General features: G+C 57.4%; 41 protein-coding genes. 14 read left to right on the top strand and 27 right to left on the bottom strand.

Annotated elements, in window-relative coordinates:
• The 3 genes from KHQ26_RS23465 to KHQ26_RS23455 all read right to left on the bottom strand — a co-directional run.
• Nucleotides 1–739, bottom strand: a 739-nt coding sequence (locus tag KHQ26_RS23465) for an aldose 1-epimerase (RefSeq protein WP_062716893.1), incomplete at its 3' end; no start/stop codon positions are given.
• Nucleotides 739–2,175, bottom strand: coding sequence for a sugar porter family MFS transporter (locus KHQ26_RS23460; RefSeq protein ID WP_002914018.1), 1,437 nt, complete (start codon nt 2,173–2,175; stop codon nt 739–741). The genes KHQ26_RS23460 and KHQ26_RS23465, both read right to left, overlap by 1 nt.
• Before the next feature lie 69 nt (nt 2,176–2,244).
• On the bottom strand, nt 2,245–5,520 hold the full coding sequence (locus KHQ26_RS23455) for a DUF5107 domain-containing protein (RefSeq protein ID WP_004174825.1): 3,276 nt from the start codon (nt 5,518–5,520) through the stop codon (nt 2,245–2,247).
• A 112-nt stretch (nt 5,521–5,632) separates the two neighbouring features.
• Between KHQ26_RS23455 and KHQ26_RS23450 the strand changes: the two genes are divergently transcribed.
• Both KHQ26_RS23450 and KHQ26_RS23445 read left to right on the top strand, forming a co-directional pair.
• Nucleotides 5,633–6,829, top strand: coding sequence for an ROK family transcriptional regulator (locus KHQ26_RS23450; protein WP_004174823.1), 1,197 nt, complete (start codon nt 5,633–5,635; stop codon nt 6,827–6,829).
• Nucleotides 6,830–6,902: 73 nt separating this feature from the next.
• Nucleotides 6,903–7,325 (top strand): DoxX family protein, encoded by a 423-nt coding sequence (locus tag KHQ26_RS23445; RefSeq protein WP_002914024.1) that lies wholly within the window; start codon nt 6,903–6,905, stop codon nt 7,323–7,325.
• A 55-nt stretch (nt 7,326–7,380) separates the two neighbouring features.
• On the opposite strand, the gene glyA is transcribed toward KHQ26_RS23445, so the two are convergent.
• Nucleotides 7,381–8,634, bottom strand: a complete 1,254-nt coding sequence (glyA, locus tag KHQ26_RS23440) for a serine hydroxymethyltransferase (protein WP_002914027.1) — start codon at nt 8,632–8,634, stop codon at nt 7,381–7,383.
• Between the two features lie 325 nt (nt 8,635–8,959).
• On the opposite strand from glyA, the gene hmpA reads away from it, so the two are divergent.
• Complete coding sequence (hmpA, locus tag KHQ26_RS23435) at nt 8,960–10,150, top strand: NO-inducible flavohemoprotein (protein WP_004185137.1); 1,191 nt, start codon at nt 8,960–8,962, stop codon at nt 10,148–10,150.
• Nucleotides 10,151–10,224: 74 nt separating this feature from the next.
• On the opposite strand, the gene glnB is transcribed toward hmpA, so the two are convergent.
• The 5 genes from glnB to purL form a co-directional block, all read right to left on the bottom strand.
• On the bottom strand, nt 10,225–10,563 hold the full coding sequence (glnB, locus tag KHQ26_RS23430; protein ID WP_002914032.1) for a nitrogen regulatory protein P-II: 339 nt from the start codon (nt 10,561–10,563) through the stop codon (nt 10,225–10,227).
• Nucleotides 10,564–10,628: 65 nt separating this feature from the next.
• Nucleotides 10,629–11,966, bottom strand: a complete 1,338-nt coding sequence (glrR, locus tag KHQ26_RS23425; protein ID WP_004149357.1) for a two-component system response regulator GlrR — start codon at nt 11,964–11,966, stop codon at nt 10,629–10,631.
• On the bottom strand, nt 11,953–12,639 hold the full coding sequence (gene qseG, locus KHQ26_RS23420; RefSeq protein ID WP_002914033.1) for a two-component system QseEF-associated lipoprotein QseG: 687 nt from the start codon (nt 12,637–12,639) through the stop codon (nt 11,953–11,955). The genes glrR and qseG overlap by 14 nt, the downstream gene beginning before the upstream one ends.
• Nucleotides 12,640–12,668: 29 nt before the next feature.
• Nucleotides 12,669–14,090 (bottom strand): sensor histidine kinase, encoded by a 1,422-nt coding sequence (locus KHQ26_RS23415; RefSeq protein ID WP_004174816.1) that lies wholly within the window; start codon nt 14,088–14,090, stop codon nt 12,669–12,671.
• A gap of 590 nt (nt 14,091–14,680) precedes the next feature.
• Nucleotides 14,681–18,568: a phosphoribosylformylglycinamidine synthase gene (purL, locus tag KHQ26_RS23410; protein ID WP_020803951.1), complete on the bottom strand. Its 3,888-nt coding sequence runs from the start codon at nt 18,566–18,568 to the stop codon at nt 14,681–14,683.
• A gap of 175 nt (nt 18,569–18,743) precedes the next feature.
• Between purL and mltF the strand changes: the two genes are divergently transcribed.
• Complete coding sequence (mltF, locus tag KHQ26_RS23405) at nt 18,744–20,360, top strand: membrane-bound lytic murein transglycosylase MltF (protein WP_020803941.1); 1,617 nt, start codon at nt 18,744–18,746, stop codon at nt 20,358–20,360.
• Here mltF and tadA read toward each other — a convergent pair.
• Nucleotides 20,357–20,866 carry a tRNA adenosine(34) deaminase TadA gene (tadA, locus tag KHQ26_RS23400; RefSeq protein WP_004151991.1) on the bottom strand — a complete coding sequence of 170 codons (510 nt, stop codon included), beginning with the start codon at nt 20,864–20,866 and terminating at the stop codon, nt 20,357–20,359. The genes mltF and tadA overlap by 4 nt on opposite strands.
• Nucleotides 20,867–20,928: 62 nt before the next feature.
• Entirely contained in the window at nt 20,929–21,564 is a 636-nt protein-coding gene (gene yfhb, locus KHQ26_RS23395; protein ID WP_002914050.1) for a phosphatidylglycerophosphatase C, read from the bottom strand.
• Between the two features lie 213 nt (nt 21,565–21,777).
• Between yfhb and KHQ26_RS23390 the strand changes: the two genes are divergently transcribed.
• A complete protein-coding gene (locus tag KHQ26_RS23390) occupies nt 21,778–22,626 on the top strand; it encodes a MurR/RpiR family transcriptional regulator (RefSeq protein ID WP_004144349.1) in 849 nt (282 codons plus the stop codon).
• A 56-nt stretch (nt 22,627–22,682) separates the two neighbouring features.
• Nucleotides 22,683–22,943 (top strand): YfhL family 4Fe-4S dicluster ferredoxin, encoded by a 261-nt coding sequence (locus KHQ26_RS23385; protein WP_004888420.1) that lies wholly within the window; start codon nt 22,683–22,685, stop codon nt 22,941–22,943.
• A gap of 12 nt (nt 22,944–22,955) precedes the next feature.
• On the opposite strand, the gene acpS is transcribed toward KHQ26_RS23385, so the two are convergent.
• The 12 genes from acpS to rseD form a co-directional block, all read right to left on the bottom strand.
• Entirely contained in the window at nt 22,956–23,336 is a 381-nt protein-coding gene (gene acpS, locus KHQ26_RS23380; RefSeq protein ID WP_004144351.1) for a holo-ACP synthase, read from the bottom strand.
• On the bottom strand, nt 23,336–24,067 hold the full coding sequence (gene pdxJ / locus KHQ26_RS23375) for a pyridoxine 5'-phosphate synthase (RefSeq protein WP_004180923.1): 732 nt from the start codon (nt 24,065–24,067) through the stop codon (nt 23,336–23,338). The genes acpS and pdxJ overlap by 1 nt, the downstream gene beginning before the upstream one ends.
• 11 nt (nt 24,068–24,078) lie before the next feature.
• Nucleotides 24,079–24,816 (bottom strand): DNA repair protein RecO, encoded by a 738-nt coding sequence (recO, locus tag KHQ26_RS23370; RefSeq protein ID WP_020803939.1) that lies wholly within the window; start codon nt 24,814–24,816, stop codon nt 24,079–24,081.
• A gap of 11 nt (nt 24,817–24,827) precedes the next feature.
• Nucleotides 24,828–25,733 (bottom strand): GTPase Era, encoded by a 906-nt coding sequence (gene era, locus KHQ26_RS23365; protein WP_002914063.1) that lies wholly within the window; start codon nt 25,731–25,733, stop codon nt 24,828–24,830.
• The gene (gene rnc, locus KHQ26_RS23360) at nt 25,730–26,410 is read right to left on the bottom strand and encodes a ribonuclease III (protein ID WP_002914065.1); all 681 of its coding nucleotides are present in this window, start codon (nt 26,408–26,410) and stop codon (nt 25,730–25,732) included. The genes era and rnc overlap by 4 nt, the downstream gene beginning before the upstream one ends.
• Nucleotides 26,411–26,659: 249 nt before the next feature.
• Entirely contained in the window at nt 26,660–27,634 is a 975-nt protein-coding gene (lepB, locus tag KHQ26_RS23355; protein WP_002914067.1) for a signal peptidase I, read from the bottom strand.
• 15 nt (nt 27,635–27,649) lie between these two features.
• Nucleotides 27,650–29,449 (bottom strand): translation elongation factor 4, encoded by a 1,800-nt coding sequence (gene lepA / locus KHQ26_RS23350; protein ID WP_002914069.1) that lies wholly within the window; start codon nt 29,447–29,449, stop codon nt 27,650–27,652.
• A gap of 185 nt (nt 29,450–29,634) precedes the next feature.
• Nucleotides 29,635–30,114 carry a SoxR-reducing system protein RseC gene (gene rseC / locus KHQ26_RS23345; RefSeq protein ID WP_004144354.1) on the bottom strand — a complete coding sequence of 160 codons (480 nt, stop codon included), beginning with the start codon at nt 30,112–30,114 and terminating at the stop codon, nt 29,635–29,637.
• On the bottom strand, nt 30,111–31,067 hold the full coding sequence (gene rseB / locus KHQ26_RS23340) for a sigma-E factor regulatory protein RseB (RefSeq protein WP_002914070.1): 957 nt from the start codon (nt 31,065–31,067) through the stop codon (nt 30,111–30,113). Before rseB ends, rseC begins: the two co-directional genes overlap by 4 nt.
• Nucleotides 31,067–31,717: an anti-sigma-E factor RseA gene (gene rseA, locus KHQ26_RS23335; RefSeq protein WP_002914072.1), complete on the bottom strand. Its 651-nt coding sequence runs from the start codon at nt 31,715–31,717 to the stop codon at nt 31,067–31,069. The genes rseB and rseA overlap by 1 nt, the downstream gene beginning before the upstream one ends.
• Nucleotides 31,718–31,749: 32 nt before the next feature.
• Nucleotides 31,750–32,325, bottom strand: coding sequence for an RNA polymerase sigma factor RpoE (gene rpoE / locus KHQ26_RS23330; RefSeq protein ID WP_002914074.1), 576 nt, complete (start codon nt 32,323–32,325; stop codon nt 31,750–31,752).
• Nucleotides 32,322–32,417, bottom strand: coding sequence for a rpoE leader peptide RseD (gene rseD, locus KHQ26_RS26350; RefSeq protein WP_121980491.1), 96 nt, complete (start codon nt 32,415–32,417; stop codon nt 32,322–32,324). Before rseD ends, rpoE begins: the two co-directional genes overlap by 4 nt.
• Nucleotides 32,418–32,745: 328 nt before the next feature.
• Here rseD and nadB point away from each other — a divergent pair, with 328 nt between their 5' ends.
• On the top strand, nt 32,746–34,365 hold the full coding sequence (gene nadB / locus KHQ26_RS23320; RefSeq protein ID WP_004144357.1) for an L-aspartate oxidase: 1,620 nt from the start codon (nt 32,746–32,748) through the stop codon (nt 34,363–34,365).
• Here the strand turns inward: nadB and trmN are convergent.
• Nucleotides 34,350–35,087 (bottom strand): tRNA(1)(Val) (adenine(37)-N(6))-methyltransferase TrmN, encoded by a 738-nt coding sequence (gene trmN, locus KHQ26_RS23315; RefSeq protein WP_002914079.1) that lies wholly within the window; start codon nt 35,085–35,087, stop codon nt 34,350–34,352. The genes nadB and trmN overlap by 16 nt on opposite strands.
• Before the next feature lie 131 nt (nt 35,088–35,218).
• Here trmN and srmB point away from each other — a divergent pair, with 131 nt between their 5' ends.
• Entirely contained in the window at nt 35,219–36,550 is a 1,332-nt protein-coding gene (gene srmB / locus KHQ26_RS23310; protein ID WP_002914082.1) for an ATP-dependent RNA helicase SrmB, read from the top strand.
• A gap of 45 nt (nt 36,551–36,595) precedes the next feature.
• Here the strand turns inward: srmB and grcA are convergent, their stop codons facing one another.
• The gene (gene grcA, locus KHQ26_RS23305) at nt 36,596–36,979 is read right to left on the bottom strand and encodes an autonomous glycyl radical cofactor GrcA (RefSeq protein WP_002914084.1); all 384 of its coding nucleotides are present in this window, start codon (nt 36,977–36,979) and stop codon (nt 36,596–36,598) included.
• Between the two features lie 312 nt (nt 36,980–37,291).
• On the opposite strand from grcA, the gene ung reads away from it, so the two are divergent.
• Nucleotides 37,292–37,981, top strand: coding sequence for a uracil-DNA glycosylase (gene ung, locus KHQ26_RS23300; protein ID WP_019705987.1), 690 nt, complete (start codon nt 37,292–37,294; stop codon nt 37,979–37,981).
• A gap of 58 nt (nt 37,982–38,039) precedes the next feature.
• Here the strand turns inward: ung and KHQ26_RS23295 are convergent, their stop codons facing one another.
• Nucleotides 38,040–39,125 carry a tRNA/rRNA methyltransferase gene (locus tag KHQ26_RS23295; RefSeq protein WP_002914089.1) on the bottom strand — a complete coding sequence of 362 codons (1,086 nt, stop codon included), beginning with the start codon at nt 39,123–39,125 and terminating at the stop codon, nt 38,040–38,042.
• 203 nt (nt 39,126–39,328) lie between these two features.
• On the opposite strand from KHQ26_RS23295, the gene trxC reads away from it, so the two are divergent.
• The 5 genes from trxC to KHQ26_RS23270 all read left to right on the top strand — a co-directional run bounded on the left by trxC (nt 39,329) and on the right by KHQ26_RS23270 (nt 45,049).
• Nucleotides 39,329–39,754, top strand: coding sequence for a thioredoxin TrxC (gene trxC / locus KHQ26_RS23290; protein ID WP_002914091.1), 426 nt, complete (start codon nt 39,329–39,331; stop codon nt 39,752–39,754).
• Between the two features lie 69 nt (nt 39,755–39,823).
• Nucleotides 39,824–40,522 (top strand): tRNA-uridine aminocarboxypropyltransferase, encoded by a 699-nt coding sequence (gene tapT / locus KHQ26_RS23285; protein WP_002914092.1) that lies wholly within the window; start codon nt 39,824–39,826, stop codon nt 40,520–40,522.
• 34 nt (nt 40,523–40,556) lie between these two features.
• The gene (locus KHQ26_RS23280; protein WP_004149373.1) at nt 40,557–43,208 is read left to right on the top strand and encodes a bifunctional acetate--CoA ligase family protein/GNAT family N-acetyltransferase; all 2,652 of its coding nucleotides are present in this window, start codon (nt 40,557–40,559) and stop codon (nt 43,206–43,208) included.
• A 120-nt stretch (nt 43,209–43,328) separates the two neighbouring features.
• Entirely contained in the window at nt 43,329–44,684 is a 1,356-nt protein-coding gene (pssA, locus tag KHQ26_RS23275; protein ID WP_004180947.1) for a CDP-diacylglycerol--serine O-phosphatidyltransferase, read from the top strand.
• A 41-nt stretch (nt 44,685–44,725) separates the two neighbouring features.
• A complete protein-coding gene (locus KHQ26_RS23270; RefSeq protein WP_020803929.1) occupies nt 44,726–45,049 on the top strand; it encodes a YfiM family lipoprotein in 324 nt (107 codons plus the stop codon).
• 3 nt (nt 45,050–45,052) lie between these two features.
• On the opposite strand, the gene KHQ26_RS23265 is transcribed toward KHQ26_RS23270, so the two are convergent.
• A complete protein-coding gene (locus KHQ26_RS23265; protein WP_004144368.1) occupies nt 45,053–46,351 on the bottom strand; it encodes an MFS transporter in 1,299 nt (432 codons plus the stop codon).
• Nucleotides 46,352–46,725: the final 374 nt, after the last annotated feature.

Here is a 46,725-nt window from a genome sequence, read left to right as displayed (position 1 = left end):
TTACCGGATGGCTTTGCGGCTCGAGGCAAAGGAATGATTCACCTTGCATTCTGAACAGCATCAACCACGGAGTTTGCGATAGAATTGTGATACTCATCACGTCATTGCTTACCCTCGCCCGCCCGCCCCAGCCGGAATAACCCACGTTCAGCCAACGATCTTCACCGAACTGAGCCACGCTGAAATTGGCATAGTCGGGCAAGTTTCCTTGCCAGTTGAGAGGTAAGTGATTCTCCCCTTCCGGCCAGTAACCGCTGACCTGGAACTGAACCTTGCTGCGTTCATCGAAAGGGAAAAAGGGATGAAAGCCGCAGCCGTAAAGCGCAGGGACCTCCCCATAGTGGGTAAGCGTTAGCTCCGCTATCAGCTGGTTACGCAGCAACTGGTAGCGGAGCTGCGCCAGATAATCGAAACCGCAGGCATGCTGCCGACGCAGCTGTAATACACAATACTCGGCGCCGTACTCAATAATATCCCAGCGCTGTAACCAGCCGTCACCGTGAAGAAAGAAATACTCGTCGGCATGGTGGCGAGGCAGGATAATCTCCTGCCCATGAAAAATAAAACGGTTGCCGGCGACGCGATTGGCCAATGGCAGCATCGGAAACATGCCGCCGGCGGGATTTTCATATAGCACCGGCGCTTGATATTGCCGCGAGAATAAACTTTGCACTTTGCCGCCCAGAGAAGAGACGCACATCCGCAGATGCGCGTTCTCCAGAATCCACTCTTCCGCCATTAGCGCATCTGCTCCTGCTTCGCCGCATTCACGCCCGTATGACGCTGCGCCAGCTGCTCTTCCAGCGCTTCGAGGGTGATACCTTTCGTTTCCGGGACGTTGCGCAGGATATAGAGGTAGCCGGCAGCGCAAATAACACCATACAGCAGGAAGCTTCCTGCCGCGCCCAGACCGGCATTAAGCAGCGGGAAAGTATAGGTTAACAGGAAACAGGCGATCCACAGCGCCAGGGTACCTAAAGACATCGCGAGTCCACGTACGCGGTTGGGAAAAATCTCCGCCAGCAGCACCCAGGTCACCGGCGCCAGGGTCAACGCATAAATAGCAATCGCCGCCAGCACCAGCAACAGTACCGGCCACCCCATAATGCCCATGGCGTAAGCGCCGGCGATCAGCACATAGATCAGCGTCAATCCCGAAGCGCCAAGCAGCATTAATTTACGGCGACCGATTTTATCCACCAGCGGCAGCGCCGCAATGGTAAAGACCAGATTAACGACGCCTGTCGCGACGATCGATTTCAGCGTGCTGTTAATATCGAACCCCGCCGAGGCAAAAATCTCCTGCGCGTAGTTAAAGATGACGTTAATCCCACACCACTGCTGGAATATGGCGAGCACCATGCCAATGATCACAATCGGTTTCACCTGGGGAGCCAACAGCGCGCCATAGGAGACTTTATTGTTATCCTTTTCCAGGGTATGCGCGATTTCACGCAGGATCCTGTCGGCATAGTCGGCAGAACCAATGCGTTCCAGCGCAGCCCGGGCGCGCTCTGGTTTACCGGCCTTCATGAGCCAGCGCGGCGACTCGGGGACAAAAAACATCAGGACCAGAAACGCCAGCGCCGGCACCAGTTCCGCACCGAACATCCAGCGCCAGCCCATCTGCCCATTCCAGCTGTCCACAATCATCTGCTGCGTCGCCCCCGGCTCCACCGGTTCAGCAATCATCAGATTGATTAACTGAGCGGCCAGTACGCCAATCACGATGGTGAGCTGATTGACCGCGACAAAACGCCCTCTTTTCTCTGCCGGACTGACTTCGGCAATGTAAAGCGGGCTGAGAGCGGAAGCCAGACCAATCCCTACGCCGCCCACAATGCGGTAAACCACAAACATATCGAAATGACTGGCGACCGCCGTCCCCCAGGCCGACGCGCTGAACAGCACGGCGGAAAGAATTAATGGCAGCTTGCGCCCCAGTTTGTCTGCGCACCATCCCGAAATTAATGCGCCGAAAATACAGCCCAACAGCGCTGAGCTCATCGCCCAGCCGGACTGCGCCGGGTCCGTAATTGAAAACCAGGCTTCATAAAATGGCTTAGCGCCGCCAATCACCACCCAGTCATAGCCAAACAGTAAACCACCGCAGGCGGCGACCAGACAAATCGTCCAGACGTAGCCCATTTTCAGATGTGTCTGCGCGTTGTTCATAATGATTCCTCTATAAGGGAAACGCAGGGAACAGTAGGGTTCAGGCGGGCCGAGCCCGCCCATTGAGGTTCAGGAAAAAATGCCGCTTTGCAGGGCATGGCGAATCAGATGCGCCTTATCATGAGCCGGATTTATTTGCAGAAGCTGCTGCATCCTCTGCTGGCAGGCGGATACGTTGCCCAGCCCCAGATGGCCCAGCGCTTCAATAAACAAGCAGTGCTGCAGATGTCTCTGCTGCGCTGATACATCGAGAACCACCAGGTCCGGAAGAGAGACGGCAAAAAAATCGACTTGCGGAACGTCATCCCGATGCTGCGCGGCCCAGTCGATAAAATGGCGGAAGTGCTGCTCGGCCTGCGCTGGGTTACCGCTCTTACGCAGCGCAATGCCCTGCCAGAAAAGGTAATCGGCGGGTTGATCGTTGTAGTACCGCCCGGCGTCCAGCGTTGAGCCCCCTTGCCGGGCAAGCTGGTAATATTCCGCCGCCTGCTGCGCATCCCCAGCCTGTTCTGCGCAGTAGCCCAGCAAATACCAGATATCGTTATCCGTTTGCCCAGGCAGTCGCCCCTCCCCCAGATTGTCGGGATAGCGTAATGCGGCTTTCAGACAGTCCGTGGCCTGTTTAAACGCCCCACGCTCGATGAACTGTAATGCCCGATGGAGCTGATTGAGCAAATACTGGCCGGTGATTTTCCCTTCTCCTCCTTCCCAGGGATGGAATACGCGCGTATCCAGAATCGCGGCGGCATCGGCATAATGACCGGACGCGTTCCACAGGCTTAGCAGCTCAGCGGTCAGGTCGTCCCGCTTCAGCACCACGGCTTTACGTTCCACCAGCGTCGTCAGTCGCTCATGTACCGGCCTGGCCAGTAATTTTTGCAAAAAATCGAGTTCAAACAGGAAGCGCGCATTGTCCGGCTCCAGCGCTACGGCGCGCTGCAGATAAGCCAGCGCCTGCGTTGCATCCTGCTGTTTATTCCAGGAGTAAACGCCCAGCAGACGATGAGCGGGCGCATAATCGGGAGATTTTTCGAGCGTCTCGCGCCAGCAGCTCACCGCCTCGTCATAGCGACGTTTGCTGTACCAGAAGCAACCGAGTAGATAGCGGGCAAAAGCGCTGTCGCCCAGCGACTGCAGCATCTGAACTTCATCGAGCGAGTTAGGGAAACGAACATTGTGCGCATGGCAGTGCTCGGCGGCGGCAATAAACTGTTGGCGTTCATTGGCATCATCACTTAGCGACGCACGCCAGAGCATCGGCAGCGCTTCCTGACTGTCCAGAACCGCAAGAACCTCTTTCACCGCCGACGTCTGTCCGATAGAGAGCAGCCAACCCGCCAGCAGGCTGGCGTTGACCCCTCTGCGCCCCGTGATGCGCAGCAGGGTTTCTCGCGCGTCGTCGCTCCGCTCAATCATCCAGCGCGCGCAGTGCAGCGGATAGCTCAATGGGTATTGCTCAAGAGAGGCGAAAATAAACTCTAGCGCTGCTTTCTTCTGCCCACTGTTGGCTAATGCCAGCGCTTTCAACCCCATCGCCAGAGGATTGCTGGCGTTGAACCGCAGACTGGTGTTTACTTTTTCCAGCGCATCGGCAACATCACCGCGCTTCATCGCCAGCCGTGCCAGCGACCACCAGGCGGCGTCACGGCAGTTACCGCTCCAGGAGGCTTTGTAATAGTGATCCCAGGCGCCTGCATCATCCCCCATCCTTTCCAGCACGCTGGCAAGCAGCATACTGGCTTCGCCATCTCGCGGGTTCTTATTCAAACGATGCGCGCGCTGTAGCGCAGCACGGGCACACTGTTCCGCCAGCGCCCAGTCGGCACTGTTGAACGCCAGGGTACCGAGGGCAACATTATTGCGATAATCCTGCGGATCGAGCTCAACCGCCCGACGATAGTAATCCCCGGCGTAGCGGCTTGCGTGGTTGTATTGTTCAAGGTGCTGGCCGATAAAATAGAGCTCGTCGCCATTGTGGATCGCTTCCGGTAACGCGGGCGCTATAGCTGGTTCGGGCAGCGGCGTCTGTTGGGTAATATGTTCCTGATAATCCAGCAGCGGCTGGTTCTCGGCGGTTTTCACTTTGAGGGTTAAGCGCCCGACGCCATTTTCCGGCAGCGTCTGCTGCCAGCTCTCACCGGGCTTCAGCGTCAGCTGAGTTTCGTACAATGGCTGATGGTCAGCGCTGAGTTCAACCACGATATGATTTAGCGGAGCAATGGCATATACGCCAAGCTGCAGTTGCCCAGACTCGCGAACCAGCTTCAGTGCCAGCTGTGTATTGGCATTTTGCACCATCCCTAACTCGCTGTAGGGAAGGAAATTTTGCACAAACACCTTCTCTTCATAAGGCGCAAGCCACGTAAAGTCAGGCTGGTTATCGGTGAAGACGCCGGTCATCAGCTCAATATAAGGGCCATTTTCATCAGTCAGATTTCGATCCCAGGCCTGGCCAAAATCCCCGTACCCCCAGCTCCACTGTTTCTTGCCAGGAGAGACATGGTGATCGGCAACATGCAGTAACCCGCCTCGCTCGTCATGATGATAAGCGCCGACAAAATCGTAATCCGACTTCTCCGCCATATACGAAGTGGGTACCGGGACGTTTTTATAACGGGAGATATCAACCCCCGCAGAATAGTCCACTTTGTAGTAGGTACCGGTGGCAATCGGAAAAGCGGAAACATCACGCTTACCATGGTCGAATACAGCGGTGACATCGGGTGGGAATACACTCTGGTGGGCATCGCCGCCTTTTACTGCAGGGTTGGCCCACCACAGGAAATGGCGCGGCGTGGCGTTACCATTGAAGATCTTGCCAGTGATTTCAATCAGCGCGCGGTCAGGATAGAGCGTAAACCCGGCCATAACCTGCAAACCGCGCATGGGCTCCGCTTCCCCCATCCATACGGTCTGCGCGCCGTTTTCTCCCTGCTGAATAGAAAAATCGACCGGCTTAAAGGTCGTCGGCCGGTGATGTTGCGGCCAGTTAAATTCGATTCCGCCGGAGATCCAGGGCCCGAGCAGCCCTACCAGGGCTGGCTTAACCACCTCATTGTAATAGACGAAATCACGTTGTTTGACTTTGTCATATGCCCGGTGAATACGGCCGCCAAGCTCCGGTAGCAGCATGACCCGAAGGAAATCATTCTCCATCCACACTGCCTGATAATCGCGCATTTCGCGTTCGCCGGTCAGGGTATCAATCACGCCGTAGGGATAGACGCTGCCGGAAGATCCTTGATAAACACGTTTTTCCAGAAACATAGGGTTCGGATCTTCCGCTCCCGTCGTCCACGTTGGTAATGAAATGATTTCCTGCCAGACCTTAACCGAACCGTACATGATGCCTCCACTAAACAAAACGAAGTAAAAGTTGCAATAACAGGAGTCTATATCGCCAATTCGCTGTTAAAATGCGCAATGCTCACGCAATATAGTTAAGGGAGTTAAGTGTATGCAGCGTACTGGCTTTAATAATGCCCGGGTCCGGCAGGCCAATAAGTCGATTTTTCTTTCCCATCTGTGGCGGGAAAAGCAGCTCAGTAAATCACAGCTCTCTCAACTCACCGGTCTCTCCATTCCGGCGGTGAGCAATATTCTGGCCGAGCTGCTTAGCGAGGGATTGATCGGTCACTCAACGGAACACTTGAGCAAACGGGGCGTGAACAGCGGCAGCTACCAGATCCCCGAGCACGGTGCCTGGACACTGTGCATGAATATCACCCCGACCAGCATTGAATATCAGCTTGCCGACGCCCGCCTGCTGGCAGTGGATGGCCATCAGCATTTGCCGGTCAACGCGCCCACTCCTCAGGCCCTGCTTGAGGCCATCGTTGAATGCTGGCGGCATATCCACCGCCGCTACCCACAGCACAGCATCAATCTCGCCCTTGGCGTGCATGGACAGGTTGATCCGATTACCGGCGTTTCACAAACCATGCCCCAGGCACGCTGGAAAACACCGATCGAAATAAAGTATCTGCTTGAGGAGCGGCTTGGCGTGCAGGTTCGGGTGGATAACGACTGCGTGATGCTGGCGCTGGCGGAGAAGTGGCAGCATCAGGGTACACAGCAGGATTTTTGCGTGATCAACGTCGACTACGGTATCGGCTCGTCATTTGTGATTAACGATCATATTTATCGCGGCAGTCTGTACGGCAGCGGGCAGATTGGGCATACGATTGTCAATCCTGACGGCAACGCCTGCGACTGCGGAAGATACGGTTGCCTCGAAACCGTCGCCTCTCTCAGCGCGCTGAAAAAACAGGCCCGAATGTGGCTCAAAACGCAGCCTGAAGCAACGCTCGCCCCCGAGCAGTTAACCACGGCGTCGCTCATTGAGGCCTGGAAAGAGGGAGATGTGCAAATTCGCGCATGGGTTGATAACGCTGCCAACGCGATTGGCTTAAGCCTCTATAATTTCCTGAATATATTAAATATTAATCAAATCTGGCTTTACGGGCGCAGCTGCGCCTTCGGTGAGCAGTGGCTGGAAAGTATCGTCAAACAAACGGGTTTCAACCCCTTTGACCACCGGGATACGCCGCGAGCGCACGCCACCCAAATTGGCTTTGGCCAGCTGACACGCGCCCAGCAGCTGATGGGGATAGGTTATCTGTACGTTGAGGAGCAATTGCAGACGCTGGTTTAGTCATAAACGAACGTGGCGGAGCGCAAATTTGTGTATTACGTTTAAATCACACGTCTCTCATAACGAGCTGATTATGAACACACTCCGCTATTTTGATTTTGGCGCTTCCCGCTCTCTGTTGCTGCTTATCGCCCGCATCGCCGTGGTGATTCTGTTTATTCTTTTTGGCTACCCCAAACTGCTGGGCTTTGACGGTACGGTGCAGTACATGGCCGCCTCCGGCGCGCCGATGCCGACCCTGGCGGCGATTATCGCCGTCATTATGGAAGTGCCTGCCGCGATTCTGATTGTGCTCGGCTTTTTCACCCGCCCGCTGGCGGTCATCTTTATTTTCTACACTCTGGGCACGGCGGTGATTGGCCATCACTACTGGGATATGACTGGCGATGCGGTATTGCCGAACATGATTAACTTCTGGAAAAACGTCAGCATCGCCGGCGCTTTCCTGCTGCTGGCCGTAACCGGCCCCGGGGCGATCTCCCTCGACCGCCGCTAATCTCCAGACGCAAAAAAGGCCGCATACGCGGCCTTTTTGATGTCAACGCTAACGCTTACGCATATACCGGGAAGCGGGCGCAGATATCCAGCACTTTACCTTTCACGCGCTCAATGACCGCGTCGTCATTGATATTGTCCAGCACGTCACACATCCAGCCAGCCAGCTCTTTGACTTCCGCTTCTTTAAAGCCGCGGCGAGTCACTGCCGGAGAACCGATACGGATACCGGAGGTTACGAACGGGCTCTTCGGATCGTTCGGCACGCTGTTTTTGTTGACGGTGATGTTGGCGCGGCCCAGGGCAGCGTCAGCTTCTTTACCGGTCAGGTTTTTATCCACCAGGTCCAGCAGGAACAGGTGGTTCTCAGTACCGCCAGACACCACTTTGTAGCCGCGGTTCAGGAACACTTCCACCATCGCTTTAGCGTTTTTCGCAACCTGCTGCTGGTAAACTTTAAACTCTGGCTCCATCGCTTCTTTCAGCGCCACCGCTTTCGCCGCGATAACGTGCATCAGCGGGCCGCCCTGCGCGCTTGGGAACACGGCAGAGTTCAGTTTTTTGTACAGCTCTTCGCTACCGCCTTTCGCCAGAATCAGGCCGCCGCGCGGACCCGCCAGGGTTTTGTGGGTGGTGGTGGTCACAACGTGAGCATGCGGAACCGGGTTCGGGTACACGCCAGCGGCAATCAGGCCTGCCACGTGCGCCATATCGACGAACAGGTAAGCGCCGATGCTGTCAGCGATTTCACGCATTTTCGCCCAGTCAACGATACCGGAGTAAGCGGAGAAACCACCGATGATCATCTTCGGTTTGTGTTCCTGAGCCTGCTTCGCCATGTCGTCATAGTCAATTTTACCGGACTCATCAATACCGTAAGGGATGATGTTGTACAGTTTGCCGGAGAAGTTAACCGGGGAGCCGTGAGTCAGGTGGCCGCCCTGCGCCAGGTTCATACCGAGCACGGTGTCGCCCGGCTGCAGCAGCGCGGTGTAGACGGCAAAGTTAGCCTGGGAGCCGGAGTGCGGCTGGACGTTAGCATAGTCAGCGCCGAACAGTTCTTTCGCGCGGTCGATTGCCAGCTGTTCAACCACGTCGACGTATTCACAGCCGCCGTAGTAACGCTTGCCCGGATACCCTTCAGCATATTTGTTGGTCAGCTGAGAGCCCTGCGCCTGCATAACGCGCGGACTGGTGTAGTTTTCGGAGGCGATCAGTTCGATGTGCTCTTCCTGACGTACTTTTTCCTGCTCCATAGCCTGCCACAGTTCGGCATCATAATCGGCAATGTTCATTTCACGCTTTAACATCCGCATCTCCTGACTCAGCTAACAATAAAATTTCGGCCTAAAAAGGCGGTCCGATTGGACAACGGCCCACAGTATAACCGAATCATTCTGTGATAACAGGTCTTGACAAAGGATTTTACGCAAACGATTGGCTCCGCATGACACAAGGCTTTGAGCAATAACGCCTCTCTCAGTATCAACGGATTTCTTTTCAGGTTTGTGATGCAAATTCTTCATGTTGTAACTGGATCGGGGGAATGTGTTAAAGAACCATTTACAACGCAGGGTTATTTCTTTAAGATGCATTTAAAATGCATCATTAAGATAACACATAAGGAAGCACGCTATGCTTGACGCTCAAACCATCGCCACGGTAAAAGCCACCATTCCCCTGCTGGTAGAGACCGGCCCGAAATTAACCGCCCATTTCTACGATCGTATGTTCGCGCATAATCCGGAGCTCAAAGAGATCTTCAACATGAGCAACCAGCGCAACGGCGATCAGCGTGAAGCGTTATTCAACGCTATTGCCGCCTACGCCAGCAATATCGATAACCTGCCTGCCCTGCTGCCGGCGGTGGAAAAGATCGCCCAGAAACACACCAGCTTCCAGATCAAACCGGAGCAGTACAATATTGTTGGCAGCCATCTGCTGGCGACCCTCGATGAAATGTTCAGTCCGGGCCAGGAAGTGCTCGATGCCTGGGGTAAAGCCTACGGCGTGCTGGCGAACGTCTTTATCGGCCGTGAAGCCGAGATCTATCAGCAAAACGCCAGTAAAACCGGCGGCTGGGAAGGGACCCGCGCGTTTCGCATCGTGAAGAAAACCCCGCGCAGCCAGCTTATCACCAGCTTTGAGCTCGAACCGGTTGATGGCCAGCCGGTCGCCGATTACCAGCCTGGCCAGTACCTGGCCATCTGGCTGAAACCGGAAGGCTTCGAATATCAGGAAATCCGCCAGTATTCCCTGACCCGCAAAGCGGACGGCAAAGGCTACCGCATTGCGGTTAAACGCGAGGAAGGCGGTCAGGTTTCCAGCTGGCTGCATAACCATGCCAGCGAAGGCGATGTGGTCTATCTGGCCGCCCCGGCGGGAGATTTCTTCCTTAACGTTAAGCCACAGACGCCGGTCACCCTGCTCTCTGGCGGCGTCGGGCAAACGCCGATGCTGGCGATGCTGGATGCGCTGGCGAAGAGCGGTCATCAGGGTCAGGTGAACTGGTTCCATGCGGCGGAAAATGGCGACGTTCACGCCTTTGCCGATGAAGTGAAGGCGCTCGGCGCGGCGCTGCCGGCGTTTACCTCTCACGTCTGGTATCGCACCCCGACTGAGGCCGACCGTCAGGCTGGACGTTTTGATAGCGAAGGTTTGATGGATTTAGCAGCAGTGGCGGACAATATTCGCGACCCGCAGATGCAGTATTATCTCTGCGGCCCGGTAGCGTTTATGCAGTTTGCAGCGAAGCAGCTGGTCGAATTAGGGGTCAACAAAGACAACATTCATTACGAATGCTTCGGCCCGCATAAGGTGCTGTAAGCCCCGACGACGCGGGGATCTGTAGGCCGGGTAAGCGCAGCGCCACCCGGCAATACTGCAGCGAGCGGCGAGCGTTAAATCGCCGCGTCGTCTTCTTCGCCGGTACGAATACGAATGACCCGCGCCACGTCGAAGACAAAGATTTTACCGTCGCCGATTTTACCGGTCTGTGCGGTACGGATGATGGTATCCACACAGGTATCGACGATATCGTCGGTCACCACAATTTCAATTTTTACTTTCGGCAGAAAATCGACCATATACTCGGCACCACGGTACAGTTCGGTGTGCCCTTTCTGGCGGCCAAAGCCTTTCACTTCCGTTACCGTCATCCCGGTGATGCCGACTTCGGCCAGCGCTTCACGCACGTCATCCAGTTTGAAAGGTTTAATAATCGCATCAATCTTTTTCATGGGGTTCCTGTCTTAATCGCGTAACCGGTTGCTTACCGTATCATAACTTGCGCTATAGTGCGGAGCTACTCTTTAAAGTCGTTGGCGTCGAGCTCATGGCGCGACAGCAGCTTATAGAATTCGGTGCGGTTGCGCCCTGCCATCCGCGCGGCGTGAGTGACGTTGCCCTTGGTAATTTGCAGCAGCTTGCGCAGGTAGTTCAGCTCAAACTGATTGCGCGCCTCCACGAAGGTCGGCAGCGCCGTGTTCTCGCCCTCCAGCGCTTGCTCAACCAGCGCGTCGCCGATCACTGGCGACGAAGTCAGGGCCACGCACTGCTCGATCACGTTCACCAGCTGGCGCACGTTGCCCGGCCACTTGGCGGCCATCAGCCGCTTCATCGCATCGCTGGAAAACGCCCGCACGAACGGCTTATGGCGATCGGCAGACTGACGCAGCAGATGGTTGGCCAACAGCGGGATGTCTTCCGTACGTTCGGAGAGCGGCGGTATTTTCAGGTTCACTACGTTGAGGCGGTAGAACAGGTCTTCACGAAACTCGCCGCGGGCCATCGCCTTCGGCAGGTCGCGGTGGGTGGCGGAGATAATCCGCACGTTGATTTCGATATCGCGGTTGCTGCCCAGCGGGCGCACCTTGCGCTCCTGCAGGACGCGCAGCAGCTTCACCTGCAACGCAACCGGCATATCACCGATCTCGTCGAGAAACAGCGTACCACCCTCAGCGGCCTGGAATAATCCTTCACGGTTACTGACCGCGCCGGTAAAAGCGCCCCGCGCATGGCCAAACAGTTCGGATTCGAGCAGCTGTTCCGGCAGCGCGCCGCAGTTGATCGCCACGAACGGCTTATCATGACGCGGGCTGGCGTTGTGGATCGCCTGGGCGACGATCTCCTTCCCGGTCCCGCTCTGGCCATTAATCAGTACGCTGACATCCGATTGCGCCACCATCCCGGCCTGCTCAAGCAGGCGCAGCATCAGCGGGCTGCGGGTTACAATCGCCTGGCGCCAGGCTTCGTCGGTGGCCGGCGAGCGCTGCTCCAACGCCTCATCAATGGCTTTATATAAGGCATCTTTATCGACCGGCTTGGTCAGGAAGCTGAACACCCCCTGCTGGGTAGCCGCCACGGCGTCGGGAATCGAACCGTGAGCGGTGAGAATGATCACCGGCATGCCGGGGTGGCCCTTCTGGATCTCGCTAAACAGCTGCAGGCCGTCCATTTCATCCATCCGCAGATCGCTAATCACCAGATCCACTTTCTCACGCCCCAGCACGCGCAGCGCTTCCGGCCCGCTCTCGGCGGTGACCACGCTGTAGCCTTCGCTGACCAGGCGCATGCCCAGTAGCTTCAACAGTCCCGGATCGTCATCCACCAGCAGTAAACGCGCCGGTTTACGGATCGTCATGGATCACCTCCGGCACTTTTTCGCTGCCGAAATTGCCGCCCGGCTTGCGGCTGGAGAGCTGGCGTTCGATATCCGTCAGGTTCTCCAGCTTGCGGGTGGTCAGCTCCAGCTGCTCGCGCAGCGCCAGCTCCTGCTGCCGCAGTGTCTCCAGTTCGCTATCGCTGGACTGCTGAAGCTTAGCGTAACGGGCACGCTCTTCCACCAGCTGCAGCTGACGGGTCTGGCCGTCGCGCCAGAGCTGATACAGCGGGCGGACCTGAACGGCGATTTGCGGGCTGAAGGTATCGAGACGCGCCACCAGGTCGCGGCGCTCCTCAGGGGTAATTTTAGCATCAGCAAGCAGGATGCCGCGACGGAACGCGTCCTGCCAGCTGTCGTCGGTATGGCGTTTCGCCTCCGCCCGCGCCTGCGCCGGCGCGAGGCGATCGGCACAGTCAATGCCCCGCAGCCAGTAGAGGGGATTTTTGTCGCTGGCATCGCTGCTGTGCGCCCAGATATCCGCGCAGTCTACCGCGACAAAATCGGCCACCTGATGCTGCGCCTGCCCGGGGGCGGCGGTACCTTCCGCGGTATGCGGTGAAAAGCCGGCGGAACACCCCGCCAGCGTCAGACAAGCAATGCCTGAAAGCAGCCATCCGCTGAGGGAACGGCGCCAGGCCAGGAATTGGGACATAGTTCCCCGATATCGATTCATAAGTTGGATTATTCCGGCGCTGAGGGAAGCGTAATGCGAAAACAGACCTGCCCGGCGGGCGCATCAACTAAGCTGAGCTCCCCTTGCATCTGCCGGACGCAGTCGCGGGCGATACTCAACCCCAGTCCACTGCCCTTAACGGCCCCTTTACGCTGGTGACTCCCCTGGTAAAAAGGCTCGAATATCATATTTTTTTCCGCGGCCGGGATCGGTTCGCCGCTGTTGGCGACATCAATACGCACCTGCTCTCCGTGCCGGTAGCTATGGATACGGATGTTACCGGATTCAGCGCCATAGTGCACCGCATTGGAGTAGAGATTATCCATTACGCTTATCAATAGCGCAGGCTCTGCCAGGCAACGCCGCGCCTGCAGCGTCAGTTCGGTATGCATCAGTTTAGCCCGCGCGGGCAGGCTGTGCGCCGCCACGACGTTTTCCACCAGTTCCACCAGGTCCACCGCTTCGCGAGCCACCGGGCCGTCGGCCTGTTTTCGGTTATAGTCCAGCAGCTGTTCAATCAGCTTTTGCAGGTTACGGCTACTGCTGTCGAGGATCTCGACAATCTCCTGCTGCTCAGGGGTCAGGGGCCCCGCGACCCGGTCGGCCAACAGCTCGGTACCTTCACGCATACTGGCCAACGGGGTTTTCAGCTCATGCGACAGATGGCGAAGAAATTGATGCCGCTGCGACTCCAGCCACGCCAGGCGCTCGCTGAGCCAGATGATGCGCTTGCCCACCGATCGCAGCTCGCGCGGGCCGGTAAACAATGCGGCGTCGTCCAGCGACTTCCCTGCCCCCAGCTGATTGATCATTCTTTCGATGCCTTTCACCGGGCCAATAATCATGCGGGTGAAGAGTAGCACCAGCGCCAGGCTCAGCAGAAACAGCACCAGCGCCTGCCAGCCAAAAAACTGGCCGCGTTCGGCTATCTCCTGCTGCAGCTGTTGGCCACGAGAATAGACGACCGCCCGGGTCGCCTGCACCATATCGCTGTTATTACTGGCGAAAACTTCCAGTCTGGCGGCTGCCTGGGCATCGGGTCCGCTATTTTTACACTGCAGCTGCGCCAGATCGCTGACATCCTGACGCAGCGCCTGCCAGAGCTTCTCGTCCGGCAGCACGCCGGCGTGGGCGTCCAGCATCTGGCTGTAGCGCTGCCGCTGGTTTTGATAGACGCGCGCCAGCGTCGGATCGTCCAGCACGCAGTACTGGCGATAGCTGCGCTCCATCTCCAGTGCGGCATTGATCATCGCCTCGCTGCGTCGGGCGTCGACCAGGGTGGTACGGTTAATATGCGCCGCCTGGGCGCTGAGGGCGTTCAGGCTCTGCCAGGCCTGCCAGGCCAGCACCAGCAATGGCAGCAGGATCAGCACAAAGGAGAGCGTCACCAGCTGACGCAGCGAACGGGGGAAAAGAGAGAGTCGCTTCAAGGATGTTGTCTCAATCATTAGCTCTGGTCGATGCTAACTGAGGAGCGCGCCGGAGAAAAGCGCTACCGCTGGTTACTGCGCCGCAGAAACAACAAAGCCAGGCGCAAGGCCTGGCTTTGTTCAGGAATGAGGCGGTGCCTTACTCGACGTTTCGCCCGATGTCTGATAAAGCCAGGCTGTTATCAGGAGTTGGACGGCAGGCACCTGTTTGTGCGTCATTCGAAGTTTATGTAGCGCGTCCCGAAGGGGCTGACATAAGAAGGTGAATGAGCCACTGGTTAATATTATGCATGAACTATGCCAGCTCTCAAAACATTTTATTAACATATTGATATATATGACATTAACCACAGGAACAGTCGAACTACTACTGTTTATTTTTCACCCGCATTGTCGCTATTTAGCGACACCAAATAGACTACCGATTACTCATCATTTAAATCAATAACTTAAGTGTCGCCTATTGACGACACTGCAATATCGCAGTTGTCGGCAATTCCCGACACCCTGGCGTGCCGACCATCACAGATAAAAAAAAGCCCCCTGTCAGGCAGGGGGCTGATACGTTCGCGTGAAGCGCGGCGGGAAGATTAACCCAGCTGTTTACGCGCGTTACGGAAGATACGCATCCACGGGCTATCCTCGCCCCAGTTCTCCGGGTGCCAGGAGTTGCTTACGGTGCGGAAGACGCGTTCCGGGTGAGGCATCATGATGGTCGCGCGCCCGCTTTCGCTGGTCACCGCGGTGATACCGTTCGGGGAACCGTTCGGGTTCGCCGGATAGGTTTCGGTCACTTTGCCGAAGTTATCCACGAAGCGCAGCGCCACCAGACCTTTGCTCTCCAGCTGGGCCAGATGCGCGCTGTCGCGCACTTCCACCTGACCTTCGCCGTGGGAGACCGCAATCGGCATCCGTGAGCCAACCATGCCTTCCAGCAGCAGGGATGGGCTTTGCGTCACTTCCACCAGGCTAAAGCGCGCTTCAAAGCGGTCAGACTGGTTGCGCACAAAGCGCGGCCACAGGTCGCTGCCCGGGATCAGCTCGCGCAGGTTGGACATCATCTGACAGCCGTTGCACACGCCGAGCGCCAGCGTCTGCGGACGATGGAAGAAGGTCGCGAACTCATCGCGCACGCGCTCGTTGAACAGAATCGACTTCGCCCAGCCCTCGCCCGCGCCCAACACGTCGCCGTAGGAGAAGCCGCCGCAGGCTACCAGGGCATGGAAATCGCCCAGACCGGTCCGGCCGGCCAGCAGGTCGCTCATATGCACGTCGATGGCGTCAAAGCCGGCACGATGGAAGGCGGCCGCCATTTCAACGTGGGAGTTCACCCCCTGCTCGCGCAGGACGGCCACTTTCGGCCGCGCGCCGGTGGCAATGTACGGGGCGGCGACGTCGTCGTTAATATCAAACGAGAGCTTCACATTGAGGCCCGGGTCGGCATCATTGGCTTTCGCCTCATGCTCCTGATCGGCGCAGGCCGGGTTGTCGCGCAGACGCTGCATCTGCCAGGTGGTTTCCGCCCACCACATGCGCAGCGTGGTGCGGCTTTCGCTGAACACCGCCTGACCGCCGGCGGTCAGCACGAAGCGATCGCCCTCAACCGCTTTACCGAGGTAATGCACGCAGTCCGCCAGGCCGTTAACCGCCAGAATGGCTTCCACCGCCTCACGGTCTGCGGCGCGGACCTGAATCACCGCCCCCAGCTCTTCGTTGAACAGCGCGGCCAGATGGTCGTCGCCCAGCGCGGCGATATCCGCTTCCACGCCGCAGTGGCCGGTAAAGGCCATTTCCGCCAGCGTGACAAGCAGACCGCCGTCGGAGCGGTCGTGGTAGGCCAGCAGTTTACGCTGCGCCACCAGGGCCTGCATCGCATTCCAGAAGCCTTTCAGTTGCGCGACATCGCGCACGTCAGCCGGCTTGTCGCCGAGCTGGCGATAGACCTGCGCCAGCGCCGTCGCGCCCAGCGCGTTGTGCCCTTTACCGAGGTCGATCAGCAGCAGGGCGTTATCTTCCGTCGAAAGCTGCGGCGTGACTGTATGACGGACATCTTCGACACGGGCGAAGGCAGAGATGACCAGCGACAGCGGAGAGGTCATCTCGCGCTGCTCGCTGCCTTCCTGCCAGCGGGTTTTCATCGACATCGAGTCTTTACCGACCGGAATGGTCAGGCCCAGCGCCGGGCACAGCTCTTCGCCCACCGCTTTCACCGCCTCATACAGGCCAGCGTCTTCACCCGGGTGGCCGGCGGCGGCCATCCAGTTAGCCGACAGCTTCACGCGGTTCAGCTCGCCAATCTGCGTGGCGGCGATGTTGGTCAGCGCTTCGCCGACCGCCAGACGGCCAGAGGCCGCGAAGTCCAGCAGGGCGACCGGGGCGCGCTCGCCCATCGCCATCGCTTCGCCATAGTAGCTGTCGAGGCTGGCGGTGGTCACCGCGCAGTTGGCCACCGGGATCTGCCACGGGCCAACCATCTGGTCGCGGGCGACCATACCGGTCACGGTGCGGTCGCCGATGGTGACGAGGAAGGTTTTCTCGGCCACCGTCGGCAGATGCAGAACGCGGTTAACCGCATCGGCAAGGGTAATCGGTTGGCGATCCAGTGCACTACCCTGAGCTTTCAGAGTCTGCACGTCGCGGGTCATTTTCGGCGTTTTGCCGAGCAGGACGTCCAGCGGCAGGTCGATCGGCTGATCGTTAAAGTGGCTGTCGCTCAGGCTCAGATGCTGCTCAGCGGTGGCTTCGCCGATAACGGCATAAGGCGCGCGCTCGCGGCGGCACAGTTCGTCGAACAGCGGCAGCTGCTCCGGGGCGACCGCCAGAACATAACGTTCCTGCGATTCGTTACACCAGATCTCCAGCGGACTCATCCCTGGCTCATCGCTGAGAATATCGCGCAGCTGGAATTTACCGCCGCGGCCGCCGTCGCTCACCAGCTCCGGCATAGCGTTGGAGAGACCGCCGGCGCCAACGTCGTGGATAAAGAGGATCGGGTTGGCGTCGCCCAACTGCCAGCAGCGGTCGATCACTTCCTGACAGCGGCGCTCCATTTCCGGGTTGTCACGCTGTACGGAGGCGAAATCGAGATCGGCATCGGACTGGCCGGAGGCCATAGAAGACGCCGCGCCGCCGCCGAGGCCGATGTTCATCGCCGGGCCGCCCAGCACGATCAGCTTCGCGCCGACGGTAATCTCGCCCTTCTGCACGTGCTCACCGCGGATGTTGCCGATACCGCCGGCCAGCATGATCGGTTTGTGGTAGCCACGCAGCTCTTCGCCATTGTGGCTGGTGACTTTCTCTTCATAGGTGCGGAAGTAGCCGTTCAGCGCCGGACGACCAAATTCGTTGTTAAACGCCGCGCCGCCCAACGGGCCTTCGGTCATGATGTCCAGGGCGGTGACAATACGATCCGGTTTACCGAAATCTTCTTCCCACGGCTGTTCGAAGCCCGGGATACGCAGGTTGGAAACCGAGAAGCCCACCAGGCCCGCTTTCGGCTTCGCGCCGCGGCCGGTGGCGCCTTCATCGCGGATTTCGCCGCCGGAGCCGGTTGCCGCGCCCGGCCATGGAGAGATGGCCGTCGGGTGGTTATGGGTTTCCACCTTCATCAGAATGTGCGCCGGCTCCTGATGGAAGTCGTAGCGCCCGGTCTGATGGTCGGCGAAATAGCGCCCGACTTCAGACCCTTCCATCACCGCAGCATTATCTTTATAGGCCGACAGCACGTAGTCCGGCGTTTTTTCAAAGGTGTTTTTGATCATTTTGAACAGCGACTTCGGCTGCTGTTCGCCGTCGATGATCCAGTCGGCGTTGAAAATCTTGTGGCGACAGTGCTCTGAGTTCGCCTGGGCGAACATATACAGCTCGATATCGTTCGGGTTGCGTCCCAGGCGGGTAAACGCGTCCTGCAGGTAGTCAATTTCGTCGTCGGCCAGCGCCAGACCCAGACGGAGGTTGGCGTCAATCAGCGCCTGACGCCCTTCGCCCAGCAGGTCGACGCTGGTGACCGGCGTCGGCTGATGGTGAGCGAACAGCTTCTCGCCCGCTTCCAGCTCGTCGAAGACGCTCTCCATCATGCGGTCGTGCAGCTCCGCCGCCACCGCGGCCCACTGCGCTTCGGTCAGGGTTGAGGCTTCAACGTAATACGCCACGCCGCGCTCAAGACGCACAACCTGCGCCAGACCGCAGTTGTGAGCGATATCGGTAGCTTTAGAAGACCAGGGAGAGATGGTGCCAGGGCGAGGGGTCACGAGCAGTAATTTACCGGTCGGGGTATGGCTGCTTAAGCTCGGGCCATACTGAAGCAGTCGCGCCAGGCGCTCGCGATCGTCAGCGCTCAGCGGGGCATTCAGATCGGCAAAATGAATATATTCGGCATATATGGCGCTTACCGGAAGGTTGGCCGCCTGAAATCGTGCCAGCAGTTTATTAATACGGAATGCCGACAGTGCAGGTGAACCACGCAAAATTTCCATCATAAGTCTCTCGTCTTCGAAGCTTTCAGGGTGAGCCAGGGGGGGAAACGGGCGTCATTATAGTGAATCCTGCGCCCCGACGAAACCGTTTGCGTAGAAATAAAATCATTGATGCTGTTTATCAATAAATGTGACGACCATCGCGAATAAGTTGCCAACTGGCGCATTATTAAGCAGAATGCCGCACATTCGACGACAACCTTGCGTTTTTTCCGGACATCGCCTGCTGAGGAACCTGAAGCTGCAGAAGATTAACTCTCTGAAAAAATTAAAGATTAATTATCTGCTGATCGGCATTGTCACCCTTTTGCTGGCGGCGGCCCTGTGGCCGTCGATCCCCTGGTCTGGTAAACCCGAGAACCGGGTGGCGGGCATTATCGCTCGCGGCGAGCTGCGCATCAGCACCATCAACTCGCCAATGACCTTCGCCACCATGAACAATAAAGCGTTCGGTCTGGATTATGAACTGGCGAAGCAGTTTGCCGACTACCTTGGCGTAACGCTTAAGATAACCGTCCGGCAAAACATCAGCCAGCTGTTTGACGACCTCGACGACGGTCAGGCCGATATGCTGGCCGCCGGACTGGTCTATAACCAGGAGCGAGTGAAAAACTATCAGGCCGGCCCCACCTACTATTCTGTTTCGCAACAGCTGGTCTACCGCGTCGGCAATACCCGGCCGCGCACCCTCGCGGCGCTGACCGCCGAGCAGCTCACTATCGCTCCGGGCCACGTGGCGATCAATGACCTGCAGACCTTAAAAGCCGAGAAATACCCGGATCTTGCCTGGCGCGTGGACGAAAAACGCGGTACCACGGCGCTGATGCAGGCGGTGATTGACGGTAAACTTGATTACACCATCGCCGACTCGGTGGCCGTCAGCCTGTTTCAGCGCGTCCATCCGGAGCTGGCGGTGGCCCTCGATATCACCGACGAACAGCCGGTCACCTGGTTTAGCGCACGGGACGACGATAATTCGCTGTCGGCGGCAATGCTTGATTTCTTCAACAACATCAATGAAGACGGGACGCTGGCGCGCCTCGAGGAGAAGTACCTCGGCCACGGCAACGATTTCGATTATGTCGATACCCGCACCTTCCTGCGCGCGGTGGAAAATATTCTTCCGGAGGTGCAGCCGCTGTTTAAAAAATACGCCCGCGAGATTGACTGGCGCCTGCTGGCCGCCATCGCCTGGCAGGAATCCCACTGGGATCCGCAGGCCACCTCCCCCACCGGCGTGCGCGGTATGATGATGCTCACACGCAATACGGCGCAAAGCCTGGGTCTAACCGACCGCACCGATGCGGCGCAGAGTATCGACGGCGGCATGCGCTACCTGCAGGATATGATGGATAAAGTGCCGGATTCGATCCCGAAAGACGAACGCATCTGGTTTGCGCTGGCCGCTTATAATATGGGTTATGCCCATATGCTGGACGCCATGGCGCTCACCCGCAAACAGAAAGGCAATCCTAACAGCTGGGCGGACGTTAAGCTGCGTTTACCGTTGCTGAGCCAGAAACCCTATTACAGCAAACTAAAATACGGCTATGCCCGCGGCCATGAGGCCTACGCCTATGTGGAAAACATCCGCAAATATCAGATAAGCCTTGTCGGCTATTTGTCAGAGAAGGAGCGCCAGCAGCAGCAAACGCTGGCCCTGGCGGAGGATTACCCGGCCGTGCTCCCCAATGAGCTCGAACAGCCGCAGGAGACCACCCTGCCCTTTTTCAAGTTTCGCGCCGATAAGCAGATGGATAATGCCCGGATGAAACTCCCCGGCCACCTGTATTAACTTTCCCCAGTCTGCGCCCGGGCTTTCTTCAGCGCTTTTTTCTCTTCCCGCCGCCAGCGGAAGAAGTCGCTCAGCATGGCAGAGCAGGACTCTGCCAGCACGCCTTCGCTAATCTCAACCCGATGGTTCATTCCCGGGTGGTGCAGAACATCCATCAGCGAGCCGGCTGCGCCGGTCTTGGCATCCCTGGCGCCAAACACCAGGCGGGCGATACGGCTGTGCACCATCGCGCCCGCGCACATGACGCAGGGCTCGAGGGTCACGTACAGCGTGGCGTCGATCAGGCGGTAGTTTTGCAGCACCAGTCCGCCCTGGCGTAAGGCCATGATCTCCGCATGGGCGGTGGGGTCGTGACGGCCTATCGGCCGGTTCCAGCCCTCGCCAATGACCTGATTGTTATGCACCAGCACCGCACCCACCGGCACCTCGCCCTCTTCCCAGGCGCGTTTCGCCAGCGTCAGGGCATGACGCATCCAGTATTCATCATTGAGTTCGAGGTCAGACACAGCGGCCACTCCAGCAGAAAAAGCGGGGCGCATTATACATGGGCGCTATCAATTACACACTATTACTCCAGCTGCTGAAGCTCTCCCTGAGGGGTTACCCGCCAGCGATGCTGGCAAAAGCCGAGCAATGGATTATCCTGCTCACTATCGCTATAGCCGCTATACAGCCGCAGCGGGGCGCCAATCTTTTTCTCCAGCTGTACCACCTTTTCATGCCCCAGGCAGCGCAGGGTCAATACCCAGCCGCCCCAGCGGCGCGCGGTGCGGCTGGCTATCAAATTCACCCGCGGCAACCAGAGGGTATCGCGATAGACCTGCTCCACCAGCGACTGCGGCGAGCCGGTGATCAACCAGACGTCGGCATCGGTGCTGGTCAGGTAGGCGGTAAGCCGCGCATGAACTACCGGAAACGCCGTCACATGATGGCGAAACCAGCCGACAAACTCCGCTTCCAGCCGCTTTAGCACCGCCTCGCGGCGGCCAAAGGTTGTCGCCCACAGCAGGAGGCTCATCGGCCAGCGCGCCGCCCGTCCGCTCACTGCCAGTCCGGCAAGGATCACCGGCCCCATCGGCACCACCAGCAACAGGTTCAGCGGCAAATGGCGCAGCAGATAGCGCAGAAAACTGCCGAACATATCCTGTTGGTGTAAGGTTCCGTCCAGATCGAAAAACACCACTCTCCGTTCAGTGTGCTGCAAACTGCCTCCTTTATCTCAGAACTCGCTTCTCGTTAGGGTAAGCTTAACAGCCTGACGCCATGTCGAGGGAAAACATCCCCTGCCGTTAAGAAAGAATTAAAGTAGCAGGCGAAGGAAAAATTGTGGCTTAAGAATTTTTAATTCATGGTATACCCCTTATAATCGAATAAAAATTCTGTCAGTCACGAGCCGGACGGCTCCAGCGGAGCTCCAATGAACTGTTTAACGCGTATTCGTCAGCGCTATCCCACCCTGGCGGCGAGCGACAAAAAGTTGGCCGATTATATTCTAAGCCAGCCCGATGAGACCCGGCACCTCAGCTCGCAGCAGCTGGCAGCGGAAGCCGGTGTGAGTCAGTCCAGCGTGGTTAAGTTTGCCCAGAAGCTGGGATTCAAAGGCTTTCCGGCGCTGAAGCTGGCCCTTAGTGAAGCGCTGGCGAGTAGCCCGGATCCGCACTCCGTCCCGGTGCATAACCACATTCGCGGTGACGATCCGCTGCGTCTGGTCGGCGAGAAACTCATTAAAGACAATGTCGCCGCCATGCATGCCTCGCTGGACGTCAACACTGAAGAGACGCTACGGGAAGCCGTCACGCTGCTGCGCAACGCCCGGCGAGTGATCGTCACCGGGATTGGCGCCTCCGGCCTGGTGGCGCGTAACTTTAGCTGGAAGCTGATGAAGATCGGCATCAACGCTGTTTCTGAGCAGGATATGCATGCCCTGCTGGCGACGGTGCAGGCCATGTCCAGCGACGATCTTCTGCTGGCGATCTCTTACTCCGGCGAGCGCCGGGAGATCAATATGGCGGCCGGTGAAGCGCTGCGCGTCGGCTGTAAGATCCTGGCGATCACCGGGTTTAGCCCGAACGCCCTGCAACAGCAGGCGACCCACTGCCTGTATACTATCGCCGAAGAGCAGGCGACGCGCAGCGCGGCCATCTCCTCCACCAGCGCGCAAATGATGCTCACCGATCTGCTGTTTATGGGGCTGGTGCAGCAGGATCTGGAGCGGGCGCCGGAGCGCATTCGCCATAGCGAAGCGCTGGTGAAAAAGCTGGTCTGAGCAGAAAATGGGCGTATAATGCCCGCCCTGTTTGTGTTGTTTCTGAGACTTTCCTGATGGCGCTGTTAATTACCAAAAAATGCATCAACTGCGATATGTGCGAGCCGGAGTGCCCGAATGAGGCCATTTCGATGGGTGAGAGCATTTATGAGATTAACAGCGACCGCTGCACCGAGTGCGTGGGTCATTACGACACGCCAACCTGCCAGAAAGTGTGCCCGATCCCGAATACGATCCTGAAAGATCCGGCACACGTCGAGAGTGAAGAACAGCTGTGGGATAAATTCGTGCTGATGCACCACGCGGATAAAATTTAACCGCCCTCCTGGCTAGCTTTCGACAATCACCGTGGCGCAGGCGTAGTGGCGTTCATCAGCGAGAGTAACGTGAATAGCGCTTACTCCCATGCGTTCAGCTAAAAGGTTTGCTTCACCCCATAGCCGCAGCTTCGGCTTGCCCAGCTCGTCGTTGTAAACCTCGAACTGGTTAAACGCCAGCCCGTTACGGATCCCGGTTCCCAGCGCTTTCGCCGCCGCTTCCTTGACCGCAAAGCGTTTCGCCAGGAAACGCACCGGCTGCTGGTGCTGCTCCCAGATGCTCCATTCATGGTCGCTCAGCACCCGGCGGGCAAGGCGATCGCCGCTGCGGGCGATCACCGCTTCGATGCGGGCGATCTCGACGATGTCGGTACCCAACCCGAGAATGGCCATTAGCCGCGCGCTTCCAGCATCAGACGCTTCATTTCCGCCACCGCCTCTTTCAGGCCGCTCATCACCGCACGGCCAATAATCGCGTGACCGATATTCAGCTCATGCATTTCCGGCAGCGCAGCAATCGCTTTCACGTTGTGGTAGGTCAGACCGTGGCCGGCATTCACCTTCAGCCCGAGGCTGGCGGCGTAGGTGGCCGCTTTGGCAATACGTTCCAGCTCCCTGGCCTGCTCGGCGTCGGTTTTGGCATCGGCATAGCAGCCGGTGTGGATTTCGATATAGGGCGCGCCAACGTCCGCCGCCGCTTTGATCTGCGCTTCATCCGCATCGATAAACAGGGAGACCAGGATGCCGGCATCCGCCAGGCGTTGACAGGCATCGCGCATCTTGTCGCGCTGGCCGGCGACGTCCAGCCCGCCTTCGGTGGTCACTTCCTGACGCTTCTCCGGCACCAGGCAGCAGAAGTGCGGTTTGGTTTCGCAGGCGATCGTCAGCATCTCTTCAGTGACCGCCATTTCAAGATTCATGCGGGTGTGCAGCGTCTGGCGCAGGATACGCACATCGCGATCGGTAATATGGCGACGGTCTTCGCGCAGATGCACGGTAATGCCGTCGGCGCCGGCCTGTTCGGCAATGAAAGCCGCCTGAACCGGATCCGGGTAAGCAGTGCCGCGGGCGTTACGCAAGGTCGCGATATGGTCAATATTGACCCCTAACAATAATTCAGCCATGACAATCCTCGTTAATCATTATTCGTATTATCGGCTCGCGCCTTTCGCGCGGGCATAAACTGGCGAAACAACTCCCGGCTCTTGAGCGGTTTGCCGCCGAGATAGGGCTTCATGGCGATACGGGTAAAGCGCTTCGCGGCGCGCAGCGTATCAACATCAGGAAACTCGCGACTCGCCAATGCTTTCAAATGGTGCCCGGTAAACGTGTTGTTATCAATCACCAGGCTGGCAATAAAGCCTTTTTCTTCACGATAGCGGTAGGTCATGGTGTCGTCTACCGGCTCGCCGCTCCCGGCGCAGTGGAGAAAATCCACGCCATAGCCCAGGTGCCCGAGCAGCGCCAGCTCAAAACGCCGCAGCGCGGGCTCCGGCGAGCCGCTGGCCCCGGCGAGCGCCTGAATGCAGTGCAGGTAGTCGAAAAAGAGTTCGGAGAAGCGTGTTTCGTGCTCCAGCACGCGGGAGATAAGCTCGTTAACGTAGAGACCGCTGTAGAGGGTGATGCCGCTGAGCGGCAGCGCCAGCGAAACGGCTTCCGCGCTGCGCAGGGTTTTGACTTCGCCGCGCCCGCCGAAGCGAACCAACAAGGGGGTAAAGGGCTGTAAAGCGCCTTTGAGATTAGAGCGTTTGGAGCGTGCGCCCTTGGCAACCAGGCGCACGCGACCGGATTCTTCCGTGAAGACGTCCAGCATCAGGCTGGTTTCGCTCCACGGACGGCTATGCAGGACAAAGGCGCGCTGCCATCCATCCACGTTGCGTTAACTCAGAGGTCGTCAACGTAACCGAGACTGCGCAGGGCGCGCTCGTCATCGGCCCAGCCGGATTTCACTTTCACCCACAGCTCGAGGTGCACCGGCGCTTCAAACATCTCCTGCATGTCCTTACGCGCTTCGATACCGATGGTTTTAATTTTGGCGCCTTTGTTGCCAATCACCATCTTTTTCTGCCCTTCGCGCTCGACGAGGATCAGGCCGTTGATATCGTAACCGCCGCGCTCGTTGCTGACGAAACGTTCGATTTCCACGGTGACGGAGTACGGCAGCTCAGCGCCGAGGAAACGCATCAGTTTTTCACGGATGATTTCGGAGGCCATAAAGCGTTGTGAGCGATCGGTAATATAATCTTCCGGGAAGTGATGGATCGCTTCCGGCAGATGCTTACGCACGATCGCCGCGATGGTATCAACGTTGGTGCCGGTTTCCGCTGAGATCGGTACGATATCGAGGAAATTCATCTGGCTGGCGAGGAACTGCAGGTGCGGTAACAGATCCGCTTTTTCCTGCACGTTATCCACCTTGTTGACCGCGAGGATCACCGGCGCTTTCGCGTCGCGCAGCTTGTTGAGCACCATCTCGTCGTCCTGCGTCCAGCGAGTGCCTTCCACCACGAAGATGACCAGTTCCACGTCGCCAATCGAACTGCTGGCCGCTTTGTTCATTAAGCGGTTAATGGCACGCTTCTCTTCCATATGCAGGCCCGGAGTATCAACGTAAATCGCCTGATACGGCCCTTCGGTATGGATACCGACGATGCGGTGACGGGTGGTCTGCGCTTTACGGGAGGTGATCGAGATCTTCTGCCCAAGCAGCTTATTCAACAGCGTGGATTTGCCAACGTTTGGACGACCCACGATGGCGACAAACCCACAATAACTTTTTTCTTCGCTCATTCCAGCTCCAGCTTTTTCAGCGCCTGTTCGGCGGCAGCCTGCTCCGCCTTACGACGGCTGGAACCTGTGCCAACCACCGGTTCACTCAGGCCACTGACCTGGCAGTGGATAGTAAATTCCTGATCGTGCGCTTCGCCGCGAACCTGGACCACCAGGTAAGACGGCAGCGGCAGATGACGTCCCTGCAGATACTCCTGCAGACGCGTCTTCGGATCCTTTTGCTTATCGCCCGGACTGATTTCGTCCAGACGGGTCTGGTACCAGGAGAGGATTAAGCGTTCAACGTTCTGAATATCGCTGTCGAGGAAAACCCCGCCAATTAACGCTTCAACGGTATCCGCGAGAATCGATTCGCGACGGAAACCGCCGCTTTTCAGCTCTCCCGGCCCGAGGCGCAGACACTCGCCCAGCTCAAACTCGCGGGCGATCTCCGCCAGCGTGTTGCCGCGCACCAGCGTCGCGCGCATACGGCTCATATCGCCTTCATCTACACGAGGAAAGCGATGATACAGCGCATTCGCGATCACGAAACTTAAAATGGAGTCACCTAAAAATTCCAGGCGCTCATTATGTTTGCTGCTGGCACTGCGGTGAGTTAATGCCTGTTGCAACAGCTCCTGATGATGAAAAGTGTAGCCCAGCTTTCGTTGAAGCCGATTAATTACGATGGGGTTCATGCGTTACCAATAAATGAATGCGTCAAAGATGCAGCACACGAAACCGACCTGAGCATTCGCTTCAAACAGTAATTTGAAACAGACCAATACGCTTTCGTGTGCAGTGTCACCCGGCAGAGCGACAACCAAAAACTTCGGGGGGATATTCTATACGCAACGACACGGGATGTCGTTAGTTTGAATGGATTTAAATACTAAATAATTCACGCCGCTGCGATAACAGCAGCGACGTGAATTCAGCAGAGGAAATTAATGAATTCCACCAATGCGCGATAACCGCACGCCGGTCGGCCATTCACCTTCCTGCTTTTCAAAACTCATCCAGATAGCGGTTGCTTTTCCGACCAGGTTGGCTTCCGGCACAAAGCCCCAGTACCGGCTGTCGGCGCTGTTATCCCGGTTGTCGCCCATCATGAAGTACTGACCGGGCGGCACAATCCAGGTGGCCAGCGGCAGACCGGACTGATGGTAGTACATCCCAACCTGATCCTGGGCAATCGGCACCATCAGAATTCGGTGCGTCACGTCGCCCAATGTCTCCTGACGCTCGGTAAGACGAATGCCGTCGGCTTTGGTTTCGCCCTTCGGCAACTGCCAGAAACCGCTGCTCGCTTCGCCGCCGTTGCTGCGGGAGAAGGTCTGAACAAAATCGCTCGGCTCCACGTTGGAATAGGTCACCGGCAGCGCGTTGCCGCAGGCCTGTCCGGAACTGCAGCCCGGCTGAATAGTGACCTGTTTGGCAACCGGATCGTAGGTGACCTTATCACCCGGTAACCCCACCGCGCGCTTAATGTAGTCCAGACGCGGGTCTTCCGGATATTTAAACACCACGATGTCGCCGCGCTTCGGATGGCCGGTCTCGATCAGCGTTTTCTGGTAGATAGGATCTTTAATGCCGTAGGCAAATTTCTCCACCAGAATAAAATCGCCGATGAGCAGCGTTGGCATCATCGAACCTGAAGGGATCTGGAAAGGCTCATAAATAAATGAACGTACCACCAGAACGATCGCCAGCACCGGGAAAACCGATGCGCCGGTTTCCAGCCAGCCCGGTTTCGGGCCGACTTTCTTCAGCGTCTTCTTGTCCAGTTGCTCGCCGGTCGCTGCCTGAGCAGCGGCCTGACGTTCACGACGTTTCGGTGCAAAAATGAACTTGTCCAGGCACCATAAAACGCCCGTCACCAGGGTTGCAATCACCAGGATCAGGGCAAACATGTTCGCCATGCCAACTCCTTAGGGTTATTTGCCGTCTTTACCAACGTGCAGAATGGCGAGGAACGCTTCCTGCGGCAGCTCAACGTTACCGACCTGCTTCATACGCTTCTTACCTTCTTTCTGCTTCTGCAGCAGCTTTTTCTTACGGCTGACGTCGCCGCCGTAGCATTTCGCCAGGACGTTTTTACGCAGCTGTTTCACCGTAGAGCGCGCGATAATGTGGTTACCGATGGCCGCCTGAATCGCGATATCGAACTGCTGACGCGGAATCAGATCTTTCATTTTTTCCACCAGCTCGCGGCCGCGATACGGCGCGTTATCGTTGTGGGTGATCAGCGCCAGCGCATCGACGCGCTCACCGTTGATCAGCACATCGACGCGTACCATGTTCGACGCCTGGAAGCGTTTGAAGTTGTAGTCCAGCGACGCATAGCCGCGGGAGGTGGACTTCAGGCGGTCGAAGAAGTCGAGAACCACTTCCGCCATCGGAATTTCATAGGTCAGCGCCACCTGTTTACCGTGGTAAACCATGTTGGTCTGCACCCCACGCTTCTCGACACACAAGGTAATCACGTTGCCGAGGAACTCCTGCGGCAGCAGCATGTGACACTCGGCGATCGGCTCGCGCAGCTCCTGAATATTATTCAGCGGCGGCAGCTTGGACGGGCTGTCGACGTAGATAACTTCTTTGGAGGTGGTCTCTACTTCGTAGACTACCGTTGGCGCGGTGGTGATCAGGTCGAGATCGTATTCACGCTCCAGACGCTCCTGAATGATCTCCATGTGCAGCAGGCCGAGGAAGCCGCAGCGGAAGCCGAAGCCCAGCGCGGTAGAGCTTTCCGGCTCGTAGAACAGAGAGGCATCGTTAAGGCTCAGTTTGCCCAGCGCGTCGCGGAAAGCTTCATAATCATCGGAGCTCACCGGGAACAGGCCGGCATACACCTGCGGTTTCACCTTCTTAAAGCCAGGCAGCGCTTTGTCTGCCGGGTTGCGGGCGGCGGTCAGGGTATCGCCCACCGGCGCGCCGAGGATGTCTTTGATCGCGCAGACCAGCCAGCCTACCTCGCCGCATTTCAGCTCGGTACGGTCAACCTGTTTCGGGGTGAAGATGCCCAGACGATCAGCGTTATACACCTGGCCGGTGCTCATGACCTTGATCTTGTCGCCCTTACGCATGGTGCCGTTTTTAATCCGCACCAGCGACACCACGCCGAGGTAGTTATCGAACCAGGAGTCGATAATCAGCGCCTGCAGCGGCGCGTCCGGATCGCCTTCCGGCGGCGGGATATCGCGCACCAGACGCTCCAGCACGTCGGTCACGCCGACGCCGGTTTTCGCTGAGCAGCGCACCGCGTCGTGGGCGTCGATCCCGACGATATCTTCAATCTCGTCCGCTACGCGCTCAGGGTCGGCCGCAGGCAGGTCGATCTTGTTGAGTACCGGAACCACTTCGAGATCCATCTCCATGGCGGTGTAGCAGTTGGCCAGGGTCTGGGCTTCTACCCCCTGCCCGGCGTCTACCACCAGCAGCGCGCCTTCGCACGCGGCAAGAGAACGGGAAACTTCATAAGAGAAGTCCACGTGGCCCGGGGTGTCGATAAAGTTCAGCTGGTAGGTCTCACCGTCGCTGGCCTTATAGTCCAGGGTGACGCTCTGCGCCTTGATGGTGATCCCGCGTTCGCGCTCAAGATCCATGGAGTCCAGAACCTGGGCTTCCATTTCACGATCAGAAAGGCCACCGCAAATCTGGATGATACGGTCAGACAGCGTCGACTTACCGTGGTCGATGTGAGCGATGATCGAAAAGTTACGTATATTCTTCATATTTAGAGTTAATTATGCCTTACGAGTATCATGAGGCCGCTGTACTGTGCCTGACGTTTTTTAATCCGAAAACGCCGCATTCTACACTACATCCGCGAAACCAGGAAATGCTGTTAGATCCAGCATACCCGCAGAAATTGTGGCGTTGTAACAGGAAAGGTAAATAAAGATAAGGGCCAGTGAAATCACTGGCCCATGTCGGAGGAAGGCGTATCAACACGCAGCAGATCCGGCGGCAGTGCGACGTTCAAAATCACCGGCTGCCAGGACTGACGTGCCGCCAGTCGCGGCGACAGACCGCGCGCCACCAGGAAGCCGCCGACGCCGCCCAGCAGCGCGCCGCAAAGTGACGCAATATCGCTGGCAAACAGCACCTGAAAAATAGACGCCATTACAAACAGCCCCGCCAGCGGCGCCATATACACCAGCATCGCTGAGCCCAGCAGGCTGCTTTCAGCGATCCCCAGCTCCACTTTTTGCCCCGCGGCCAACGGCTGCTCGCAGGGCACGCTAATGGTATGGCTGGTCTGCGGCCCCAGCTTGTTTAGCACCCGGCTACCACAGCCGGCACGGGAGGCGCAGCTGCTGCAGGAGGCTTTAACGTCGCAGTGCACCTGCGCCACGCCGTTATGCCAGGAAACCACGGTAGCCCACTCTTTAATCATTGTACTGCCTTGAATTTAATACTGTCAGAGATACGCTTCGCCGTCTGCGGCGGCAGCTCGCCCACTACGGTTATCTCCGCGTTATCGCGCACCGTCGTGCTGACGGTGCGTCGGCCGGTGCGCAACAGCTGGTCGCTGCTGGCCGCCGTGGCGCGGTTGATATTGATCGAGAAGCTGAACAAGCCGTCGGAATAGAGACGTGATTCTACCGGACCGTCAAAGGTGGGAAGACGGCGCTGGCTGCTGGAAACCTCAGTCACGCCCTGCGGGAGCCACGTCGGCGCCCAGTTGAAGTTGGCTTTGTCGCCTCCTTCAGGCACCGACAGCTGCGGCGGCAAATTCGCTTTTGCCAGCGTCTCCATGCTGGCGCTGACGTTATCGCCAACGTTGAAGGAGACAACCCGGAACTGCTCCAGTGTTTCCCCGTCGCGGTCGAGCAAATCGACGCGCAGCGGCAGCTTAGTTTCAGCATCCAGCCAGGCGATAAAGCTGTAGCGCGTGCCGTCGCGAGCCACGACGCGGATCACGTCGCAGAGGCGGTCAGCGATACGGGTACGGCCCACGGAAATAAAATCATACGCCGCGGAGAGGCGTTTGAAATCGCTATAGACCAGCGATGGCAGCGAATCGACGATATAGTCGCCGTTCAGGGTGAACGGATCGAGACCGGGTTCAAAATAGCTGATTTCCGTGCCGCGCAGGACCACTTCCCGGCGCGGACCGTCCAGCTGCAGCAACTGCGCCAGCGGTTGGTTGTTCAGTCGCGCGTGACGATAGCGCAGCGACTCAACGCCTTGTTTGCTGATGCTAACAAAAGACAGCTCATAATTGAGAGACTGGCTGGCCAGGTTCATCTGCTGCAACAACGCCCCGGACGATGTATCAGCCGAGGCGTTGACAGAGAACAACAGGCTGCCTGCCATGAGCGACATGGCACACCAAAGTTGCTTCATTACTGCGATTGCGTTCCTAAAGTTTGATAGCCCGGTACCTGGACTGCGGCCTGCTGAGTCTGGGCCTGGCCAAACTGAAGCTGCTCAGCGTGCAGGCGGCGCTGCAGTTCGTAGTCCTGCAGCATGGCGTTAATTCGGCGGCGCTGTTCCTGGACCTGCGCCTGCTGGCCGCTTCCCGCTGACGCGTCAGCCGGCACGCCAAGACTTACCGGGCTTGCTTTACCCATCATGGGCAGCGTATTGAACACCGGCGCTTCTGGCTGCTGAGCGGAATCAGACTGACCATTATAGTGCTGGACGCCGACGATAACCGCAAGCGATACGCAGGCGGCAACGCCCATTTGAGTCAGGGAACTGGCCCACGGACGCACCTTGTTCCAGAACGGCATCTGCCGCCACTGATGCGGTGCGGGCTGAGATTCAGGAATAAGCGGCGCCGTCTGACGAACGGGCTCATTTTCAATGGCGGCCATCACCCGGGCGGAGATATCAAATTGCAGCACCTCAGCGGTATCGCCACGCAGCGTATCGCGGATAAGGTGATAACTCTCCCAGGTTTTTTGCATCTCAGAAGAACGACTCAGCTCGTTGAGCAGTTCGTTATCCAGCGTTTCACCATCCATTAAAGCCGAAAGTTTTTCTTTCTGCATGCCTGATACCCTTTTCCAGTATTCCGCTATCGTCAACGCCTGATAAGCGGTTGAACTTTATTATCAATAGCTTCTCGCGCCCGGAAGATACGCGAACGCACCGTCCCAACCGGACAATCCATGATAGCGGCTATCTCTTCATAGCTCAGGCCATCCAGCTCCCGTAACGTAATTGCCATGCGTAAATCTTCCGGGAGCGATTCAATGGTACGAAAAACTATTTGTCTCAGTTCTTCTGACAACATTAAGTTCTCAGGGTTCGAAATTTCTTTCAACGCCCCGCCGCTTTCGAAGTTTTCCGCCTCGTTGGCGTCAACATCGCTGGACGGCGGACGGCGCCCCTGAGCAACCAGATAATTCTTCGCCGTGTTGACAGCGATACGGTATAACCAGGTGTAAAAAGCGCTATCTCCCCGGAAAGAGTCCAGCGCACGCCATGCCTTAACGAACGATTCCTGAACAACGTCAGCGATATCGCCCGGCGGTACATAGCGGGAAACCAGGCTCGCGACCTTATGCTGATAGCGCACTACCAGCAAATTAAACGCTTTCTGATCTCCTTTCTGGACCCGTTCAACAAGGACCTGATCCGTTAACTGCTCGCTCATCCGAGGTAATGTCTCCCCAAACCCAATTCCCATGCGTCTTCAAAACACCACCCAAAATCTGCATTATGAGCAAGCTGACTGTTGGAGTGCATGAAAACAATAAAGTTCCGTTACGCTTTTTGTTTTTTGTCTGGCAACGGCGGCAGATCGTTATCAATCATTATATGCCCAGGTTGCTAAACGATAGGTAAGTCAATAAGAAAAAGCGCAGGCCCGTCTGAAGGGTATCGTAACACGCCGTTTATTTCACTATAAAATCCAATGCCATCAACCTTCCCCGCGTCTCATTTTCAGCGCGCAAGACGCCGTTTCCGTTCGCCTTTTGTTTAGCCGTCACAACAGCAGACAAAAAAATTGTACGATTCCTCACGGACCGGTGCTATTGTGAGCTAAATGTGTTTAGTAAATTAAACAAAGACAATGAATACCACTCCTGACTTCTCTTGTGATGTGTTGATTATCGGCAGCGGCGCTGCCGGTCTTTCCCTTGCCCTGCGCCTGGCTGAGCACAGTTCGGTGACCGTGCTGAGTAAAGGGCCGATCAGCGAAGGTTCGACGTTCTACGCCCAGGGTGGGATTGCCGCCGTCTTCGATGAGACGGACAGTATTGAATCCCATGTCGAAGATACCCTCATCGCCGGCGCGGGGCTCTGCGATCGTCATGCGGTCACCTTCGTCGCCAGCAACGCCCGATCATGCGTCCAGTGGCTTATCGATCAGGGAGTGCTGTTTGACACCCAGGTCCAGGCCAATGGCGAAGAGAGCTATCATCTCACGCGCGAAGGGGGGCACAGCCATCGGCGCATTCTTCACGCCGCCGACGCCACCGGCAAAGCGGTAGAGACGACGCTGGTCGATAAAGCGCTTGCCCATCCTAATATCCGCATCCTTGAGCGCAGCAATGCCGTCGATTTAATCGTATCGGATAAGATTGGCCTGCCGGGCACCCGCCGGGTGGTCGGGGCATGGATCTGGAATCGTAATAAAGAGCGGGTGGAAACCTGCAGCGCGAAAGCCGTAGTACTCGCTACCGGCGGGGCCGCGAAGGTTTATCAATATACCACTAACCCCGACGTCTCTTCCGGAGACGGGATTGCAATGGCCTGGCGGGCGGGATGTCGGGTGGCGAATCTGGAGTTTAACCAGTTCCACCCCACCGCGCTATATCACCCCCAGGCGCGTAATTTCCTGCTTACTGAAGCGCTGCGCGGCGAAGGCGCCCACCTTAAACGCCCGGATGGCACCCGCTTTATGCCGGACTTTGACGAGCGCGGCGAGCTGGCCCCGCGCGATATCGTCGCCCGCGCCATCGACCATGAAATGAAGCGCCTGGGCGTGGACTGCATGTTCCTTGATATCAGCCATAAACCCGAGGCGTTTGTTCGCCAGCATTTCCCGATGATTTATGAAAAGCTGCTCGGCCTGGGAATTGATTTAACCAAAGATCCGGTGCCGGTCGTCCCCGCCGCGCATTACACCTGCGGCGGCGTGATGGTGGATGATAATGGCCGCACCGACGTCGATGGTTTATACGCCATCGGCGAAGTCAGCTACACCGGGCTGCACGGCGCGAATCGTATGGCGTCGAACTCGTTGCTGGAGTGCCTGGTCTATGGCTGGTCCGCCGCGGAGGATATTACCCGGCGCCTGCCGCTCGCCCAGAAGGTCGCCACGCTGCCAGCTTGGGATGAAAGTCAGGTGGAGATCCCGGATGAACTGGTGGTTATCCAGCACAACTGGCACGAACTGCGCCTGCTGATGTGGGATTACGTGGGGATTGTGCGCACCACCCGCAGGCTGGAGCGCGCCCTGCGGCGCATTACCATGCTCCAACAGGAGCTGGATGAGTATTACGCCCGCTTCCGCGTCTCGAATAATTTGCTGGAACTGCGCAATCTGGTGCAGGTGGCGGAGCTTATCGTACGCTGCGCGATGTTGCGTAAGGAGAGCCGCGGTCTGCATTATACCCTCGACTATCCGCAGCCGCTGCCTGACAGCGGCCCGTCGATACTCTCGCCCCTGGCTCACATAAAGAGATAAAAGTCCTCGGTCAGAGCGGTAAAGCCTTCCGAATATTGCTGCTCTGGCCCGCGGATCGCCAGCCTGTCGCTGAAACACTCCCCTGCCGTCGGGGAGAAAGCCAGCAGCACCCGATGCGGCGGTCGCAGCTCGGTCTCCGCCACGTCAGTACGCAGTCGCAGATGCCAGCCCATCGCCCTTGCCCGTTCGATGAACGCATTACCAATATCCACCGGCAACACCACGCAAAAAAAACCTTCTTCGGTAATATGCTCTGCGGCACAGGTCAGCAGGGAGGCGTGATCGAGCGTCGTGGTGTACCGCGCCTGCTCTCGCTGCGAGGTCGCGCATGGCACGCCTTCGGCAAAAAAGGGCGGATTACTGATTATCAGTTCATAGCGTCGAGTTTGCGACGGCTGCCACTGATGAATATCGGCCTGCCAGACCTCAATCCGCGAAGCCCACGGCGACGCGAGGGCGTTTTCCCGCGCCTGAGCGGCGGCCTCTTCGTCCAGTTCTACCGCCTCGACATGCACATCATCTCCGGTACGCTGCGCGAGCATCAGCGCCAGCAGGCCGCTGCCCGCGCCAATATCCAGCACATGCTTCACTCCGGCAATCGGCGCCCAGGCGCCCAGCAAAATGCCGTCGGTACCCACCTTCATGGCGCAGCGATCGTGAGCGACAAAGAACCGTTTGAAGGTAAAACCATTGCGCGGCAGCGCAAACTTCGACTGAGACATCCTCAATAACCTTGCCGACAAAAACTCCTGAACCTAAGGCTATGCACAATACCGGAGAACAGATAGCCTTACAAACAGATGAACATTACGTCAGTAACGTCTATAATCGGCGGCCCACTCAGAGGTAGAACATGACTGTAACGACTTTTTCCGAACTTGAACTCGACGAAAACCTGCTGGAGGCCCTCCAGGATAAAGGTTTCACTCGCCCGACAGCCATTCAGGCCGCCGCTATTCCGCCTGCGCTCGATGGCCGTGACATTCTCGGTTCAGCGCCGACCGGCACCGGTAAAACGGCGGCGTATCTGCTGCCAGCGTTGCAGCACCTGCTCGATTTCCCGCGTAAGAAATCCGGCCCGCCGCGCATTCTTATCCTGACGCCGACCCGTGAGCTGGCGATGCAGGTAGCCGACCACGCCCGCGAGCTGGCGAAGCATACCCATCTGGACATCGCTACCATCACCGGCGGCGTGGCGTACATGAACCACGCGGAAGTGTTCAGCGAAAACCAGGACATCGTAGTCGCCACCACCGGTCGCCTGCTGCAATATATTAAAGAAGAGAATTTCGACTGCCGCGCCGTCGAGACCCTAATCCTCGATGAAGCCGACCGCATGCTGGATATGGGTTTTGCCCAGGATATCGAAACCATCGCCGGTGAAACTCGCTGGCGCAAGCAGACTATGCTGTTCTCAGCGACGCTGGAAGGCGATGCGATCAAAGACTTTGCTGAGCGTCTGCTGGAGGAGCCGGTTGAAGTTTCCGCCAATCCGTCAACCCGCGAGCGTAAGAAAATCCATCAGTGGTACTACCGCGCCGACGATATCGAACATAAAACCAAACTGCTGGTGAATCTGTTGCAACAGCCGGAAGCCACCCGCGCTATCGTGTTTGTGCGTAAGCGTGAGCGCGTGCATGAGCTGGCTAACTGGCTGCGTGAGGCCGGGATTAACACCTGCTGGCTGGAAGGCGAGATGGTGCAGGCCAAGCGAAACGAAGCTATCAAGCGCCTGACCGACGGCCGCGTCAACGTGCTGATCGCCACCGACGTCGCTGCCCGCGGTATCGATATTCCGGACGTCAGCCACGTCTTTAACTTCGATATGCCGCGTACCGCGGATACCTACCTGCACCGTATCGGTCGTACCGGCCGCGCCGGTAAAAAAGGGACCGCCATTTCTCTGGTCGAGGCTCATGACCACCTGCTGCTGGGTAAGATTGGTCGCTATATTGAAGAGCCGTTGAAAGCCAGAGTTATCGATGAACTGCGCCCGACGACCCGTGCGCCGAGCGAGAAGCTGACGGGTAAGCCATCGAAGAAAGTGCTGGCGAAGCGTGCGCAGAAGAAAAAAGATGAAAAAGAGAAACCGCGGGTGAAGAAGCGCCACCGCGATACGAAAAATATCGGTAAGCGCCGGAAGCCAAGCGCGGCCGGGACGCCATCAGCGTCCAGCGATGAGTAAAAAAAACGCCGGGATATCCCGGCGTTTTCACATCTGGCGTTAGCCTTACAGGCTTTCGGTAAAGGTACGGGCGATAACGTCGCGCTGCTGTTCCGGCGTCAGAGAGTTGAAGCGTACCGCGTAGCCGGAAACACGAATGGTCAGCTGCGGATATTTTTCCGGATGCTCAACCGCGTCCAGCAGGGTTTCGCGACGCAGCACGTTAACGTTCAGGTGCTGACCGCCTTCGACGCGCACTTCCGGTTTCACGTCCACCGGGATTTCACGGTATTCGATTTCACCCAGTTTGCTTACCGCAACCACATCATCTTCCGCAAAACCACCTTTGGCGCACAGGCAGCGCGCTTCGCCTTTTTCGCTATCCAGCAGCCAGAAAGAGTTGAGCAGGTCGTCGTTTGCCGCTTTAGTAATTTGGATACCAGTAATCATTTGATGCCTCCCAGGCAGTGTTTATTCGATTTTGGCCTCTTCGCGGCCAATTGGTAAAACCATTGTTGTATGAGTGTATATATATCAGCCGCACCCTCGGCATTCCTTGATATAAATCAATAAAAACCACTCACCCAACGTGGGTATAGGAGGTTTTTATTGTTTTACATCAAGTTACGCCATTGTGAGCTATAAATAATTTTGTAAATTTTCAATTTTTTTTGCATAAAAGCCGGCATCAGGCCGTGCCGATTTTGTTCTATAGAAAGAAGCCGTTAAGCTATAGCGATGACCCTTTTGCAGGAGAGCAAGATGACCACCCCTTTAACCTGGCATGACGTGCTGGCGGATGAAAAGCAACAACCCTATTTTCTCAATACTCTGAAGACCGTCGCCGAAGAGCGCCAGTCGGGGATCACCATCTATCCACCGCAAAAAGACGTCTTCAATGCGTTTCGCTTTACTGAACTGGGCGATGTCAAAGTCGTCATTCTCGGCCAGGACCCCTATCACGGCCCGGGTCAGGCCCATGGTCTGGCGTTCTCAGTTCGTCCGGGCGTCGCGATCCCGCCTTCGTTGCTGAATATGTATAAAGAGCTGGAGGCCACGGTCCCCGGCTTTACCCGCCCCACCCACGGTTATCTCGAAAGCTGGGCACGACAGGGCGTGCTGCTGCTGAATACGGTCCTGACCGTCCGCGCCGGACAGGCGCACTCGCATGCCAGTCTGGGCTGGGAGACCTTTACCGATAAGGTTATCGCTTTAATCAATGAGCATTGCGAGGGAGTAGTTTTTCTGCTGTGGGGCTCTCATGCGCAGAAGAAAGGCGCGATTATCGATCGTCAGCGCCACTGCGTGCTGAAGGCGCCGCATCCATCACCGCTCTCTGCGCATCGCGGCTTCTTTGGCTGCAATCATTTCGTGCAGACCAACCAGTGGCTGGTTGACCGCGGCGAAACGCCGATCGACTGGATGCCGGTCCTTCCCGCTGAAAGCGAGTGATTGACAGCCATAAAAAAAAGCCAGCATCAGCTGGCTTTTTTGCATTCAGGCAGGCGAATCACGCCTTGTTCTGACGCCACCATTCCGCCAGCAGGACGCCGGTCGCCACAGAGACGTTCAGGCTTTCGACATTACCGGTACCGTCGATGGCAACGCTGAGATCGGCGCTGGAAATCGCCGCATCGGACAGACCATCACGTTCCTGGCCTAACGCCAGCACCATTTTCTTCGGCAGCTCGGCTTTAAACAGCGGGGTACCATTATGGCTGGACGTTGAGACAATCGCGTAGCCCGCTTTGCGGAACTGATCGAGGGTATCGATAAAGCTGTCGCCAGTGATCGGTTCAACATGCTCCGCACCGCCCTCCGCCGTACGGATCGCCGCCCCAGACTCCAGCACGCCAGCATCCTGAACCACCACGCCCTTCACGCCAAAGTGCGCGCAGCTGCGCATGATCGCCCCGAGATTATGTGGGTTACCCACATCTTCCAGCGCCAGAACGCAATCTTCTTCCCCGGCCTTCGCGACCCATTGAGCAACAGAAGTGCCGTGGCGTTTTTTGATCAGGAAGCAGACGCCGCCGTGGTGCTCGGTGCCGGAGGCTTTCGCCAGCTCGGCTTCGTCCACCACGTGATAGGCCTTACGGTTGGCCGCCATCCAGCGCAGCGCCTCTTTAAAGCGCGGCGTCACGCTCTGAATAAACCAGGCGCGAACGATAGCTTCCGGACGGCTCTGGAACAGCGCCTGGCAGGCGTTTTCGCCATATACGCGGGTCTCTTCCGCACGCTGACGACGCAGCACTTCCGGATCGATAAAGCTCTTCCCGCTGATCCCGCCGTGATCTTCTTTTACCGGCGTCTCATCGCCAGGAGCGCGGGAAACGGTACGCCACGGAGACGCATCGTCGCGATGAAAATCATCGCGTTTGCGATCGTCACGCTTACGGTCGTCACGTTTGCGATCGTCGCCGCGGCTGTTTCGTTCGTCACGCGCAGGGCGGCTGCGGCCGTCAACACGAGATTTTCCTGGACGACCTCCCCCTTTCCCGGTACGTGGGTTATGGGTGCGTTTGTCAGAATCATCATCACTGCGGACATACATCACTTTGACCTTGCCGCTTTTATTTTTCAGTTCGTCGCTCATCAATTTTCTCCACCTGCGCTGCGCGAAGCGCGCAGATTACCCGATGTGCCATCGCTTCGCCATGATTTCGTTTAAAAGCCGGCCTCTATTGCACTCATCGAACAAAACGCATTGTCCTCAAATAACACTTCATCGATAATATGTAACATCACAGAAACATATCGGCCACGTGCCACGTTGCAACCCATAACCAGAGGTTAGTTATGAATACCGTTTGTGCCAGTTGTCAGGCTCTGAACCGCCTCCCGGACGATCGTAGCGCGGATGGCGCAAAGTGCGGACGCTGCGGTCACGATCTTTTTGACGGCGACGTCATCAACGCGACCGGGGCAACGCTGGATAAACTCTTGAAGGACGATCTGCCGGTCGTTGTCGATTTCTGGGCGCCATGGTGCGGACCCTGCCGTAGCTTCGCGCCGATCTTTGAAGACGTCGCGGAAGAGCGTAGCGGGAAGATGCGTTTTGTGAAAGTCAACACCGAAGCGGAACGTGAGCTTAGCGCCCGGTTTCGTATCCGCAGCATCCCGACCATTATGATGTTCAAAAATGGCGAAGTGATCGACATGCTCAATGGCGCAGTGCCAAAAGCGCCATTCGATAGCTGGCTTAACGAAGCCGGCCAACAATAACCCTTCCGGGGCACCGCTTGTGCCCCGTTTTCACCTCTGCGACAATAGCGTTTTTCACTATCGACTCCCATGACTGATAACGCTGTCCTTCGCCTGCGCGCCGAACGTCTCGCGCGAGCTACCCGCCCTTTCCTTGCGCGCGGCAATCGCATCCGCCGCTGCCAGCGCTGTCTGCTGCCGCTCAAGCAGTGCCTGTGCGCCACGTTAACCTCGGCGCAGGCCGCCAGCCGCTTCTGCCTGGTGATGTTTGATACGGAACCGATGAAGCCCAGCAACACTGGCCGGCTCATCGCCGATATTCTGCCAGATACCGAAGCGTTTCAGTGGTCGCGTACCGAACCGCCGCAGGCGCTGCTCGATCTGGTCGCCCATCCTGATTATCAGCCCATGGTCGTATTTCCGGCCTCCTATGCCGGGCCGGATCGCCAGGTCCTGAGCGCGCCGCCGTCCGGTAAACCGCCGCTGTTTATCATGCTCGACGGCACCTGGACCGAAGCGCGCAAAATGTTCCGTAAGAGTCCTTATCTCGACGCGCTGCCGATTATCTCCGTCGATCTGTCGCGCATCTCTGCCTACCATCTGCGCGAGGCGCACGCCGACGGACAATATTGTACCGCGGAAGTGGCCATCGCCCTGCTGGATCTGGCGGGCGATGCCCCGGCCGCCGCTGCGCTTGGCGAGCACTTCACCCGCTTCCGGACCCGCTATCTGGCGGGAAAAACCCAGCATAAGGGCAGTATCACAGCGGGCCAGGTGGAAAACGTTTAAAATCATTCGGTCACTGGGATGAAAGGAGACCGGTATGAGCCAACGAGGCCTGGAAGCGCTGCTGCGACCAAAGTCCATCGCCGTTATTGGCGCATCAATGAAGCCGCAGCGCGCTGGCTATCTCATGATGCGCAACCTGTTAGCCGGCGGCTTCAATGGCCCGGTGATGCCGGTCACCCCCGCCTGGAAGGCGGTTCTTGGGGTACTGGCATGGCCTACCATCGAGAGCCTGCCGTTTACCCCGGATCTGGCGGTGCTCTGTACTAACGCCAGGCGTAATCTCGAATTGCTCGAAGCCTTAGGGCAAAAAGGCTGCAAGACCTGCATCATCCTCTCTTCGCAGCCGGAACAGTACCCGGCGCTGCTCGAATGCGCCGCGCGCTATCAGATGCGTCTGCTCGGCCCCAACAGTCTCGGACTGCTGGCCCCATGGCAAGGGCTGAACGCCAGCTTTTCACCGGTGCCGATCCATCGCGGTAAACTGGCCTTTATCTCGCAGTCGGCCGCCGTCTCCAATACTATCCTTGACTGGGCGCAACAGCGCGAGATGGGTTTTTCCTACTTCATCGCCCTGGGTGATAGCCTGGATATTGATGTCGATGACCTGCTGGACTTTCTGGCCCGCGACAGCAAGACCAGCGCCATTTTGCTGTACCTCGAGCATCTCAGCGATGCGCGCCGCTTTGTCTCCGCCGCGCGCAGCGCCTCGCGAAACAAACCTATCCTGGTGATTAAAAGCGGCCGTAGTCCGGCGGCGCAGAAGCTATTGCACGCCAATTCCGGGATGGACCCGGCATGGGATGCGGCCATTCAGCGCGCTGGTCTGCTGCGGGTGCAGGATACCCATGAGCTGTTCTCTGCGGTGGAAACGCTCAGCCACATGCGCCCGCTGCGCGGTGAAAAACTGATGATCGTCAGCAACGGTGCGGCGCCGGCGGCGCTGGCGCTGGATGAGCTTTGGTTGCGAAACGGTAAGCTGGCGACTCTCAGCGAGGAGACGCGCGACGCCCTGCGTCAGGCGTTGCCGGTTGGCGTGGAGATCGCCAACCCGCTGGATCTACGCGATGACGCCAGTAGCGAACACTATCAGCGGGCGGTGAATGTTTTGCTCAACAGTCAGGATTATGACGCGCTGCTGGTGATCCACTCTCCCAGCGCCGCCGCGCCGGGCACCGAGAGTGCCCTGGCCCTGATTGACGCTCTGAAGCATCACCCGCGCGGTAAATATGTCACCGTGCTGACCAACTGGTGCGGCGAATTTTCCTCTCAGGAAGCGCGACGTTTATTCAGCGATGCCGGCCTCCCTACCTACCGTACGCCGGAGGGCACGATCACCGCTTTTATGCATATGGTGGAATACCGTCGCAACCAGAAACAACTGCGCGAGACGCCGGTGCTACCAGACTCCTTAACCGCCAATACCAGCGAGGCGCATGCTCTGCTGCAGCAAGCGATAGAAGACGGCGCCACCACGCTGGATACTCACGAGGTCAGCCCGGTGCTTCGGGCCTATGGCATCCACACGCTGCCAACCTGGATTGCCGCTGACAGCGCGGAAGCGGTGCATATCGCTGAGCAGATAGGCTATCCGGTTGCGCTGAAGCTGCGTTCTCCGGATATCCCGCACAAATCAGAAGTACAGGGGGTCATGCTCTATTTGCGTACCGCCGCCGAGGTGCAGCAGGCTGCAGATGCGATGATCGATCGCGTCAAACTGGCCTGGCCCCAGGCGCGCATCCATGGATTGCTGGTGCAAAGCATGGCCAATCGCGCTGGCGCCCAGGAGCTAAGAGTAGTGGTTGAGCACGATCCCGTCTTCGGCCCGTTGATTATGCTGGGCGAGGGCGGCGTGGAGTGGCGGGCCGAGGACCAGGCCGCCGTGGCGCTGCCGCCGCTGAATATGAACCTGGCGCGTTATCTGGTGATCCAGGCGATCAAAAATAAGAAGATCCGCGGCCGCAGCGCCTTGCGCCCGCTGGATATCGCTGGCTTAAGCCAGCTGCTGGTTCAGGTCTCGAACCTGATCGTCGACTGCCCGGAGATCCAGCGCCTGGATATTCATCCCCTGCTCGCCTCCGGCAACGAGTTTACGGCGCTGGACGTTACCCTGGGGCTTGCTCCCTTCAGCGGCGACAGTGAAAGCCGTCTCGCTATTCGTCCCTATCCGCACCAACTGGAGGAGTGGGTGGTGATGAAAAATGGCGATCGCTGTCTGTTCCGGCCGATCCTCCCGGAAGATGAGCCACAGTTGCTCGCATTTATCGCCCAGGTCACCAAAGAAGATCTCTATTATCGCTATTTTAGTGAGATCAACGAATTTACCCATGACGACTTAGCCAATATGACCCAGATCGACTACGATCGAGAAATGGCGTTCGTTGCCGTCAGGACCAGCGCAGAGAAGAGCGAGATCCTCGGCGTGACGCGGGCGATCTCCGATCCCGATAATATTGACGCCGAGTTTGCCGTTCTGGTCCGTTCAGATTTAAAAGGGTTAGGCCTGGGGCGAAGGTTGCTGGAAAAGCTGATCGCCTATACGCAAAGCCATGGCCTGCAGCGCCTTAATGGTATTACGATGCCAAATAACCGAGGCATGATAGGCCTCGCCAGAAAGCTGGGATTCACCGTCGATATTCAGCTGGAAGATGGGATTGTCAGCCTGTCGCTGCCCCTGAATCAGGGATAATCGCGCGACGCTGACCGCAATTGTTGACCACATTAGCGGGTAGTAATGGTATTATTGCCCGCTTACGTCGTCTGCATGGTACAGAAGACCCTTCAATAAACAGAGAAGAAACGCACTGTGATGTTGTCAAAATTTAAGCGTAATAAACATCAACAACACCTTGCCCAACTCCCTAAGCTTTCTCAGTCAGTTGATGATGTAGAGTTCTTTTACGCCCCTGCGGAATTCAGGGAAGCGTTACTGACCCGGATTGCCCACGCCACTCAGCGTATATGCATTATTGCGCTCTATCTGGAGCAAGATGATGGCGGAAAAGGAATTTTGCAGGCCCTTTATGACGCCAAACGCCAGCGTCCGGAACTGGATGTCCGCGTTCTGGTGGACTGGCACCGCGCTCAGCGTGGCCGTATCGGCGCCGCCGCCTCTAATACCAATGCCGACTGGTATTGTCGGATGGCCAATGAAAATCCAGGGGTAGATATCCCCGTTTACGGCGTGCCGATTAACACTCGGGAGGCGCTCGGCGTTCTCCATTTCAAAGGCTTTATTATTGATGACTGCGTCCTCTACAGCGGCGCCAGCCTGAATGATGTTTATCTGCATCAGCATGATAAGTATCGCTATGATCGCTATCAGTGCATCCGTAACGGCAAAATGGCGGACATCATGTTCGACTGGGTCGACAACAATCTGGTTCAGGGGCGCGGCGTTAACCGTCTCGACAGACCGGATCGGCCAAAAAGCCCGGAAATCAAAAACGACATTCGCCAGTACCGTCAGGAGCTCCGCGACCGCAGCTACCATTTTGTCGGCACCGCTGGTGACGAAGAACTCTCCGTCACCCCGCTGGTAGGCCTGGGTAAATCGAGCCTGCTGAATAAAACCATCTTTCACCTGATGCCCTGTGCCGAACACAAGCTGACGATCTGCACCCCCTACTTCAACCTCCCTGCCGTACTGGTAAGAAATATCATCCAGCTGCTGCGCGACGGAAAACAGGTGGAGATTATTGTCGGCGATAAAACGGCTAACGATTTCTACATTCCTGAAGATCAGCCGTTTAAAATCATCGGCGCCCTTCCCTATCTGTATGAGATCAACCTGCGGCGTTTCCTCAGCCGGCTGCAGTATTATGTCAATACCGATCAGCTGATCGTCCGCCTGTGGAAGGATGATGATAACAGCTACCACCTGAAAGGCATGTGGGTTGACGATGAGTGGATGCTGCTCACTGGCAACAACCTGAACCCGCGCGCCTGGCGGCTCGATCTGGAAAACGCCATTCTGATCCACGATCCAAAGCGGCAGTTGGGGGCCATGCGGGAGAAAGAGCTGAAGCTCATCCGCACCCACACCACGGTAGTGAAACATTATCGGGATCTGCAAAGTATCGCCGACTATCCGGTGAAAGTGCGAAAACTGATCCGCCGCCTGCGGCGGATCCGCATTGACCGGCTGATCAGCCGTATTCTCTGACTATCAGCCCCGCCTCGACGGGGCTTTTTTCTGGAAGCGCTATGCGTACGATAATAGTGATTGCTTCGCTGCTGTTAACCGGCTGCAGCCACATGGCAAATGATGCATGGTCCGGTCAGGACAAAGCCCAGCATTTTCTGGCCTCAGCGATGCTCTCTGCCGCTGGCAATGAATATGCGCAACATCAGGGTTACAGCCGGGACCGCAGCGCCGCTATCGGCCTGATGTTTTCCGTCAGCCTTGGCGCCTCAAAAGAGCTTTGGGACAGCCGCCCGGCTGGGAGCGGCTGGAGCTGGAAGGATTTTACCTGGGATGTCGCCGGCGCGACCACCGGCTACGCTGTATGGCAGTTGGCTCATCAGTAAGCGTTACAGACGCAACCCCTTCCCTTTGCGATGCAACATCAGGGAGACAAGGAAGGCAATGGCGGCCATCACCGTCACATACCAGTAGAACGCGTGCTCTATCCCTGCCGACTTAAGCGACAGCGCGACGTACTCCGCAGAGCCGCCGAACAATGCGTTCGCGACGGCATAGGACAACCCGACCCCAAGCGCGCGAACCTGAGCCGGGAACATCTCTGCTTTCAGGATGCCGCTGATCGAGGTATAGAAACTGACAATCAGTAAGGCGCAGATCACCAGGCCGAAGGCGGCATAGGGTGAGCTCACTTTTTGCAAGGCGCTGAGAATAGGCACGGTAAATAACGTCGCCAGCACGCCAAAGCACAGCATGGAGGTCCGGCGGCCAACTTTATCCGAGAAGGCGCCGAATAGCGGCTGAACCAGCATATAAACGAACAGCGCCGCGGTCATGATCACGCTGGCGGTGCTGGCCGTCATGCCCGCCGTGTTGACCAGATACTTTTGCATATAGGTGGTGAAGGTGTAGAAGGTCAGCGATCCGGCGGCGGTAAAGCCTAACACCATCGCAAAGGCCCGGCGATTGCGCCACAACCCTTTAAATGAGCCAGCCTCTTTCAGCGCCCGGGTCTCCTGCTTCGAGGTTTCGTCCAGCTGGCGACGCAGCCACAGCGCGACGATAGCCAGTACCGCCCCGAGGGCAAAAGGAATACGCCATCCCCAGGCATGGAGATCTTCATCGCTAAGCACCTGCTGGAGCGCCACAACCACTAATACAGCCAGCAGTTGACCACCAATCAGCGTAACGTACTGGAAGGAGGCATAGAAGCCTTTCTTTCCCTCCACCGCGACTTCACTCATATAGGTCGCACTGGTGCCGTATTCTCCGCCAACAGACAGCCCCTGGAACAGACGCGCCAGCAGCAGCAGCGCCGGGGCCCAGGTGCCGATCACCGCATAACCCGGCAGACAGGCAATCACCAGTGAGCCAAAGCACATCATGCAGACCGAGATAAGCATGGACGTTTTACGTCCCCGGCGGTCAGCGATCCGACCAAACAGCCATCCACCGATAGGACGCATCAGAAATCCGGCGGCAAATACGCCTGCCGTTTGCAGCAGTTGGGTGGTGGTATTTCCGGATGGAAAGAAGATGTGCGCGAAATAGAGCGAGCAGAATGAGTAAACGTAAAAATCAAACCATTCAACCAGATTCCCCGAGGAAGCGCCAACAATTGCCCAAATACGACGACGGGTATCGGCCAGTTCCGGCGCGCCCCGTTCGGTAATGCTACTTTCTGTCATTGTTATATTGCTCCAGCAAAGACTGCAATCTGTCTTGTCGGGCGTACCACGTCACGCAGACAAATTAATTAGTAAACTAAATGTTATATAATTGTTATATTTTTATATGTGATTGGATTCACATTTTTTTTCGCAAGCACGGTTTTCGCGATCATCGCCAGCGCAGGGGCAGGGAAAAAGTGGATTATGGCGAAGGGATTGCCATGACGGGGTTTTATTTTGCGTTGAAAGGAGATAATGGAGCGAACATGGCGTAATTTTCGCCGGAGGCGGTGCTGCGCACTTTGTCCGGGCTACGCTTTTGTAGCCCCGGTAAGCGCAGCGCCACCGGGGGAGATATACCCCACACAGCAAAAAACCCCGCACCTTTCGGG

Source organism: Klebsiella sp. 10 (assembly GCF_018223925.1).
GTDB lineage: Bacteria > Pseudomonadota > Gammaproteobacteria > Enterobacterales > Enterobacteriaceae > Klebsiella > Klebsiella pneumoniae.
Note: the sequence above shows the minus strand (reverse complement) of the source record. Positions and strands in the feature narration are given on the sequence as shown.

Coding starts and splice junctions, on each gene's coding strand:
- trmN (WP_002914079.1), bottom strand. CDS start 35,087: ATGTCTCAGTCGAAGTTTGCGCTGCCGCGCAATGGTTTTACCTTCAAA.
- KHQ26_RS23280 (WP_004149373.1), top strand. CDS start 40,557: ATGAGCCAACGAGGCCTGGAAGCGCTGCTGCGACCAAAGTCCATCGCC.
- rpoE (WP_002914074.1), bottom strand. CDS start 32,325: ATGAGCGAGCAGTTAACGGATCAGGTCCTTGTTGAACGGGTCCAGAAA.
- rnc (WP_002914065.1), bottom strand. CDS start 26,410: ATGAACCCCATCGTAATTAATCGGCTTCAACGAAAGCTGGGCTACACT.
- lepA (WP_002914069.1), bottom strand. CDS start 29,449: ATGAAGAATATACGTAACTTTTCGATCATCGCTCACATCGACCACGGT.
- era (WP_002914063.1), bottom strand. CDS start 25,733: ATGAGCGAAGAAAAAAGTTATTGTGGGTTTGTCGCCATCGTGGGTCGT.
- KHQ26_RS23450 (WP_004174823.1), top strand. CDS start 5,633: ATGCAGCGTACTGGCTTTAATAATGCCCGGGTCCGGCAGGCCAATAAG.
- KHQ26_RS23460 (WP_002914018.1), bottom strand. CDS start 2,175: ATGAACAACGCGCAGACACATCTGAAAATGGGCTACGTCTGGACGATT.
- nadB (WP_004144357.1), top strand. CDS start 32,746: ATGAATACCACTCCTGACTTCTCTTGTGATGTGTTGATTATCGGCAGC.
- ung (WP_019705987.1), top strand. CDS start 37,292: ATGACCACCCCTTTAACCTGGCATGACGTGCTGGCGGATGAAAAGCAA.
- lepB (WP_002914067.1), bottom strand. CDS start 27,634: ATGGCGAACATGTTTGCCCTGATCCTGGTGATTGCAACCCTGGTGACG.
- rseC (WP_004144354.1), bottom strand. CDS start 30,114: ATGATTAAAGAGTGGGCTACCGTGGTTTCCTGGCATAACGGCGTGGCG.
- KHQ26_RS23455 (WP_004174825.1), bottom strand. CDS start 5,520: ATGTACGGTTCGGTTAAGGTCTGGCAGGAAATCATTTCATTACCAACG.
- rseA (WP_002914072.1), bottom strand. CDS start 31,717: ATGCAGAAAGAAAAACTTTCGGCTTTAATGGATGGTGAAACGCTGGAT.
- pssA (WP_004180947.1), top strand. CDS start 43,329: ATGTTGTCAAAATTTAAGCGTAATAAACATCAACAACACCTTGCCCAA.
- glrR (WP_004149357.1), bottom strand. CDS start 11,966: ATGACGATCCGTAAACCGGCGCGTTTACTGCTGGTGGATGACGATCCG.
- hmpA (WP_004185137.1), top strand. CDS start 8,960: ATGCTTGACGCTCAAACCATCGCCACGGTAAAAGCCACCATTCCCCTG.
- grcA (WP_002914084.1), bottom strand. CDS start 36,979: ATGATTACTGGTATCCAAATTACTAAAGCGGCAAACGACGACCTGCTC.
- rseB (WP_002914070.1), bottom strand. CDS start 31,067: ATGAAGCAACTTTGGTGTGCCATGTCGCTCATGGCAGGCAGCCTGTTG.
- pdxJ (WP_004180923.1), bottom strand. CDS start 24,067: ATGGCTGAATTATTGTTAGGGGTCAATATTGACCATATCGCGACCTTG.
- mltF (WP_020803941.1), top strand. CDS start 18,744: ATGCCGCACATTCGACGACAACCTTGCGTTTTTTCCGGACATCGCCTG.
- KHQ26_RS23390 (WP_004144349.1), top strand. CDS start 21,778: ATGAACTGTTTAACGCGTATTCGTCAGCGCTATCCCACCCTGGCGGCG.
- rseD (WP_121980491.1), bottom strand. CDS start 32,417: ATGCACTCCAACAGTCAGCTTGCTCATAATGCAGATTTTGGGTGGTGT.
- trxC (WP_002914091.1), top strand. CDS start 39,329: ATGAATACCGTTTGTGCCAGTTGTCAGGCTCTGAACCGCCTCCCGGAC.
- purL (WP_020803951.1), bottom strand. CDS start 18,568: ATGATGGAAATTTTGCGTGGTTCACCTGCACTGTCGGCATTCCGTATT.
- srmB (WP_002914082.1), top strand. CDS start 35,219: ATGACTGTAACGACTTTTTCCGAACTTGAACTCGACGAAAACCTGCTG.
- KHQ26_RS23445 (WP_002914024.1), top strand. CDS start 6,903: ATGAACACACTCCGCTATTTTGATTTTGGCGCTTCCCGCTCTCTGTTG.
- glyA (WP_002914027.1), bottom strand. CDS start 8,634: ATGTTAAAGCGTGAAATGAACATTGCCGATTATGATGCCGAACTGTGG.
- KHQ26_RS23265 (WP_004144368.1), bottom strand. CDS start 46,351: ATGACAGAAAGTAGCATTACCGAACGGGGCGCGCCGGAACTGGCCGAT.
- KHQ26_RS23385 (WP_004888420.1), top strand. CDS start 22,683: ATGGCGCTGTTAATTACCAAAAAATGCATCAACTGCGATATGTGCGAG.
- glnB (WP_002914032.1), bottom strand. CDS start 10,563: ATGAAAAAGATTGATGCGATTATTAAACCTTTCAAACTGGATGACGTG.
- KHQ26_RS23295 (WP_002914089.1), bottom strand. CDS start 39,125: ATGAGCGACGAACTGAAAAATAAAAGCGGCAAGGTCAAAGTGATGTAT.
- acpS (WP_004144351.1), bottom strand. CDS start 23,336: ATGGCCATTCTCGGGTTGGGTACCGACATCGTCGAGATCGCCCGCATC.
- tapT (WP_002914092.1), top strand. CDS start 39,824: ATGACTGATAACGCTGTCCTTCGCCTGCGCGCCGAACGTCTCGCGCGA.
- qseG (WP_002914033.1), bottom strand. CDS start 12,639: ATGTCCCAATTCCTGGCCTGGCGCCGTTCCCTCAGCGGATGGCTGCTT.
- KHQ26_RS23270 (WP_020803929.1), top strand. CDS start 44,726: ATGCGTACGATAATAGTGATTGCTTCGCTGCTGTTAACCGGCTGCAGC.